General features: G+C 70.0%; 40 protein-coding genes. 12 read left to right on the forward strand and 28 right to left on the reverse strand.

The window, feature by feature from the left end; translation table 11 throughout:
- Nucleotides 1–140: 140 nt before the first annotated feature.
- Nucleotides 141–1,883, reverse strand: coding sequence for a hypothetical protein (locus AB0H52_RS24325; protein ID WP_151489710.1), 1,743 nt, complete (start codon nucleotides 1,881–1,883; stop codon nucleotides 141–143).
- Nucleotides 1,884–2,198: 315 nt separating this feature from the next.
- Between AB0H52_RS24325 and AB0H52_RS24330 the strand changes: the two genes are divergently transcribed.
- Nucleotides 2,199–2,540, forward strand: coding sequence for a metalloregulator ArsR/SmtB family transcription factor (locus AB0H52_RS24330; protein WP_151489731.1), 342 nt, complete (start codon nucleotides 2,199–2,201; stop codon nucleotides 2,538–2,540).
- Between the two features lie 264 nt (nucleotides 2,541–2,804).
- On the opposite strand, the gene AB0H52_RS24335 is transcribed toward AB0H52_RS24330, so the two are convergent.
- The 6 genes from AB0H52_RS24335 to AB0H52_RS24360 form a co-directional block, all read right to left on the reverse strand.
- Nucleotides 2,805–5,195: an RICIN domain-containing protein gene (locus tag AB0H52_RS24335; RefSeq protein WP_225854439.1), complete on the reverse strand. Its 2,391-nt coding sequence runs from the start codon at nucleotides 5,193–5,195 to the stop codon at nucleotides 2,805–2,807.
- Between the two features lie 73 nt (nucleotides 5,196–5,268).
- Complete coding sequence (locus AB0H52_RS24340; RefSeq protein WP_357950179.1) at nucleotides 5,269–6,120, reverse strand: sugar phosphate isomerase/epimerase family protein; 852 nt, start codon at nucleotides 6,118–6,120, stop codon at nucleotides 5,269–5,271.
- A 6-nt stretch (nucleotides 6,121–6,126) separates the two neighbouring features.
- A complete protein-coding gene (locus AB0H52_RS24345; protein ID WP_357950182.1) occupies nucleotides 6,127–7,308 on the reverse strand; it encodes an ABC transporter substrate-binding protein in 1,182 nt (393 codons plus the stop codon).
- An 11-nt stretch (nucleotides 7,309–7,319) separates the two neighbouring features.
- Nucleotides 7,320–8,303 (reverse strand): ABC transporter permease, encoded by a 984-nt coding sequence (locus AB0H52_RS24350; RefSeq protein ID WP_357950185.1) that lies wholly within the window; start codon nucleotides 8,301–8,303, stop codon nucleotides 7,320–7,322.
- Nucleotides 8,304–8,305: 2 nt separating this feature from the next.
- Complete coding sequence (locus AB0H52_RS24355; RefSeq protein ID WP_278122151.1) at nucleotides 8,306–9,280, reverse strand: ABC transporter permease; 975 nt, start codon at nucleotides 9,278–9,280, stop codon at nucleotides 8,306–8,308.
- A gap of 55 nt (nucleotides 9,281–9,335) precedes the next feature.
- Nucleotides 9,336–10,847, reverse strand: coding sequence for a sugar ABC transporter ATP-binding protein (locus tag AB0H52_RS24360; RefSeq protein ID WP_151489713.1), 1,512 nt, complete (start codon nucleotides 10,845–10,847; stop codon nucleotides 9,336–9,338).
- A gap of 523 nt (nucleotides 10,848–11,370) precedes the next feature.
- Between AB0H52_RS24360 and AB0H52_RS24365 the strand changes: the two genes are divergently transcribed.
- Nucleotides 11,371–14,925, forward strand: a complete 3,555-nt coding sequence (locus AB0H52_RS24365; RefSeq protein ID WP_357950188.1) for a ThuA domain-containing protein — start codon at nucleotides 11,371–11,373, stop codon at nucleotides 14,923–14,925.
- Nucleotides 14,926–15,041: 116 nt separating this feature from the next.
- Here the strand turns inward: AB0H52_RS24365 and AB0H52_RS24370 are convergent, their stop codons facing one another.
- The 7 genes from AB0H52_RS24370 to AB0H52_RS24400 all read right to left on the reverse strand — a co-directional run bounded on the left by AB0H52_RS24370 (nucleotide 15,042) and on the right by AB0H52_RS24400 (nucleotide 22,114).
- Nucleotides 15,042–15,923 carry an amidohydrolase family protein gene (locus AB0H52_RS24370; protein WP_357950191.1) on the reverse strand — a complete coding sequence of 294 codons (882 nt, stop codon included), beginning with the start codon at nucleotides 15,921–15,923 and terminating at the stop codon, nucleotides 15,042–15,044.
- Nucleotides 15,920–16,681, reverse strand: a complete 762-nt coding sequence (gene kduD / locus AB0H52_RS24375) for a 2-dehydro-3-deoxy-D-gluconate 5-dehydrogenase KduD (RefSeq protein WP_151489716.1) — start codon at nucleotides 16,679–16,681, stop codon at nucleotides 15,920–15,922. The genes AB0H52_RS24370 and kduD overlap by 4 nt, the downstream gene beginning before the upstream one ends.
- Nucleotides 16,678–17,703, reverse strand: coding sequence for an alcohol dehydrogenase catalytic domain-containing protein (locus AB0H52_RS24380; protein ID WP_151489717.1), 1,026 nt, complete (start codon nucleotides 17,701–17,703; stop codon nucleotides 16,678–16,680). The genes kduD and AB0H52_RS24380 overlap by 4 nt, the downstream gene beginning before the upstream one ends.
- 114 nt (nucleotides 17,704–17,817) lie before the next feature.
- The gene (locus AB0H52_RS24385; protein ID WP_151489718.1) at nucleotides 17,818–19,038 is read right to left on the reverse strand and encodes a mandelate racemase/muconate lactonizing enzyme family protein; all 1,221 of its coding nucleotides are present in this window, start codon (nucleotides 19,036–19,038) and stop codon (nucleotides 17,818–17,820) included.
- Nucleotide 19,039: 1 nt separating this feature from the next.
- A complete protein-coding gene (locus tag AB0H52_RS24390; protein WP_151489719.1) occupies nucleotides 19,040–19,867 on the reverse strand; it encodes a carbohydrate ABC transporter permease in 828 nt (275 codons plus the stop codon).
- Nucleotides 19,867–20,847 (reverse strand): sugar ABC transporter permease, encoded by a 981-nt coding sequence (locus tag AB0H52_RS24395; protein WP_192580253.1) that lies wholly within the window; start codon nucleotides 20,845–20,847, stop codon nucleotides 19,867–19,869. The genes AB0H52_RS24390 and AB0H52_RS24395 overlap by 1 nt, the downstream gene beginning before the upstream one ends.
- Before the next feature lie 4 nt (nucleotides 20,848–20,851).
- Nucleotides 20,852–22,114, reverse strand: a complete 1,263-nt coding sequence (locus AB0H52_RS24400) for an extracellular solute-binding protein (protein ID WP_151489720.1) — start codon at nucleotides 22,112–22,114, stop codon at nucleotides 20,852–20,854.
- Between the two features lie 146 nt (nucleotides 22,115–22,260).
- Here AB0H52_RS24400 and AB0H52_RS24405 point away from each other — a divergent pair, with 146 nt between their 5' ends.
- Entirely contained in the window at nucleotides 22,261–23,025 is a 765-nt protein-coding gene (locus tag AB0H52_RS24405; protein ID WP_151489721.1) for a FadR/GntR family transcriptional regulator, read from the forward strand.
- Between the two features lie 72 nt (nucleotides 23,026–23,097).
- Here AB0H52_RS24405 and AB0H52_RS24410 read toward each other — a convergent pair whose 3' ends face one another.
- On the reverse strand, nucleotides 23,098–24,483 hold the full coding sequence (locus AB0H52_RS24410) for an RICIN domain-containing protein (protein ID WP_151489722.1): 1,386 nt from the start codon (nucleotides 24,481–24,483) through the stop codon (nucleotides 23,098–23,100).
- Between the two features lie 342 nt (nucleotides 24,484–24,825).
- Between AB0H52_RS24410 and AB0H52_RS24415 the strand changes: the two genes are divergently transcribed.
- Nucleotides 24,826–25,152, forward strand: a complete 327-nt coding sequence (locus AB0H52_RS24415) for an L-rhamnose mutarotase (protein WP_151489723.1) — start codon at nucleotides 24,826–24,828, stop codon at nucleotides 25,150–25,152.
- A 21-nt stretch (nucleotides 25,153–25,173) separates the two neighbouring features.
- Here the strand turns inward: AB0H52_RS24415 and AB0H52_RS24420 are convergent, their stop codons facing one another.
- Both AB0H52_RS24420 and AB0H52_RS24425 read right to left on the reverse strand, forming a co-directional pair.
- A complete protein-coding gene (locus AB0H52_RS24420; RefSeq protein WP_151489724.1) occupies nucleotides 25,174–25,791 on the reverse strand; it encodes a VOC family protein in 618 nt (205 codons plus the stop codon).
- Between the two features lie 120 nt (nucleotides 25,792–25,911).
- Nucleotides 25,912–26,403 (reverse strand): MarR family winged helix-turn-helix transcriptional regulator, encoded by a 492-nt coding sequence (locus AB0H52_RS24425; RefSeq protein ID WP_151489725.1) that lies wholly within the window; start codon nucleotides 26,401–26,403, stop codon nucleotides 25,912–25,914.
- Nucleotides 26,404–26,514: 111 nt separating this feature from the next.
- On the opposite strand from AB0H52_RS24425, the gene AB0H52_RS24430 reads away from it, so the two are divergent.
- The 3 genes from AB0H52_RS24430 to AB0H52_RS24440 are packed head-to-tail and all read left to right on the forward strand — an operon-like array spanning nucleotide 26,515 to nucleotide 29,325.
- Complete coding sequence (locus AB0H52_RS24430; protein WP_151489726.1) at nucleotides 26,515–27,564, forward strand: LLM class flavin-dependent oxidoreductase; 1,050 nt, start codon at nucleotides 26,515–26,517, stop codon at nucleotides 27,562–27,564.
- The gene (locus AB0H52_RS24435; protein WP_151489727.1) at nucleotides 27,557–28,588 is read left to right on the forward strand and encodes an LLM class flavin-dependent oxidoreductase; all 1,032 of its coding nucleotides are present in this window, start codon (nucleotides 27,557–27,559) and stop codon (nucleotides 28,586–28,588) included. Before AB0H52_RS24430 ends, AB0H52_RS24435 begins: the two co-directional genes overlap by 8 nt.
- Nucleotides 28,589–28,614: 26 nt before the next feature.
- Nucleotides 28,615–29,325: an NAD(P)-binding domain-containing protein gene (locus tag AB0H52_RS24440; protein ID WP_151489728.1), complete on the forward strand. Its 711-nt coding sequence runs from the start codon at nucleotides 28,615–28,617 to the stop codon at nucleotides 29,323–29,325.
- Nucleotides 29,326–29,352: 27 nt separating this feature from the next.
- Here AB0H52_RS24440 and AB0H52_RS24445 read toward each other — a convergent pair whose 3' ends face one another.
- Both AB0H52_RS24445 and AB0H52_RS24450 read right to left on the reverse strand, forming a co-directional pair.
- Nucleotides 29,353–30,171: an SAM-dependent methyltransferase gene (locus AB0H52_RS24445; protein ID WP_151489729.1), complete on the reverse strand. Its 819-nt coding sequence runs from the start codon at nucleotides 30,169–30,171 to the stop codon at nucleotides 29,353–29,355.
- Between the two features lie 81 nt (nucleotides 30,172–30,252).
- A complete protein-coding gene (locus AB0H52_RS24450) occupies nucleotides 30,253–31,239 on the reverse strand; it encodes a PaaX family transcriptional regulator C-terminal domain-containing protein (protein ID WP_151489730.1) in 987 nt (328 codons plus the stop codon).
- A 262-nt stretch (nucleotides 31,240–31,501) separates the two neighbouring features.
- Here AB0H52_RS24450 and AB0H52_RS24455 point away from each other — a divergent pair, with 262 nt between their 5' ends.
- Entirely contained in the window at nucleotides 31,502–32,821 is a 1,320-nt protein-coding gene (locus tag AB0H52_RS24455; RefSeq protein WP_357950202.1) for a PHB depolymerase family esterase, read from the forward strand.
- Nucleotides 32,822–32,867: 46 nt separating this feature from the next.
- Here the strand turns inward: AB0H52_RS24455 and AB0H52_RS24460 are convergent, their stop codons facing one another.
- The 3 genes from AB0H52_RS24460 to AB0H52_RS24470 all read right to left on the reverse strand — a co-directional run bounded on the left by AB0H52_RS24460 (nucleotide 32,868) and on the right by AB0H52_RS24470 (nucleotide 35,488).
- On the reverse strand, nucleotides 32,868–33,161 hold the full coding sequence (locus tag AB0H52_RS24460; RefSeq protein WP_357950221.1) for a BBE domain-containing protein: 294 nt from the start codon (nucleotides 33,159–33,161) through the stop codon (nucleotides 32,868–32,870).
- 106 nt (nucleotides 33,162–33,267) lie between these two features.
- Nucleotides 33,268–33,882: a dihydrofolate reductase family protein gene (locus AB0H52_RS24465; RefSeq protein ID WP_151492308.1), complete on the reverse strand. Its 615-nt coding sequence runs from the start codon at nucleotides 33,880–33,882 to the stop codon at nucleotides 33,268–33,270.
- 931 nt (nucleotides 33,883–34,813) lie between these two features.
- Nucleotides 34,814–35,488 (reverse strand): hypothetical protein, encoded by a 675-nt coding sequence (locus tag AB0H52_RS24470; RefSeq protein ID WP_357950205.1) that lies wholly within the window; start codon nucleotides 35,486–35,488, stop codon nucleotides 34,814–34,816.
- Nucleotides 35,489–35,645: 157 nt separating this feature from the next.
- On the opposite strand from AB0H52_RS24470, the gene sodN reads away from it, so the two are divergent.
- Together sodN and AB0H52_RS24480 are read left to right on the forward strand one after the other, a co-directional pair.
- Complete coding sequence (gene sodN / locus AB0H52_RS24475; RefSeq protein WP_357950207.1) at nucleotides 35,646–36,050, forward strand: superoxide dismutase, Ni; 405 nt, start codon at nucleotides 35,646–35,648, stop codon at nucleotides 36,048–36,050.
- Nucleotides 36,051–36,110: 60 nt separating this feature from the next.
- Complete coding sequence (locus AB0H52_RS24480; RefSeq protein ID WP_151492311.1) at nucleotides 36,111–37,421, forward strand: radical SAM protein; 1,311 nt, start codon at nucleotides 36,111–36,113, stop codon at nucleotides 37,419–37,421.
- 60 nt (nucleotides 37,422–37,481) lie between these two features.
- On the opposite strand, the gene AB0H52_RS24485 is transcribed toward AB0H52_RS24480, so the two are convergent.
- The 3 genes from AB0H52_RS24485 to AB0H52_RS24495 form a co-directional block, all read right to left on the reverse strand.
- On the reverse strand, nucleotides 37,482–38,375 hold the full coding sequence (locus AB0H52_RS24485; RefSeq protein ID WP_151492312.1) for an SGNH/GDSL hydrolase family protein: 894 nt from the start codon (nucleotides 38,373–38,375) through the stop codon (nucleotides 37,482–37,484).
- Nucleotides 38,376–38,500: 125 nt separating this feature from the next.
- Nucleotides 38,501–38,962 carry a cupin domain-containing protein gene (locus AB0H52_RS24490; protein WP_151492313.1) on the reverse strand — a complete coding sequence of 154 codons (462 nt, stop codon included), beginning with the start codon at nucleotides 38,960–38,962 and terminating at the stop codon, nucleotides 38,501–38,503.
- Between the two features lie 124 nt (nucleotides 38,963–39,086).
- Entirely contained in the window at nucleotides 39,087–39,479 is a 393-nt protein-coding gene (locus tag AB0H52_RS24495; protein WP_151492314.1) for a hypothetical protein, read from the reverse strand.
- 283 nt (nucleotides 39,480–39,762) lie between these two features.
- Between AB0H52_RS24495 and AB0H52_RS24500 the strand changes: the two genes are divergently transcribed.
- Nucleotides 39,763–40,068, forward strand: coding sequence for a transcriptional regulator (locus tag AB0H52_RS24500; protein ID WP_151492315.1), 306 nt, complete (start codon nucleotides 39,763–39,765; stop codon nucleotides 40,066–40,068).
- A gap of 78 nt (nucleotides 40,069–40,146) precedes the next feature.
- On the opposite strand, the gene AB0H52_RS24505 is transcribed toward AB0H52_RS24500, so the two are convergent.
- The 3 genes from AB0H52_RS24505 to AB0H52_RS24515 all read right to left on the reverse strand — a co-directional run bounded on the left by AB0H52_RS24505 (nucleotide 40,147) and on the right by AB0H52_RS24515 (nucleotide 47,135).
- Nucleotides 40,147–41,850 (reverse strand): cellulose binding domain-containing protein, encoded by a 1,704-nt coding sequence (locus tag AB0H52_RS24505; RefSeq protein WP_357950213.1) that lies wholly within the window; start codon nucleotides 41,848–41,850, stop codon nucleotides 40,147–40,149.
- 312 nt (nucleotides 41,851–42,162) lie between these two features.
- Nucleotides 42,163–45,162 (reverse strand): glycoside hydrolase family 95 protein, encoded by a 3,000-nt coding sequence (locus AB0H52_RS24510; RefSeq protein ID WP_357950216.1) that lies wholly within the window; start codon nucleotides 45,160–45,162, stop codon nucleotides 42,163–42,165.
- Between the two features lie 371 nt (nucleotides 45,163–45,533).
- Complete coding sequence (locus AB0H52_RS24515; RefSeq protein ID WP_151492333.1) at nucleotides 45,534–47,135, reverse strand: Na+/H+ antiporter; 1,602 nt, start codon at nucleotides 47,133–47,135, stop codon at nucleotides 45,534–45,536.
- 221 nt (nucleotides 47,136–47,356) lie between these two features.
- Between AB0H52_RS24515 and AB0H52_RS24520 the strand changes: the two genes are divergently transcribed.
- A complete protein-coding gene (locus tag AB0H52_RS24520; RefSeq protein ID WP_151492334.1) occupies nucleotides 47,357–48,970 on the forward strand; it encodes a cyclic nucleotide-binding domain-containing thioredoxin-disulfide reductase in 1,614 nt (537 codons plus the stop codon).
- Nucleotides 48,971–49,103: the final 133 nt, after the last annotated feature.

A 49,103-nucleotide genomic window follows, 5' to 3' on the forward strand; every position in this document is an offset into this window, starting at 1 on the left:
CTTCGTCTACGACATCCACATCGGCACCATCACACCCGGACCCTGACCGCACCCGTCACCCATCAACCCCCGACGGACTTCCGGCTCGGACCACTAAGCACCGCGTACCCGAAGTGGGGTTGCTCGCCCCGAGCTGTCGCTCAGGGGCGCCCGACCTCAGCCGACTCGGTGTTGGAATTGGACCGACGTCGCACCGTCTCCGCCCCCGCCCCCGCTCGCGGCTCCGCGTCGTCGCGCCGGCGCTGCCGGGGTCGCGACACTGGTCGCTGCTCGGTGGCCCCTTCCCCGGCGTCGATGGCCGCACCGGGTGGCGTGACCCGGCTCGCCGCGGCGTCCACGAGATCCGGCAGGTCCCGCCCGACCACCAGGGGCAGCTCCCGGGTGTGCGCGGCGAGCGGTCCCGCCTCCCCCGCCGGGTCGGCGACCCGGGCCACCCGTGCCCGTCCGGTCGCGGTTCGCGGCGCTGCGGCGCCGCGCGTCGTCGCGGGCCGCACCGTGGCGGACGGGTCCACCAGGGCCACCGGAGCGTCCGTCGCCGACGGCGTCTCCGCTCGGGTGGCGTCGGGTCGATCCGCTGTCGTGCGCGTGGCTCTGCGCGGGGCGGCCGCCGGCAGGAGCGGGGCGAGTTCCGCGTGCAGCGCGGCCCAGTCCGAAGCGCGGGGTGGGTCGGCCTGGTCGGCGGCCGACGCGGTCCGTTCCGTGGTGTCGGCGCGTGTCGTCTGCTGAGCGCCGCGGTCCGACGTCGACCGGGACCGCCGCGCCGGCGGTCGCTCGACGCCGTCCGCCGTCGGCTCGGTGGGCTGCAGAGGCTCGACGGTGTCCGCGGGCGGCACGGCAGCGGCGCTCGCGACCGCCGTCGGGGTGGCGGGGCGAACCACCGGCGCGGAGGGCGTGCCAGGTTCGAGGGTCGTGGCCGTGGGCGGCTCGGGGGCGCGAGGAAGCAGCCGCTCCGGGGCGTCGGCGAGCAGCCGCGCCGCCGATGCCAGTGCGACCGGGTCGGGTTGCCGGGACCGGCGCCACCGCCGCCGACGGCCGTGCTTCGGCAGGTTTCCGGCCAGCACCCGCGCGGGTGCCAGATCGGCCGCGATCAGCGCGGTGAGCCCGTCGTAGTCCGCGTGCTCGGCCAGCCGCCGGGCGATCTCGTCGAGGTCGTACACCGCCACGGCGATGTCCGCGGTGGTGGCGTCCAACGCTCGGGTGATCTTGCGGTGCAGCACCTTGCTGAGCGCGGCCTGCCGCCGTTCGGCGCGGATCTGCGCGCGGGCGGCGTCGAGCGAGCCGTACAGGCCGAGGCCGTAGTCGGCCTTGGCCAGCGAGCGGGCACGACGGGTCAGCCACGGGTGGCGCAACCAGTGCCCGACCGGTTCGTACGCCGGCGTCGTGGGTGGCAACTGCCGCCGGGCGCGCAGCCGGTCCCGCCGCTGGTTCTCGGTGTTCATCAGCCACACCAGATAACCGAGCAGGGACATGCCCGCGTAGAAGCCGCCTTCGAGGTGGTTGCTGTGCGCCAGCCAGTTGAAGGCGACGGCGGCGACGGCGATGCCGGCCGACAACACACGGGACAGGATCGCCTGTTCGCCGAGCCGGCGGCGCAGGTCGGCGTTCGCCAGCACCACCACGCCACCCAGCTCGAGCGCGCCGACGGCGGGCAGGGCGACGTACCACGGCATGTCGAGTCGTTCCATCGCGCCGGACACCTGACCGCCGAGGGCGATCAACAGCACGACGACGTAGAACCCGGTACGCACGACGGCGACCCGCCGCACCGCCCTGGCCAGTTCCCCGTCCCACGCCTCCGGTGGGTCGGCGGCGGACCCGCCGCCGCGTACCCCGTTGATTGAGCTTCCGCCGGTCATCTGGCTCCGGTCCGGTTCCTGGAACACGCCGAGCAGGTTCCTCTCTCACTCCGACCACGGCCGGACCGGCGCCGCGGCCGCCCCGTCCGGCGGAGTCGCGCGGCGAGTCGTACCAGAGCCGCGCTCCGGCTGCCGCCCGTCGTCCGCCGCATGCTACAGGTTCCGGGCCACGGATCGTGACGACAAGTCCATCGGCCGTCCGTACCGGTCGGCGCCCCACGCGGGCCTCGTGGCCGACATGGACAGCGCCGAATGACGCCTTCGGGGTAGAGGTGGCGGTTCCACCGATCTATTCGTGGTGTTGGTGGGACCATGGGGGACGTGGGAGCTGCGAAAACCGATATGCCTGCTATCTCGCCGCTGGTCGGCGAGCCGATCAAGCGCGTCGACGCCGAGCGACTGGCGGGGGTGCTGAAAGCACTCGCCGACCCGGCCCGGCTGCGACTTCTGAGCCTGATCCAGTCCGCTCCGGAGGGGGAGGCGTCGGTGAGTGACCTCACCGCACCGCTCGGCCTCTCTCAGCCGACCGTGAGCCATCACCTCCGGATCCTCACCGAGGCTGGCCTGATCGAACGCGAGAAGCGCGGCGTCTGGGCGTACTACAGCCTGGTGCCGTCCGCGATCGCGGCGATCGCCGACCTGTTGACGCCGCCGCGCAAACGGGCGACGAAGCGGGCCCGTTGAGCGCCTGACGGAGGACAGCCGCACGCTCCGCGGTCCGGACCGTCCCCTGCTCCTGGTGGCGCTCGGGGCCGCCGGTGGGATCGCCGCCGCCGACCGCGTCCCCTGCTGCCGTTGGTCGATCGTCGGCGAACTGACCGACCCCATCTCGGTGCGGTATCGGGCCGACACCGGGTTGTCCGTGGCCCCCGGCTGCCGCCGGCGCGACACCGGTCGGCGGATAGGCGGGACGCCCACCCGGCGTGCGCCGGGCGGGCGTCCCCCGGCTCAGCTACGCACCTGCCACTGCTGGTTCGTTCCGCCGTTGCACGACCAGAGGATGAGCTTCGTGCCGTTCGCCGTGGCGGCACCGTTCGCGTCCAGGCACAGACCCGACTGCACACCGGTGATCGTGCCGTTGGCGTTGATGGTCCACTGCTGGTTGGCCTGGCCGTTGCAATCCCAGATCACCACCGTGGTGCCGTTGCTGGTGCCCTGGCCGGAGGCGTCCAGGCACTTGGTGCCGTAGACCATGAGCTGCCGGCTGGCGGTGGAGGTCCACCGCTGGTTGGTGGCGCCGCTGATGCAGTCCCAGAGCTGGGCCTGCGTACCGTTGGTGGTGCTGGAGCCGCCGATCTCGGCGCAGCGACCCGACTGCACGCCGACGAGCTGCACGTTCTGCGGGTTGGTGCTGCCGCCGCTCTGCACGCCGGCGGCGTTGATCACCGTCTGCGCGCCCGACGGCCAACCGCCGCTGACCGTCACGTTGCCGTTGACGACGTTGCCGCGATCACCGTTGGTCACGTTCGTGCTGCCGTTGGTCGACCAGTTGTTGGTGACGGTGAAGTTGCCCATGTTCTCGGCGTACCAGTAGTTGGCGGTGGCCCAGGTGCCGGTGGAGGAGAACACGTTGTTGCGGGCGGTGTAGTAGCGGGATCCCTCGTCGAAGTAGAGCCCGAACCAGCCGTTGGTCCGCAGGCAGTAGTTCTCGTTGATGGTCCCGCCCGGGTTCGCCGACAGCGTGTAGATGCACCCACCGTCGGTCATCTGCTGCATCACGTCGTGTACGTAGTTGCCGATGACCTGGTTGTTGGCCGCGGTGGTGGCCGTCGTGTAGCGCGGCTGGTAGTTGTACAGGCCCCGGTTCGCGTAGTGCTGGCTACCGCCGGCGTCGTTGGCGCCCCAGCCGTAGCCGACCGACAGACCGGTGTACGGCATGTTGTAGACCTCGTTGTGCGAGACCAGCGAGGTGTTCACGTAGGTGGTCAGGATCGAGACGACACCTCGGTACTCCAGGCCGAGATCGTGCACCCGGTTGTTGCTGATCGTGATGTTGCGGTTGACCATCCGCTGGTCAGCAGGGTGGTGGGCGTCGGCCCGCACGCCGCCGACCACGATGCCACCGGCGGAGTTGCGGGCGATCTCGGAGCGGGTCACGGTGATGGCGCTGGCGCCCAGGCCGACGCCGCTGGCGTGGGCGTTGGCGTCGTTGCCGATGCCGATGGCCGTCTGCCCGAGGTTGACGAACTGGGAGTCACTGAAGCTGATGGTGTTGGCCGCGGAGACCTGCACGGCGGCGGGCATCTGGTTCCAGCTCGGCCGGGTGGCCTCGAACAGCGGGCAGCCCTCCTGGCAGGAGGTCAGCGCGTCGGACGGGCGGGCCCAGGTGCCGGTGATGTGCGCGCCGGTCTGCTGGTCGGCGAAACCGTTGCTGCTGCTGGGGCCGAGCCAGCTGGTGCCGGTGAACGTGATTCCGCTGAACGAGATGTGGTGCGCGGGCGCGTCGTAGGTGCCGCCGACGTTGACCAGGGACTGCAGCTGCGGCAGCTCCACGCTGACCGAGCTCATGCTCTGCCCGGCGAGCGGGATGTAGTTGAGCTGGCCGGTGCCCGGGTTGAGATACCACTCCCCCGGCGAGTCGAGAAACTCGTACGCGTTGGCCAGGTAGAACGGACCCGCGCGGTGCGGACGGGACAGGGTGTCGAACCCGAAGGTGTTGTTGTTCCAGGCGGGCTGCTGCATCGTCAGGACGTTCCCGCTGATGCTCTGCACCGGCGAGTACCGGTCGGTGAACGAGCCGACGCTCTCCACCTCGACCCGGTTCTGGTTGCCGAGGTTGTTGAGGTAGCTGAGCGCGCTGTTGCTGAACCGCATGCCGGTCGTGGTGAAGGTGAAGTCGGCACGGTTGACGGCGGTACGCGCGCGGGTGGCGACGGCCCCGTTGACGTAGAGCTGACGGGAGTCGAGCCCGGCGGGCACGGTGGCCCGCCAGATGTTCTTCCCGGAGTCGACGAGCGTCCAGCCGGTGACGGCCCGGGCACCGGTGATCGTCGGACGGGCGCCGGCGGCGGCCCGCCAGATCACCTGGTAGCCGTTGGTGCCCGAGTCGGCCGCGGTGAACCGCATCGGCGACGAGAGCCGGTAGGCGCCGTTCGCCAACTCCACGACGATGTCGCCGGACATCGAGCTGTTGATTCCTCGCACCGCGGTCTGGGCGGCGCTCAGCGAACACGGTTGGCTGGCGGAACAGGTGGTGCCGGAGCCGGAGGGTGACGCGTAGAGGGTGGTGGTGGCCGCGAGAGCCGGGGACGCCGAGGCGGTCACCGCGACCAGGGCGGTGACCGCTGTCGCGGCGGCGCCGGCCAGCAGCCGGCGCGGCGGCGGAATGGGCGAGGACACGGGACGGTGCTCCTGACATGAGGGGGCGGTGGTGGAACGCCTCAACGAGGCGGGGTCGGCGCTCGGCGGGAGGTCAGGTGAGCACCTCCCGCAGGTAGCGCAGGCCGTCGGTGGCGAGACGGTCCTGCGAGGGGGCCAATGGCCGCCAGATCGCCGCGGCGGTCGCGATGGTCTCGTTCTCCGCCGTGAACGACTCGATGCAGACCGCACCCCGGTAGCCGGTGTCGCGCAGGACGGTGAAGAACCGGGGCCAGTCGAAGTGATCCGAACCGGGAGCACCCCGGTTGGTGCCACTGACCTGGACGTGCTTGATGTGCCCGCCGGCGACGGAGAGGGCCGCGTAGGGGTCGGCCTCCTCGATGTTCAGGTGATAGGTGTCGATCATGATGCCGACGTTGGGCGGTAGGCCGTCGATCAGCTCGACCGTCTGCTCGATCGTGTTGACGACGCTCGTCTCGTAGCGGTTCAACGCCTCGACACCGATGCTCACGCCGGACTCCCCCGCCTGCTCGGCCACCGGCGCCAGAGCCCGCCGGAACTCCGCGTAGCAGGCCGCCCGAGCCGTCGGTGACATCCGCCAGGTGCGGCCGACCGAGGCGTACACCGGTCCGCCGACGCACGGCGCGCCGACGACCGCCGCGCTCGCCACACACCCCATGAGGTACGCGACGGTCGACTCCACGACGGCCGGTGCGGCGTCCACCAGGTCACGCCCGGGCGGGGTGACCGCGCAGACGCCGGCCGCGACGAGGCCGTGCGCGGCCAGCAGATCCCGGGTACGGATCGGATCCCAGTCGCCGGGCTGCTCGATCGGCAGCTCGACCGCGTCGAAGCCGAACGAGGCGATCCGTGGGATCAGCTCGGCGAGGGCCTCGTCGTCGACCGGCGAGGCCCACACCCAGGGGTTGACGCCGATGGCGTACACCGATCCCTACTTCCAGCGCTGGGGATAACCGGGCAGGTCGGTGCAGCCGCACATCGCGTAGTGCAGCGGCGGCATGTTCGCGTCGAGGTAGCGGTCCAGGTTGTCCTGGGTGATGGTCGGCTGCGGCAGCTTCCAGGGGTTGGACACCTGCTCGCCGTCGAGGATCCGCAGCGCGGCGATGATCGGCGTACGCCACTGGTAGGTCGGGTAGGTCGGCGCGATAGCGGTGAGGTTCCTGTCCTTCCAGATCTTCAGGAAGTCGAGCTGGTCCTCGCCGTTGATCGGTGGCACGGGCTTGCCGGCGTCCTGGAACGCCTCGACCGCCGCGACGGCGACCGCTCCGGCGTCCATCCAGACGCCGTCGATGGTGCCGTACCGCTGGATGTAGTCGTCGACGATCTTCTTGGTCTTCGCCGGGTCGCCGTCGGTGAACTCGACCCCGACGACGTCCACCTTCGCCTTGTCGAACGCCACCTTCGCCGCCGACCAGCGGGTCTCCAGGACGTCGACACCGGGCAGGATCCGCAGGGCGAGGACCTTACCGCCGGGCTTCATCTTCTGGCTCACGAACTCGGCGCCGACGTGACCGAAGCCGTACCCGCCGATGGGGTTGATGAACGTCACCGGGCACTTCGTGTTGACACCACGGTCGAAGACGACGACCGGAAGCCCCGCCTGGCAGGCCGCCTCGACGGCCGGGGTGAGGGTGGCGGTGGTGTTCGGCGAGACGATGAGCGCGTCGCAGCCCTTGCCGAGCAGGTCGTTGATGTCCGCGATCTGCTTCTGGTCCTTGCCCTCGGCGTCGACATGCACGAACTCCTTGATGCGACTCTTCTGCGCCTCGACCTCGGCCTGCATGGTCTTGAACCCGACCTGTCGCCACGGGTTGTTCAGGGCCGCGTTCGAGAAGCAGATCTTGTGCGGACCGCTCTTCTTGAACGTGGCGGTGTCCACCATCGTCGGGTTGAGCACCTGCTCCCACGGCTTGTCGGCCGGGCCCGTCGGCGCCGCGTCGAGCAGCGCCAACTCGCCGTCGTAGTCGGCCTGGACGAAGAACTTCGACTGCTCACCGGTGCCCGAACCGGCGGCGGAGGCGCTGCCCGAAGGGCCCGCGGCCGGTTCGTCGGTGGCGCAGGCGGTGAGGGACAGCAGGGTGAGAGCGGCCAACGCCGCCACGGAACGTCGCACTATGGTTCCCCTTATCTGGACGAAGAACGCGTTGCCGAGACCGCCACGGCGAGCAGGATGATCGCGCCCTGGACGGTCGACCTGAGGGCGCCGGAGACGCCGTAGAAATTCATGAGGGCGAACAGCAGTTCGAGGGTCAGCGCGCCGAGCATCGCGCCGATGACCGAGCCGCGACCCCCACCCAGCGCGACACCACCGAGGACGACCGCGGTGATGGCGCCGAACTCCAGGCCCGCGCCGGCCTGGAACGACACGCCGCTGTAGCCGCCCAGGAGGATCGCCGCCACCGCCGCCGCGAGGCCGCTGAGGATGAAGGCCATCGTCCGGGTACGCCAGACGCGTACCCCGCTCAGCTCGGCGGTGCGCGGGTTGTCGCCGACCGCGAGCAGCGTCCGGCCGAAGTCCGAGCGCATCACCAGCACGGCCAGCGCCGCGAGGACCAGCAGGACCAGCAGCGCGTACGGCACCCGGCCGAGCAGCGGCACGTCCTCGACGGCCCGTCGGCCGAAGCGCCGGAACTCCTCGGAGAGGCCACCCTTCGGGGCACCGTCGGACCACAGGTACACCGCGCCGACGAGGATCAGGAACATGCCGAGGGTGGTGATGAACGACGGCACCCGCAGTCGCGTGGTGATCAGACCGTTGACCAGCCCGACCACCACGCCGAAGGCGAGCAGGAGCAGCACCACCGGCCACGTACGCGCCGGGTCGCCGTCGATCAGCCGGGCCGCCACGACCACCTGAGCGGTCACCAACGAGCCGACCGAGAGGTCGAACTCGCCCGAGACGATCACGAAGTACTGGCCGGCGGCGAGCAGGATGATCGGCGCCGAACGGCCGAGGAAGGAGATCAGCGACGGCGGGGCCAGGAAGTCGGGCTGCCGGACGCCGACGAGCACCAGCAGCACCGCGAGAATCGTGAGGATCGGCAGGACGCCACCGGGGCGCACCCGCGGGAGACGCAGCGGCAGCGTACGGCGCTGAACGCTCTGCATGACTAGGCAGCCGCCTTTCGCATGGCCCGGCGGGCGTAGACGGCGACCGCGGCGATGATGATGGCGCCCCGGATCACCTGCTTGAAGAAGGCGTCGACCTCGAGCTGGTTGAAGATGGCGTCGATGCTGGCGAGCAGCAGCACCCCGCCGACCGTGCCGACGACGCCGCCGCGCCCACCGGCGAGGGCGGTCCCCCCGATCACCACCGCGGCGATCGACTCCAGGTCGTAGAGGCCCTCGGTGCCCACCCGGGGCGCGCCCGAGCCGAGCCGACTGGCGAGGTAGATGCCCGCGAGCCCGGCGCACATCGAGCACAGCACGTGCGCGGTGACGAGGATCCGGTCGTTGCGCACGCCGGAGAGCCGGGCCACCTCCGGATCCCCGCCGACCGCGACCAGATGGTGACCGAAGCGGGTCCGCGTGAGCGCGAACCAGACCGCCGCGGTCACGACGACCAGCAGCAGGAACGAGACCGGCACCGGCCCGACGCGCTGATAGCCGAGAGACTGCACGAGCGTGGGCGACGTGGTGCCGGCCGGGCCGTCGTAGCCGTTGTCGAGGTATCCCTTGAGCAGCAGCCCGACGCCGAGGGTCGCGATGAACGCGTTGACCCGGAGCTTGGTGACGAACAGCCCGTTGAGCAGCCCGACGCCGGCGCTGACGGCCAGCGCCAGGCCCATCGCCGGCAGCACCGCGCCGTCGCTGCCGTTCATCGTCTCGGCGGCGACGAGTGTGCTGAGGCTGATCACGTACGCCACCGACAGGTCGAGCGAACCACCGAGGATGACCAGGGTCTGGCCGACGGCGACGAGCCCGAGACCGGCGGCGACGTGCAGCAGACTCACCGTCGTGGACTGGTTGAAGAGCTGACCGCCGTCGACCAGGACGACCAGCCAACCGATCGCGAGGGTGAGGGCCAAAGCCACGAACACCCCCGGTACGGGACGCCGGGCCGGCAGAAGCGACAGGGCGGTCACCGAAACATCTCCGTTCGCGACTGCGGGGCTCGCAGACCCGGCTCACTCCTCGCGCTCACGCGGCAGCCTCTCGTACGGTGCCGACCGCCAGGGCGACGACCTCCTCCTCGGTCGCGCCGGCGGGCAGCTCGCCGGCGACCCGGCCGTCGCGCATGACGACGATCCGGTCGCTCATCCCCAACAGCTCGGGCAGGTCGGACGAGATCATCAACACCGCCGCGCCGTCGCGGGCGAGGCGGCGGACGAGATCGTGGATGGCCGACTTCGCGCCGACGTCGATGCCCCGGGTCGGCTCGTCGAAGAGCAGGATCCGCGGGTTGAGCGCGAGCCAGCGAGCCAGGACGACCTTCTGCTGATTACCGCCGGAGAGGAAGCGGATCTCCTGGTCGTCGCCGGCACCCCGGATCTCCACGGCGGCGAGCAGCTCACGCGCTCGAAGCGTGCGGGCGGCGCGACCGGAGCGGGCCGCGAAGACGGCCCGGCTGGCGAGCAGCGCGTTGTCGAGCACCGACTGCCGGGGCACGATCCCCTCACCCTTGCGGTCCTCGGTGACGTAGGCGATGCCGGCCCGCATCGCGGTGCGGGGTGAGCGCAGTCGAACCGGCCGGTCGTCGAGCGTGACGTCGCCGGTCGTGAACGGCGACACTCCGAAGATCGCACGGGCCAGCGCGGACCGTCCGGAGCCCTGGAGGCCGCCGATGCCGAGCACCTCGCCGGCGCGCAACTGGAGATTGACGTCCCGCAGCTTCCGGTTGCCCACGTCGCGAAGGTTGAGCCGCACCGGCCCCCGGTCCTCGGGGGCCGCCCGGTCCGGGTAGTAGCTGGACAGCTCCCGGCCGACCATGTGCCGCACCAACTCGTCGGCGGTGGTGTCCGCGGTGTCCACCGTGGTGACCCGCCGGCCGTCCTTGAGGACGGTGATCCGGCCGGACAGGTCGAAGACCTCGGTGAGCCGGTGTGAGACGTACAGCAGGCCGATGCCCCGCTCCTGGAGCCGGCGCACCAGCCCGTAGAGCAGCTCGACCTCGTGGTCGGCCAGCGCCGCGGTCGGCTCGTCCATGATGAGCAGCCGTGCGTCCAGGGCGAGCGCCTTGGCGATCTCGACGACCTGCTGCTGCGCGACGCCGAGCCGCCCCACCCGGGCGTCGGCCGGCAGGGTGGTCTCGCCGATCGAGGCGAGCAGTCGGCTGGTGCGGTCGAGCATCGCCCGACGGTCGACCAACCCCCGGCGGACCGGCTCGTGCCCCAGGTAGACGTTCTCCGCGACGGTGCGCTCGGGCAGGAGGTTGAACTCCTGGTGGATGATGCCGACCCCGGCCCGCTGCGCGTCGCGCGGGCCACGGAACACGCGCGGCTCACCGGCGAGTTCGACGGTGCCCTCGTCCGGGACGTACCCGCCCGACACGATCTTCATGAGCGTCGACTTCCCGGCGCCGTTCTCACCGACGACGGCGTGGACCTCGCCCGGCACGACATCGAGGTCGACGCCGTCGAGAACGCGTACCCCGAGGAAGGACTTGCCGATGCCCCGCAGCGTGAGCAGCGGCGCCGGCCGTGGGTCTGACATCCAACAACCCTCACAGATAGTAGTTATCGACAGGTTCCAGCACCGCGGTCCGGCGGGTCCGAGGCATCGCACGGCGAACTTTCGTAGCCATCGACAGAGACTTATGTTCGCGCGTTGCGAACATTCCCTTGACATCGACGAAACATCACACGTATGAAGATAGATGTTTGGATGCGGGTCCGCAATCCTCGACCGGGGCTGATTGCCAGGGCCGTCACTCGATCGACAGTGGCACCGCTGCGATCGGGTCGATCGCGTGCGACGTCAACCGGGCACGACGTCGGACGTCACTCCATTCATTGACACTCATCTATTACTAGCTCATCCTGGCCTCGTGGACCACGGGACGAGAACCACAGCCGACATCACGCTGTGTGACGTCCTGCGGGTCTGACTGCCGTTTCGGCGAACGGCACGAGGACAGACCAGCGCACTCGTTCCCCGCCTGCGTACGGGCACAACCCGACGCACCCGCGGGGTCCGTGGTCGCACTCGTAGGTGCTCGCCCAATTGAGGAGACGGCATGCGTCGCAACACATTGATCATGGCAGTGATCACCGGCCTGTTACTGGCGCTCGGACTCGCCCCGCCAGCGTCGGCGGCCCCGGCCTTCCGCGCCCTGCTGTTCACCAAGACCGCCGGCTACCGGCACGACTCGATCCCCGCCGGGATCAGCATGTTCCAGCAACAGGCGGCGGCGAACAACTTCGAGTTGGTGGCGACCGAGGACGCGAGCGTCTTCACCCCGGCCAACCTCGCGACCTTCGACGTCATCATCATGTTCCAGACCTCCGGCATGGTCTGGACGTCGGCGGCCCAGCGCCAGGCCGTGGAGGGTTACCTGGCCAGCGGCAAGGGCATCGTCGGCGTGCACAACGCGACCGACATGGGCATCGAGTCCGAATATCCGTGGTGGGACCAGACCGTCAACGGCGGCGCCCACATGCCCGAGCACTCCCCCGGCGTGCTGGCCGGCACCGCCATCGTCGCCGACAAGCAGCACCCGTCGACGGCCGGCCTGCCGGACCGTTGGAGCCGCAGCGAGGAGTGGTACAACTTCGACACCAACCCGCGCGGCAACGTGCACGTGCTGGTGACCGCCGACGAGCGCACCTACAACCCCGGATCCCGGGCGATGGGCCCGGACCACCCGATCTCCTGGTGCCGCAACACCGGCGGCGGACGGGTGTGGGCCACCGCGATGGGCCACGCGATCGAGTCGTACAGCGAGACGAACTTCCGCAACCACGTCCTGGGTGGCGTCCGGTGGGCCGCCGGCAACGTCCCCGGCGACTGCGGCGGCACCGTGTGGGGCAACTTCGAGAAGCGCACCCTCGACGACAACACCGTCGACCCGATGGCACTGGCCGTGGCGCCGGACGGACGGGTCATCTACGTCCAGCGCGGCGGACAGGTGAAGATCTTCAAGCCCTCCACCAACAGCACCGTCACCGCGGCCACGCTGAGTGTCTATACCGGAGGCGAGGACGGCCTCACCGGCATGGCGCTGGATCCGAACTTCGCCAGCAACGGGTACGTGTACCTGTACCACTCGCCGGCGAGCAGTACGACCGACGTCAACCGGGTCTCCCGCTACACCCTCAGCGGCGACACGCTGAACCTGTCCAGCGGTGTGACCATCATCGACATCCCGGCGTACCGTGACCGGACCTTCCCGGAGCCCGGGCACACCGGCGGTTACATCGACTTCGGCCCGGACGGCAACCTCTACATCGGCACCGGGGACGACACGCCGCCGAACCTGGACCCCAACTGGCAGGGCTACGCACCGCTGGACTGGCGCTCCGGCAAGGCCAACCTCGACGCCGCCCGCAGCGCCGGCAACACGAACGACCTGCGCGGCAAGCTGCTGCGGATCCGTCCCTCGGCCAGTGGCGGCTACACCATCCCGACGGGCAACCTGTACCCCCAGGGCACGGCGCAGACCCGTCCGGAGGTCTACGCGATGGGCTTCCGCAACCCGTTCCGCTTCTCGATCGACCCGGCCAACGGCTGGGTCTACCTGGCCGACTACGGGCCGGACCGCAACCCGCCCACCACCAACCGGGGCCCCGAGGGCCTGGTCGAACTCAACGTGATCAAGTCAGCCGGCAACTACGGCTGGCCGTTCTGCCACGGCGACAACCAGCCCTACGCGCCGTTCAACCCGGACACCGGTGTCGTCGGCGCGAAGTTCAACTGCAACGCACCGGTCAACAACTCGCCCAACAACACCGGTCTGACCAGCCTGAAGCCGGTCGTCGCACCGAACATGTGGTACGGCTACGGCACCTCACCGACCTTCCCGGAGCTCGGCTCCGGCGGCTCCGCGCCGATGGGCGGGCCGGTCTACCGGTACGACGCGGCGAACCCGTCCGCGACGAAGTTCCCGCCCTACTACGACGGCGTGCACTTCTTCTACGAGTGGTCGCGCAGCTACATCAAGGAGGTGCACTTCGACTCGGCCACAGCGGTGACCCGGACCAACCCGTTCCTGCCGGGTGGTGGGTTCAACAAGCCGATGGACATGGAGTTCGGCAAGGACGGCTCGCTCTACCTGCTGGAGTGGGGCACCAACTTCGGCGGCGGCAACAGCGACTCCGGGCTCTACCGGATCGACTACATCCAGGGCGGCCGGTCGCCGATCGCCAAGGCCACCGGCACACCCACCAGCGGCACCGCGCCACTCACCGTCCAGTTCAGCAGCGCCGGCACGGCCGATCCGGACCCGGGCAACACCCTGAGCTACCTGTGGACGTTCGGCGACGGCACCATCTCGACGGCCGCCAACCCGTCGAAGGTGTACACCGCCAACGGCAACTACACGGCGCAGTTGAAGGTCACCGACAACACCGGTAAGACCGGCTTCGCCAACGTCCAGATCACCGTCGGCAACAGCGCGCCGGTGGTCACCATCACCACACCGGGCAACGGCGGCATGCTCACCTTCGGCGACCAGGTGTCGTACCAGATCACCGTGACCGACCCGGACGGCGGGACGGTCGACTGTTCGAAGGTGCTCCTCAACCCGGCACTGGGACACGACGACCACGCGCACGAGACCACCGAGTATCCGGGCTGCTCCGGCACCATCTCCACCGACCTGCTCGGCGGGCACCCTGACGGCGCCAACCTGTTCTACGTGTTGAACGCGCGGTACACCGACAGCGGTGGCGCGGGCGGCGCGGCCCCACTCACCGGCACCGCGCAGGCGATCCTTCAGCCCAAGCACAAGCAGTCCGAGTACTTCAGCAGCCAGTCGGGCATCCGGGTCGTCGACCAGGCAGCCGCGGAGAGCACCAAGCGCGTCGGTGACATCTCCAACAACGACTGGATCGCGTTCAGCCCGATGAACCTGTCCGGTATCTCCACGGTCAGCTACCGGCTGTCGTCGCCGTCCGGTGGCGGCTCGATCGAGCTGCGCGCCGGCTCGCCGACCGGCACGCTGCTCGCCACCACCTCGGTGCCCAGCACCGGTGGCTGGGACAACTACCAGTCCACGGCACCGGTGAGCGTCTCCGCCATCGGCGGGACGCAGACGCTCTACATGGTGTTCAAGGGCAGCGGCAGCAACTGGTTCGACCTCGACTCGCACACCTTCGCCGGCGCCGGCGTCGGCGTGCCCGGCACCGGCACCGGCACCGGTGTGGCGGGGAAGACCTGGACGCTCGCCGCGCAGCACAGTGGCAAGTTGATGGACGTCAGCGGCGTCTCCACCGCCGACGGCGCCCAGATCAACCAGTGGGCGGCCACCGGGGCCAACAACCAGAAGTGGCAGGCCGTCGACGCGGGCAGCGGCGCGGTCTACCTCAAGGCCGTGCACAGCGGAAAGTGTGTCGAGGTGATCGGCGGCTCCACCGCGGCGGGCGCCTTCCTCCAGCAGGCCACCTGCAACAACAGCAACCAGCAGAAGTTCACCGCGACGGCCACGGGAACGTCCGGGGTCTACACGGTGCGCAACGTGCAGAGCGGGCTCTGCGTGGACGTCAACGGCGCCGCCACCACCGACGGCGCGCGACTGTTGCAGTGGACCTGCCACAGTGCCACCAACCAGCAGTGGAGGTTCACCCAGGTGTGACGCGACCGCGACCAGCACGGTGACGACGCCCCGGTCGGGGCCGGTGTCCGACGATCGGAGCCGGCCCCGGCCGGGGCGTCACCGTAGCCGCAGGCGACGCGGGAGCGCTGATGTCCTCACGACGCCGTCGACCCGTAGACACGACAAGCCGTGTCGCCCCAGATCCCGGCCCGGTCACCTGCGCGGGGGCCACCACCCACCATCTCGGCCAGCGCGTCCACCCACCGCTGGTAGGAGCTGGCGAGCAGGCACACCGGCCAGTCGGAGCCGAACATCAGCCGGTCCGGTCCGAACGCGTCGAGCGCGTGGTCGACGGCCGGTCTGAGGTCGTCCGTCGTCCAGTGTGACCGCTCCACCTCGGTCACCAGGCCGGAGAGCTTCGCCGTCGTGTTGGGCGAGGCCGCAAACGCCCGCAGGTCTCCGATCCACTCCGTCATCTCCGGACGGCCCAGCGCGGGCTTGCCCAGATGGTCGAGGACGAAGCTGACCTCCGGCAGGTCGTACACCAGCCGCGTGGCCATGGGGAGCTGGTGCTGGCGGACCAGCAGATCGAAGACGAGGCCGGCGGCTCCCACCGCCGCGATCCCCCGGCGGACGTCCGGGCGGTCCAGGTACGCCGGGTCGGTCTCGCCCTGCACGAGGTGCCGGATGCCGACGAGGCGGTCGCCGCCCCGCGCGGCCCGCAGGCGCGCGATGCGCTCGGCGGTGTCGTCGGCCGTCAGGTCCACCCAGCCGACCACCCCCTGGACGAGGCTGTCGTCGGCGGCGACGCCCAGCAGGTGCACCGTCTCCGCCTGCGAGGCGATGGACTGCACGACGACGGTCGCGGTGACCCCGGCCGCCCGGGCCAGCGGCGCGAGGTCGACGGGCTCGAAGTCGGCGTCGATGGCCGCCATGGTCACGGGGTCGATCCACGGCTGCGGGTGCCGCGCCCGGACCCAGAGGTGGTGGTGCGCGTCGACGATCCCGGCCCGCCCGGGTGCCTGCCCGGCCGTCATCGGCCGAGCCAGCCGCCGTCGACGGGCAGCACGACGCCGTTGACGTAGTCCGACGCGGCCGATGCCAGGAACACGGTGGCACCGCCGAGATCGTCGGCGCGACCCCATCGGCCGGCCGGGATCCGGGCGAGGATCGCTGGTTCACGGTCGGGATCGTCGCGCAGTGCCTGGGTGTTGTCGGTGGCGATGTAGCCGGGGGCGATGGCGTTGACGTTCACGCCGTGTGCCGCCCACTCGTTCGCCAGCGCCCTGGTGAGCCCGGCAACGCCCGATTTCGAGGCGGCGTAGCCGGGGACGGTGATGCCGCCCTGGAAACTCAGCAGCGACGCGGTAAAGATGATCTTGCCGTGGCCGCGCTCGACCATCGTCCGGCCGATCTCCCGGCTCAGCACGAACTGACTGCTCAGGTTGACCTCGATGACGTGGTCCCACATCTCGTCCGGGTGCTCGACGGCCGGGGTACGGGCGATCGTGCCGCCGTTGTTCACCAGGATGTCGATGGGCCCGAGCGCGGTGAGGTCGGCGGCCAACCGGTGCACGGCCGCCCGGTCGCCCAGGTCCGCCCGCAGGGCGGTGAACCGGCGGCCGGCGGCACGCACCCGGCGTTCCACCTCACTTCCGTCCGCTTCGAGGTGCGCGGAGACGCCGACGACGTCGGCTCCGGCCCGGGCCAGCGCCTCGGCCATGGCGAGGCCGATGCCGCGCCGGGCCCCGGTCACGACGGCGGTCCGTCCGGACAGGTCGAAGAGTGTCGTCACCGGTTGTCCTCCCGCAGATCGAGCAGCACCTTCATCACGCCGCCGCCCTCCAGCGCCGTGAACGCGGCGGTGGCCGCCTCGACGGGCTCGACCCGGGAGATGAGCTCCCGCGCCGGGATGGCGCCGGAGGCGACCAACCGGATCGCCTGGACCATGTCGTCGCGCTGGTAGAGACGGGCACCGAGCAGCTCCAGTTCACGCCAGAAGAACCGGTGCAGGTTGACCTCGCGGGGCTTGGGATGGATCGCCACCATCACCAGCCGGCCCCGGGTGGTGAGGACGTCGACCGCCGTGGCGACGCCCGGGGCGGAGCCGGAGACCTCGAAGGCGACATCGGCGCCCGCCCCGTCGGTCCGGTCGTTGACCAGCGCCACGACGTCGGTCGTACCCGGATCGACGGCCTCGACCCCGATCCTGCCCGCCACCTGGCGACGGAACGGGTCCGGTTCGACGAGGAGCACGCGCGCGCCGCGGCCCTGCGCGACGGTGGCGATGAGGACCCCGACCGGTCCACCACCGACCACGACGACCTGGTCGTCGGCGGTCACGTTGCCCCGTCGGACGTCGTGCACCGCGACCGCGACCGGCTCGACGAGCGCCGCGTGGTCGAGCGGCAGGTCCGCGGGCAGCGGCAGGACCAGATCCGCCGGCACGGTCCAGGACGACTGCATCGCCCCTGGCGAGTCGATGCCGAGGAAGTTCATGTCGTGGCAGATGTGGGAGAGCCCGCGCCGGCAGGCGGCGCACCGTCCGCAGGGCCGGGTCGGCAGCACGGTCACGGCCTGGCCGACGGTCCAGCCGGTGACGTCCTCGCCGACGGCCGCGATCCGCCCGGACATCTCGTGTCCGATGATCGCGGACGCGCCGACCCGCGCGTCCATGTCCCCGTGGTAGATGTGCAGATCGGTGCCGCAGATCCCGGTGTAGGCCACCGCGATACGCACCTGGCCGCGCCCCGGTGCTTCCGGGTCACGTTCCTCGATCCCGAGGTGCCGCGCCCCCCGGTAGACGACTGCCTTCATCGATCCTCCGTCTCGGCGGTCGGTACGCCGTTCGTCCCGACCGGGCGTGGTCGTGGGTACACCGCCGTGGCGGGGCACCCACGCTCCCTGTTCTGGTGGTCAGCTCACGCCGTCTCAGCGGCGCGCGGTGGGCGACACCTCGTGGTGCGAGTTCAACGGCACCACGGGGACCTTCCGGGCGGAGATGCCGTCGACGGCGGCCAGCAGCCGCCGTCCGGCCCGCTCCGGCCGGACGTTGGGGCTCTCGGCCGTCTGCACCTGCGGGCGACGGTTGGCCGTCCGGATCCGGTCCTCGTCGACCCGCACACCCAGTCCGGGTGAGTCGCCGAGGACGAACGCGCCATCCTCGACGTGCAGGTCGATGGAGACGCCGACCGGTGGATGCAGATCCTGCAACTCGCTGGTCAGGTGGTTCGGCACCGACGTCGCGGCGTGCAGCAACCCGACCGGGCTGTTGCCGATCGGACTGACCGGCAGGTCGTAGGCGTGCGCCAGGGCGGATGTCCGCAGGAAGTGGGTGACCCCCCAGACGGCCGCCATCTGGACGATGTCGACCGCGCCGGCGGCGATCAGCGGCCGGTACTGTTCGAGCCCGGTGAGGTTCTCCCCGGTGGCGACCGACGCGCAGATCCCCCGGCCGACCGTCGCGTGCCCCTCGGCGTCCCAGCGCCGGACCGGCTCCTCGATCCAGATGAGGTCCAGGCTCCGTTCGAGTTCGCTGACGTGCCGGACGGCCTGCTTGCGGGTCCACGCCTCGTTCACGTCGAGCATCAGACCCGGCCGCAGCCCGTGCCCGGCCTCGGTCAACACGTCCCTGACCAGACCGAGGCGGTGCCGGTCACGCTCGATGTCGAGACCGCCCTTGAGCTTCGCGGCCCGCAGGCCGTGACTGGCGTAGACCTCGTACTCGGCGACGAGTTCGTCGTCGGTGAGCCCGATGTCCAGGCCGGAGGCGTAGGCCGGGACTAGCCGGTCACGTCCGCCCAGCAGCCGCCACAGTGGCTCGCCGGCGGCCTGCGCCTTGATGTCCCACAGGGCGGTGTCCAGGGCGCCGATGGTGCCGAACACCGGGCCCGCGTGACCGGCCTTGAAGGTGTGCCGCAGCATCCGGTCGTAGAGGGTCGTGACGGCGCGGGGATCTTCGCCCTCGATGGCCGCGAAGATCCGCTCGATCTCGACGTGTGGCCCGAGGCCGACCCCCGAGATGCCCTCGTCGGTCTCGACGATGACGATCGACACCGGGACCACCCCGTCGGCGAAGACGCCGTTGGCATCGCCGACTGGCCGCCCCCATTCCTGGACAGTGGCGAGTGTCCGATATCCAATGATCCGCATGTCAACCCTTCGTGGAACCGGCGGCTACACCGTCGGCGATTTGGCGCTGGAGGAACAGGTAGACCAACAGGACGGGTATCGCGGCGATCAGAACTCCCGAGGCGAAGGTCGGGATGTTGTCGGAGTACTGCCCGCGCAACGAAGTCACCCCGATCATCAGCGTCCGGTGCTCGGCCGAGGGCATCATCACCAGCGCCATGAGGACGTCGTTCCAGCAGAACAGGGCGTTGAGGATGCCCACCGACAGCAGCGCCGGAGTGCCCAGCGGCAGCATGATCCGCCGGTACACGCCGTAGACGGTGTTGCCGTCGATCCGCGCGGCGTCGACGATCTCCTTCGGGATGCCCCGGTAGTAGCTGGTCATCAGAAAGACGGTGAAGGGCAGGAACTGGGCCACGTAGACGAGCACCAGGCCGGGGTACGTGTCGATGAGCGCGGTGTCGGCCATGATCCGGGCGAGCGGCACCATGATCACCTGGAACGGGATGAAGAGTCCCGCGAGGCAGCCCAGGAACAGCGCCGACGAGCCGCGGAACCGCAGCTGGCTCAGAGCGAATCCGGCCATCGACCCGAACAGGAGCAGCAGGACCACCGACGACGTCACCACGAGCAGCGAGTTGGCGAAGTAGCGGCCCATGCCGACGCTCGTCCATGCCGTTTCGATGTTCTCCCACCGCAGGGCGTCGGTCAGGCCGAACCGGTCGAGGATGTAGTCCCGCCGGGTCTTCATCGCGACGTTGGCGGTGAACAGCAGGGGGTAGATCGTCGCCAGCGCGAGCAGCGACATCGGGATGGCGATCAGCCACCGTCCCAGGCGCAGGCCGGACATCAGTCCTCCCTCCCCGATCGTTCGAGCAGTTTGATCTGCAACAGCCCCACCACGAGCATGATCACGAAGAGGATCGTGGACGCGGCCGACGCGAGAGCCGGACGGTTCATCTGGCCCTGCTGGATCCAGATGTAGTACTCCGGCAGGTACGTCGACCCCTCCGGCCCGCCGTTGGTCATGACGAAGAGCAGGCCGAACATCGAGGTCAGCATGCCGATCATCGTGGTCACGAAGACGAACTGGATGGTGCGGGAGAGGCTCGGGACGATCACGTGCCAGATGACCTGGGGCAGCGAGGCGCCGTCCACCCGGGCGGCGTCCAGGAGCGCCGCGTCGAGAGTGGCGAAGCCGGCGAGGAACACCACCAGGGCCATGCCGAAGGTGGCCCAGATGTGCACGCCGACCACCATGAACATCGCGATGTCCGGGTCACCGAGCCAGTCCACCGGTCCGACGCCGAACGAGCCGAGGATGGCGTTGAGGGGGCCGTCGAAGGCGAGCAGCAGGTTGAAGATCGCGCCGACGATGACCGGGGACAGCACCGCGGGGAAGAAGTAGACGCTGCGGTAGAAGCGGTGACCGGGCACCCGGAGGTAGATGAACGTCGCGAGCAGTCCGGGGATCGCCACCGCCACCGGAAGCAGCACCACCAGCAGTCCGACGTTGCTCAGGGCGGTCCGGAACAGGTCGTCGCCGAACAGCTCGCGGTAGTTGCCGAATCCGACCGCCGTCCCGTTCTGCGCGCCGTCGCCGGTGAAGGAGAAGTTGACGCCGAGGATCAGCGGGTAGAGCCGCAACAGCACGATGATCAGGACGGCCGGGGCGACCAGGACGTAGGGGGCGAGGCGTTCGGCCCTCAGGTCCCCACCGGTGCGCCGGGGACGTGCGCCACCCCGATGTGCGGCGGGGGTGGCCCCCGGCCCGCCGGCCCGCCCGGCCGAAGCCGGACGGACCGACGATCGAGTGTTTCCGATCGGCACGTGCTCAGCCCGCCTGATCGGAGGCGGCCAACTGCTTCACCACCTCGTCGACGGTGATCGAACCGCTGAGCAGTTGCTGCGAGAGGCGCCCCATCAGGTCGATCGTCTTCGAGGAGAGCGCCACGTGCAGGGCGGGCTTACCGCTCTTCAACTCGCTGACGATCGTGGCAGCGGCCGGGCCGGCCTGCGACACGTCGATGGTGGTGTCGGCGACGATCGCGCCCGCGCCGGAGTAGAAGGCGTTGAGCGCCTCGGTCGACGTCAGCGAACGCACCAGGTCGGCGGCCACCTTCGGGTCCTTCGTCCACTTGGCGACCGCGTAGCCGATGCCCCCGTCGTACGGGAGGCTCGGGGTGGTGCCGGCGGTGACGATCGGGGCCTTCATGACGCCGAGCTTCTCCGGGGTCAGGAACTCGTTGAAGTCCTGCCAGTGCCCGACGTCCGACATGAGACCCATGACGTGGGCGGCCTTGCCGGACTGGAAGAACGCGAAGGAGTCGTTGAACATCGCGGTCGAGTTGGCACCGTCGCTGTTCATCTTCTTGTCCCCGGCCTCCTTCCAGAGCTGGAAGATCCGCTTGACGTTGGCCGAATTCCAGTCGCGCTTGCCGGCGATCCAGGCGTCGTACTCCTGGGCGGTGAGGGTGGTCGAGCCCAGGCTGGAGAGCCAGAACTGGATGCCGACTCCCTCCTTGTTGCCGAGGGCGAAGCACTTGGCGCCGGCCTTGGCGACGGCGGCGCAGTCGGCGACGAGCTTGTCCCACGTGGTCGCCGGGCTCGCCGGGTCGAGGCCGGCCTTCTCGTAGACCGTCTTGTTGTAGTAGATGGGGTAGCCCTGCAACGTCACCGGGCCGCCGTAGATCGTGCCGTCCTTGGTGAACGCGTCCCAGCCGGCCAGCCGCTGCTTGTCCTCGGCCACGTAGTCGGTGAGCGGCACGAGCGCGTCCACCCGGTCGCGGATCTGGCCCCCACCGTTGAACATCATCACGTCCGGGCCCTTGCCGGACTGGATCGCCGCGCCGAGCAGGGTGTAGTACTGATCGAAGGGCTGCGCGACGAATTCGACCGTGACATCGGGGTGCTTCTTCTTGAAGTCCGCCTTCGCTGTGTCCAGATAGGATTTGGCGAACGCCTCACCGGACTTGAAGTCCCATACCACCAGCTTGCCGTCAGAGCTGGTGGACTTACCCGAATCGCTGGCACTTCCACAGCCGGCCAAGGCCAGGCTCACAACGAGGACGGCCGACCATATTGCTCGCTGTCTCATCGGTTGTCACCTTTGAAAGTGGGGTGGCCGGCGGGCGTCCCGCGAGCCAATGTTGATCGGAACGTAACTCGTATGACGTGTGACGTCAATACTCGGTCGTACACTGATCCGGACGTCGTGCCACGGCGAGTCATTCGGAGGGGGACATGACGCCAGCGCAGGAGACAGCCCTGAACAACTCGGTGACCCCGGCGTGGGTGCGTCGACCGACCAACCTCGCCAGGGCGGTCACCGCCGAGCTGGTGGAGCGCATCGTCCGGGGCGTACACCCGTCTGGGACGTCCCTTCCCCCCGAGCCCGTCCTGTGCGAAACGTTCTCGGTCAGCCGGACCGTCGTCCGGGAGGCGGTGAAGATCCTTCAGGAGAAGGGTCTGGTGCAGGTCCGCCAGGGCGCCGGCACCATGGTCACCCCGGAGTCGCACTGGGACATGCTCGACGAGCTCGTCCTCGCGGCCACCATCGCCGTGGACGACAGTCTCGCCATACTCGACGACCTCGTCGTCACCCGGCGGGTGCTGGAGTCCGACATGGCGAACGTCGCCGCCCGCCTCGCCGACGCCGACACCGTCGAGCGGCTGCGCGCCCAGGTGGACCGGATGGACGAGCTCGTCGACGACCACGTGACCTACCACGAGCACGACCGCGCCTTCCACGACACGGTCATGCAGGCGTCCGGCAACCGCATCGCCCGCGGCGTCGTCCGCGCGCTGGAGAGCCAGGTCATCAACACGGCCCGCTACATGGGCCGGACCGAACGCTCCCTGTGCGTGGCGTCCAACAAGGGGCATCGGCGCATCTACGAGCGCATCGCCGCCCACGACCCGGACGGCGCCGCCGCGGCGATGTTCACCCACATCACCGAGGCGTGGCTGGTCCGGCGCAGCGGTAAGCCCGTCCGCCTGCAACGCTGACCCTCGCCGACGACGACGCGGCGCCCACCCCCGGACCCGGGAGCGGACGCCGCCATCTGACGCGAACCGCCGTCACGAGAACTGCGAGAAGAACCTCCAGATCTCACCCTTGGTCCAGGTCGTGATGCCGCTCTCGGCGTAGGTTCCGTCCACCGGCCCCGGCATGTGGCCGTTGTCGAACGCGGCCCACTGCACCGGGTACCCGGCCCGGCAGCCGGAGTAGGTGGTCGTGATGTGCGCCCGGCTGCCCGCCGCCGGCTCGGGCGGGTTCTGGGTGGTGCAACCGTTGTTCCGGACGAACGTGTCGCGCAACGCCCTCCCCTGGGAGATGTTCAGGACGTTGTCCGAGATGCCGTGCAGCCCGAAGTACGCGATGGGCTGCGTGCCGCCGCTGCACCCGCTGATCTGCGCGCCGGAGATGACCGCGACGGCCCGGAAGACGGTGGGCCGCGCGCAGGCGACCGCGTAGCTCATGCCGCCACCCCAACTGAACCCGAGGGCGAAGCGCTGCCTGGGGTTGACGCAGAGGGTGCTCTCGATTCGGCTGATCATGTCGTCGACGAAGGTGATGTCCTCGCCGCCGGAGTTGCCCCAGCCGTTGCCGAATCCTTGGGGGGCGACCAGGATCGCGCTGTTGTTCGACTGCTCCTGCTGCCCGTAGTAGGACCACGCGGTTCCGCTGGTGCCGCCGGAGGAGATCTCCTGCATGGTGCCGCCCCGCCAGTGGAACGCGAAGATCAGCCGGTAGGGGTTGCTGTTGTTGTAGTTGGTGGGCACCCGCAGGATGAAGGTCCGGCTCTTGCCGTTGCTCTGGATCGTGTGCGTGCCGCTGGACAGCGTCGGCGCCTTGCCGCACCCACTACCGCCCGACGGTGGCGGGTTCCCGCCGTCGGTGGGGACGAGCTGCCACTGCTGGTTCGTCCCGTTCCAGTCGGAGTACTGCACGATGTTTCCGCCGTCGGCGGTGGAGGCGCCCTGCACCTCCACGGCCTTGCCGCTGTGCCGGCTGATGAGCCGGACGTACCCGCCGTCCGAGTCGGCCAGCCGGAACTGCTGGTTCGTGCCGTTGAGGTCGGCCCACTGCACGATCGCCCCGCCGTCGGCGGTCGAGAAGTTGCTGACGTCGAGGACCTTGCCCGAATGCCGGGACTTCAACCGGTAGTAGCCGCCGCCCGAGTCCACGAACTGCCACTGCTGGTTCGCGCCGTTGTTGCGCGTCCACTGGCTGATCCGCGCACCGTCGTTGGTGGCCGATCCGTACAGGTCCAGCACCTTGCCACTGTTGCGGTTCACCAGCACGTACCAGGCGTTGGTGTCCACGGTGGCCGCCGCCGCGGGCGCCGTGTCGACCGCGACGAGCATGCCGGCGGTCATGACCGCGGCCGCCGCCGCGGCCAGTGCCGACCGCCAGCGGTGTCTCGGTGCGGAGGCGGGACGAGCCTCAGCGATGGACTTCATGGTCCACTCCTTCGATCGGGGTCACCCACGGGCGCAACGCTCGCGCGTGCCCTGGTGTGTGTGCCGGCGTCCGGTGGTGGCGTCAGCACATGGGGGTGTGGTGCGGGCGGGATGCGGCCGGGCCCGTTCGGAGCGCGGCGGCGCATCCGGGCTCCCGGCGGCCCGCGCGACCCGCGAGTCAGAAGTTAGCGTTCACAACGTCATACGTCAAACGATTCGCATCGATATACTTCACCCGATTCAGCGGTCCCAGGGGCGGGTGGGTATGGTCGCGGCGGCCGGACGGGACGAGCGTGGTCGCGGCTCCACGCGACACCGGTGCGACTATCGCGGAGGCGTGAGATGCGGCGACACGGAATGGTCATCCGGCTCCGACCGGAGCACCGGGAAACCTACCTACGGCTGCACGCCGCGGTCTGGCCCGCCGTCGAGGAGACACTGCGGCAGGCGAACATGCGCAACTTCACGATCTTTCTCCACGACGACCTGCTGTTCGGCTACTACGAGTACGTGGGCGACGACCACGAGGCCGACCAGGCACGCATCGCCGCCGACCCGCAGACGCAGGAATGGTGGACGTTGACCGAGCCGTGCCAGGAGTCGCTGAGCCCGGACGGCGGGTGGACTCCGGTGCCGGAGATCTGGCACCTCGCCGACAAGGACGCCTGACCGCCGCCGCGTCGGCACGGGTCACTCGGGCAGCTTCGCCCCCGACTGCTCGCTCACCATGTACGTCGCGTACCAGTCGGGCCAGTTGTCGTCCCTCGTACCGGTGCGCTTCTCGTGCTCGCCGTGGGCCTCGGCCGCGCGTCGCAGCGCGCTCGCCAGGTCGCTGTCGGAGGTGTACGACGTCCGGCCTCCCTCGACGCGGCCGGGGAGCCTGCTCGTGATCTCCTGCACGAGCCAGGTGTTGCCGTCCGGGTCGTGGAACGTGGCGCGCGAGAAGTAGCTGCGGCGCTCGGGATCCGGCCCGTCGACCGGCCCGTCCGGGCTGACGTGGAAGACGCCGCTCACCTCGACGCCGGCGGAGACCAGGGCGTCGCGCGCCGCCTCGATGTCGGACACCACCAGGTACGTCGTGGCCGAGCCGGGTGTCGCCGACGTGAGCTGGGCGCCGAACTGCACCGAGCAGGCGGAGCCGTGCGGGGTGAACTGGACGATGCCGGGCGGAGTCTGGTCGAGTCGCCACCCGATGCTCTCGTAGAACCCCTTCGCCCGGTCGACGTCCGCCACCGGGATGACGACAACCTCGACCTTTCCGTCGAGGCTCCGCACACTCGCGTCGCCCCGTGTGGCCTTCGGACTCATCGCGGCCTCCTGAACTGGGTGCGGGCGCCGTCGTCGGCGATCACCGGCTGCGCTCGAGCGTCGGCGGTAGGGCCGCAGCGGCGTACCCGGTGTGGCTCGTCCCATGCGGGCCCGGGCTGCTCACTCCTCGCGCGGCGTCCCGAGATGCTCACGCAGCGCCGCCGCGATCTCGCCGGCCGCGCCGAGCTGCTCCGGTGTGAGAGCGTCGACGAACAGCTCCCGGATGGCGCGCAGGTGCGGGAAGGTGGACTGCCGGAACGCCTCGACTCCGGTCGGGGTGAGCAGCACCTCCGCTCCGCGGGGAACGGTCGCGCACTCCTGGCGACGGATGAGCCCACGCCGTTCCATCCGCCCGAGGTGGTGGGAGAGCCGGCTGCGCTCCCACCCGATGTGCGCGGCGAGCGCGGAGGAGCGCATCCGCTGCTCCTGCGCCTCGCTGAGGGCGAGCAGGACGGCGTAGTCCCCCGGCGAGAGCGACGAGTCGGCCTGTAGGCGGGACGCCACCTGGGAGTTGAGGGCTTCCACCGTCTCGACGAAGGAGCGCCAGATCCGCAGCTCGTCCGCGGTCGGCAGCTGACGCCCCCTCCGCCGCTCGGGTGTGGCGCTGGTCATCTCAGCCTCCTGGGGAATTGACGCGTCAATCGGCAGGTTAGCATCATTGACACGTCAACAAGGAAGATCACTTCCCACGCGTCACGATCGGCAACCGCTGAGGAGGGGACGATGACGGCTGAAGGCTTTGAACTGGGGCTCAACTCGTTCGGCGAGGTCGCCAGCGACGGCGACCGGATCCTGAGTGACGCCGAGACGGTACGACTGCTCGTCGAGGAGGCCCGGCTCGCGGAGTCGGTCGGCCTCGACGTGTTCAGCCTGGGCGAGCACTACCGGGAGGGCCACAACGACTCGGCCACCCCGGTGCTGCTCGCGGCGATGGCGACGGCAACCGAGCGGATCCGCCTCGGCACCTCGGTCACCGTGCTCAGCACCAACGATCCGGTGCGGCTCTACCACGAGTTCGCCACCCTCGACGCGGTGTCCAACGGCCGGGCTCAACTGGTTCTCGGGCGGGCGTCGGCGACCGAGTCGTTCCCGCTGTTCGGGTACGACCTGGCGGACTACGAGCGGTTGTTCGAGGAGAAGCTCGACCTCTTCGTCCGCCTCCAACGGGACGAAACGGTCACCTGGTCCGGCACCGTACGGAGCCCCCTGGTCGAGCAGCGACTGCACCCGCGAATGCGACCGGGCGGCATCCCGACCTGGATCGGCGTCGGCGGGAGCCCGAACTCGGTGGTCCGCGCCGCCCGCTACGGGCTTCCGCTCATGCTCGCGATCATCGGCGGGCGTCCGCAGCGGTTCGCCGGCCACGTCGACCTCTACCACCAGGCGCTCGAGCAGTTCGGGAAGCCCGTGCAGCCGATCGCGCAGCACTCGCTCGGCCTTGTCGCGGACAGCGACGAGGAGGCGGTGGAAACATGGTGGCGGTACTGGCAGCCGACCGTGGCGCGGCTCGCCGAGGAGCGCGGCTTCTACAAGCCCGACCGTGCACGCTACGAGGCCGAGATCGACCACGGAGCGCTGTTCGTCGGGTCACCGGAAACGGTCGCCCGCAAGATCGCCGCCGTGGCCCGCGATCTGCGGCTGAGTCGATTCGATCTCAAGTACGACATCATGCACCTGCCTCGCGAGGCACGCGCGCGAACCATCGAGCTGCTGGGCAGCGAGGTCGCGCCGCGGGTCCGGGAGCTGTTGGCGAATAAGCCCACCAATGTCTGACCTCGTGTTCGGCCTCGACACCTTCGGCGACGTGCCGGAGGACGATTCCGGTAAGCCCGTCTCCCACGCCGCGGCGATCCGTCAGGTCGTCGACGAGGCGGTACTGGCCGACGAACTCGGCGTCGACGTCATCGCACTCGGTGAGCACCACCGGCCGGAGTACTCGGTGTCGACGCCGGAGACCGTGCTGGCGGGGATCGCCACCCGCACCTCCCGGATCCGCCTCTCCTCCGGCGTGACGGTGCTGAGCTCCGACGACCCGGTCCGGGTGTTCCAACGCTTCGCCACCGTCGACGCGCTGTCGCAGGGCCGGGCCGAGGTAATCCTCGGTCGCGGCTCGTTCACCGAGTCGTTCCCCCTGTTCGGCTACGACCTGGCGGACTACGACGTGCTGTTCGAGGAGCGGATCGAGCTGTTCGCGAAGCTGCTCGACGAGAAGCCGGTCACCTGGAGCGGCACCACACGTGCCCCACTCACGGACGCCGACGTCTTCCCGAAGACGGAATCGGGACACCTCACCACCTGGGTGGGCGTCGGCGGCTCGCCGCAGTCGGTCGTCCGCACCGCCCGGTACGGCCTTCCGCTCATGCTCGCCATCATCGGCGGCGCTCCGGAGCGTTTCGCACCCTACATCGACCTCTATCGCCGGGCGGCCGACCAGCTCGGCACCACCGCGCACCCGGTCGGGATGCACTCGCCCGGCTTCATCGCCGACACCGACGAGGAGGCGAAGGAGGTGTTCTGGCCGCACTACCGGGTCATGCGGAACCGGATCGGCGCGCTGCGCGGCTGGCCACCGATCCGTCGTGAGGAGTTCGACTCCGAGGTGGAACACGGCTCGCTCTACATCGGCTCCCCGGAGACGGTGGCACGCCGGATGGCCCGTGCCATCCGCAGCGTCGGCGTCGGCCGGTTCGACCTCATCTACACGGCGGGAGCCCAGCCGGTGAGCGCCCGGATGCGCGCCGTCGAGCTCTACGGATCCAGGGTGATCCCGATGGTCCGCGACATCCTCGCCAGCTGATCCATCCGAGGGACGGGAGCAGGGACATGAACGACAACGGCCGCGACAGAGCACAGACCCTCGCCGTCCTCGGGGCCGGCAAGGTGGGCACCGTCCTCGCCCGGCTCGCACTCGCCGCCGGCTACCGGGTGCTCGTCGCCGGCTCCGGCGACCCGGCGAAGATCGCGCTCACCATCGAGGTGCTCACGCCGGGGGCGAGCGCGACCACCGCGGCCGACGCCGTGGCCGGCGCCGACATCGTCATCCTCGCCCTGCCGCTGGGCAAGTACCGTGCGGTCCCCGCCGAGGCCCTGCGCGGCAAGCTCGTCGTCGACGCGATGAACTACTGGTGGGAGGTCGACGGCATCCGCGACGACCTGACCGACCCGCGTACCTCGTCGAGCGAGATCGTCCAGGCGTTCCTGTCCGGCGCACGGGTCGTCAAGGCGTTCAACCACATGGGGTACCACGATCTGGAGGACGAGGCGCGACCGGCGGGCGCCGCCGGTCGCAAGGCCATCGCGATCGCCGGCGACGACGCCGCCGATCTCGCCGCGGTGGCCGCCCTCGTCGACGCGCTCGGCTTCGACCCGGTCGTCGCCGGGGCGCTCGCCGAGGGTGTACGACTCGAGCCGGGCAGCGAGCTGTTCGGCTCCAACGTGAGTGCCGCCGAGGTGCGTGGCATGCTCGACCGGTTTCCCGAATCGGAGCGTGGGCGGATCATTGCCGCCGCGCGAGGCTCCGGACCGCTCGCATGACGCCCCGAGGGGCGAGGCCCGCCTCCGTCAGACCACCCGGGCGACGGCACCGTTGAACGACACGTCCTGCACGGACGGCCGCGGCTGCGGCGCGTCGTCGGCCCGCCACCGCGCCACCGACACGATGCCGGGTTCGACGAGGTCCAACCCTTCGAGCAGGTCGGCGAACTGGTCGGTGCTGCGGGCCTGGAACCGGCCGTCGCGGTTGTTCGCCTCCAGCTTCGCGGTCACCTCGGGCGGCAGGTACTCCCAGGTCACGTGCGAGGCGACGACGTAGCTGCCGGACGGGAGCGCGGCGACGAGGCGGTCGAGGATGGTCTTCGGGGCCTCGTCGTCGCGGATGAAGTGCAGGATGGCCACCAGCATCAACGCGACCGGCTCGTCGAGGTCGATCGTCGTGCGCAGGTCCGGATGGGCGAGGATCCGCTCCGGGTCCCGCAGGTCGGCGTCGAGGTAGGCGGTGCGGCCCTCGGGCGTGCTGTTCAGCAGTGCACGCGCGTGGGCGAGGACGATCGGGTCGTTGTCGACGTACACGACCCGCGCCGACGGGTCGATCGCCTGGGCGACCTCGTGGGTGTTGTCGGCGGTCGGGATGCCCGTACCGATGTCGAGGAACTGGCGGACACCCTGCTGCGCCAGGAAACGCACCGCTCGCTGCAGGAACATCCGGTTTTCGACGGCGGCGAGCCGGATGGTGGGCATCGCGGCCGCGAGCGCGTCGCCGGACTGCCGGTCTGCGGCGAAGTTGTCCTTGCCGCCCAGCAGGTAGTTGTACCTGCGGGCGGGATGCGCGACGGTGGTGTCGATCCGGTCGGCCGCCGAAGGCTCCCCGCTGCGCACCGTCACCCGGGCCTCCCATCGCCGCGTTCTCTCCACAAGGTACACATGTCCGCGCCGCGGTGATGCCCCCTGGCGGGCCGGTGGTCGTCAGCGGACGGGTCCGCCTCGGCAGGGCTCGTCACCGCGTACCCCGGCGACGAGGTCGGCGGTGGTGTGGGCCTGGATGCCGGGCTCACCGCTGTCGGTGTGTCGCGCGACGACCGCGCGGACATGCTGCTCGGCGGGGTCGGCGAGGTCGTCGTAGACGGCCGTGAACAGCTGCCGGGCCGGCTGCCGGAGCCATCCCGCCGGAAGGAGCTCCAGGGGCAGTTGCGGATCGAGGGTGGGAAAGCGCCGGAAGGTGTCCATGACCTCGGTACGTGCCCGCACCGCCTCCGCGCCGTCGACCTGCCCCGCTCGCACCCGGGGCAGCAGGGGCGTCCACCGCCGCAGAAACGCCTCGTAGTGCCGCTCTATCGCGTCGACGTCCCAGGCTTCGATGGGAGCACGTCGGCTGGTCGCGTCGAGTGCGACGTGGCGCCCACGGAACACCGTGGCGCGGCCGGCCGACAGCTGGGCGAGCAGTGCCCGGGCGGGCGGGGTCAGCTCGTACGGCGAGATCCACAGTCCGTCGTACAGCGGCGCGTATCCGAGCCAGCGGAGCTGGCCGCGAAGGGCGCGCCGCTGTGAGCCGCGGTCCTGCGGCAGCGAGAAGGCGATGGTCGTCCAGTGTCCGTCCCACGGCGTCGTCGCGGCGGTGGAGGTCAGGATCCACTGTGCGCCGGCGGAGAGATCGGCGGCGGCGGCCCGACTGAGCCGGTAGGAGCTGCGCCGTCCCTGCCGGCTGCCCTCCAGCACACCTCGACGGGCCAGCCGGCTGATCGCGGCCCGGGCGCCGGCCGTGGTCACCCCCGACTCGGCGAGCAACGCGACGATGGCGGCGGACGGGAGCGCGGCACGGGTCCGCACGGTGTAATCCGCCAGCAGGGTCACCGCGACGCCCTGCGGTGAGGTGCCGGCCTGTCGCCGGGGCAGCCGAAGCGAGTGCTCCCCGTCGTCCGGATAGATCTCCTCGATGTCGAACGGGCTCGCCACAGGCCCTCCGGGCTCGGCTCGGGGACGTTGCCCCGACTGTAGACGGATCGCCGTGGGACACCCGACCCTATCGATCGAGCTACGTCGATTGACACTTATCGGTCCGAGGAGAACACTAACTGCCACGCGACCCACACGGAGCCGGGCAGGGCATGCACACGTCATGGGCGATGCGCGATCACCGCGGGCAGCCGGGAGCGCCCGCGAACGGAACGCGCGCAGCCAGCCACAGCCTGCACAGGTGATCGAAGGAGTCGTCCCCGTGAAGATCAGAAGGAAACTGTTGCTCGGCGCCGCCGTGGCGCTGGTGGCGGCCGGCCTGGTGGTTCCCACCTTCCGGCCCGCGTACGCCGCGTCGCTGGCCGAGGTCACCAGCTTCGGCGACAACCCGGGCCGGATGCGCATGCACGTCTACGTGCCGGACGTCCGCCCGACCAGGCCCGCGGTCGTGGTGGCCATGCACGGCTGCGGCGGGTCAGGCCCCGGCTTCTACTCCGGCAGCGAGTTCGCCGCCCAGGCCGACCGGTACGGATTCATCGTGATCTACCCGACCGCGACCCAGCAGGCCGGGTTCGGCAACTGCTTCGACGTCTGGTCGGACGCCGCCAAGCGCCGCGGCGGTGGCAGCGACCCGGTCTCGATCATGTCGATGATCCGGTACGCGCAGCAGCAGTACGGCGCCGACCCCGACCGGGTCTACGCCACCGGCAGCTCGTCCGGCGGCATGATGACCAACCACATGCTGGCCCTGTATCCCGACGTGTTCAAGGCCGGCGCCGCGTTCATGGGGGTCCCCTACAACTGCTTCGCCAACGCGGCCGACTACCCACCCACGAACAGCCAGTGCACCGGCGGCGCCATGAACCGCACCCCCCAGCAGTGGGGCGACGCGGTCCGCCAGGCGTACCCCGGCTACTCCGGCCCCCGCCCACGGGTGCAGTTGTGGCACGGCACCAACGACACGCTCGTGCCGTACTCGCTGTTGCAGGAGGCGATCGAGCAGTGGACCAACGTGTTCGGGCTCAGCCAGACACCCACCTCCACCGACACGCCGCAGGCCAACTGGAACCGGCGCAGGTACGCCGACACGAGCGGCACCGTCCAGGTTGAGGCGTACAGCATCCAGGGTGCCGGGCACAGCCTGCCGTCCGGCGGCATGGCCGCGTCCGCCATCCAGTTCTTCGGACTGACCAACCCCACCACACCGCCGCCCACCACACCGCCGCCCACCACGCCGCCGCCGACCACCCCACCGCCGGCTCCCGGGGCCTGCCGGGTGACCGTCGACCTCAACGCCTGGAACACCGGGCTGACCGAGAACATCACCGTCACGAACAGCGGCACCGGTGCCGTCAACGGCTGGTCCCTGGTCTTCACCCTGCCGGCCGGGCAGACCATCACCTCGGGCTGGAGCGCCACCTACTCCCCCACCTCCGGGCAGGTGACGGCCAGGAACGTCGGCTACAACGCCGCCATCGCGCCGAACGGGTCGGTGAGCGTCGGCTTCCAGGCCACGCACACCGGCAACACCGCGCGACCGGCTTCGTTCACCCTCAACGGCGCGGCCTGCACGATCGCCTGACAACGACCGGTCCGGGCCCGCCGTGCGGCGGGGCCGGACCGGGTCGTCAGTCCCGACCAGCCGGCGGGATGGGGAAGTTGCGGTTGAAGACGTTGTCCGGGTCGTACGTGGCCTTCACGGCGCGCAGCCGGCTGAGCGTGGGCTCGGGCCAGGCATCCAGCAGCCGATCCGGGTCCGTGTCGGACTCGAAGCTGAGGTACCGGCCGTCGAGGTGCGCGTACAGCGTAGACGAGGGTGACCTGGGCCGTCGGCGGATTGCCGCGGCGTGCGGGAAAGAGGGAGAGAAACTCGTCAGGCGACGATGTGGTCGATGGTCAGGCCGTGCCTGCGTGCCAGGTATCGAGGAACCCGGCGTTGTAGGGGTCCCACCCGTCGGTCGGGCAGCTTGGGTAGGGCGGTCGGTCGACCAACACCCCGCGGTACGAGGCGTCGGTCGCCCCGAACCGCTAGCTACCTGCCGGTACCTGGTCCTTGACCTCGTCGTACCCGACCGCGCCGGGCGCCTCGGTCGGCGCGTAGATCACGCGGAGCACGCCCGTCGGGAACACCTCCGTCGCCGTCACCTTCAGGTGGTACGGCGTCTCGCCCTCGTCGAACAGCCGGCGGCCCTTGCGCGCCGCCACCGGGTGCACCAGCAGGCGCAGCTCGTCGACCAGCCCCGCGGCGAGGAGCTGCTGCACCACCGAGATCGACCCGGGGATCAGGACGCCCTTGCTGCCGGCGTCGGCCCTGAGTTCGGCGACGGCATCGAGGAGATCACCGGAGAGCAGTTCCGAGTTGCGCCAGGAGAACGTCAGCGGCTGGCGCGAGACGACGATCTTGCGTACGTCCCCGAGTTGCTTGGCGAACGACGCGTCGTCCCCGCCGGCGGCCTCTCGCTCGGGCCAGGCTCCGGCGAAGCTGTCGTAGGTCTCGCGACCGATGAGCAGGACGTCGGCGGTGTCGTAGTCCTCACCGACGGCCCGTCCCATGTTGTCGTCGAAGTACGGGAAGTGCCATCCGGGATCGATCTCGGCCACGCCGTCGGCCGAGATGAACAGCGTGGAGATGACCTTTGCCATCGTGGTGCCCCTTCGAAGCAGGTGATGTCGTCACGTGAACCGCCACAGCATCGCAAAACCGTCGGACAGTTACCGACGCCTCGCCGCGTGACCCTGCATCGCCGACACCTCCACGACGTCTACCGGGAACGTGGCGCTCCGCGTCACGCCGGCCACCGTGTAGGAGACCGCGACGGTCTGCCGCCCCGGCCTGCCCGGGTCGTACCCGGCCAGCGAGTACCCGCCGTGGTAGTAGGCCTCGCCGCGTACGTCAACCGGGGTTGGCCTTCACCACCATCGGCGCCTCGGCGTGACGGCGTCGAGCGTCCCGTGACCGGGCCGGTTGCTCATCACCTGCGGTGGCGTGAACGTGACGAAGTCGCGGGTGGTGGCGTAGAGGGTCTGGTTCCTGGTGCGCGGTAGCGGCCGTTCGGGTCGGTGCGGTCGGGCGTGTAGTAGCTACCGGTCGGATACATCGACGACGTCCAGTAGACGACGTACGCCCCGATCGCGGGATCCCAGATGGCCTCCGGCGCGAAGGTCATACCCGCCTCTGGCGGAGCCACGAGGATGTGTCGCTGCTCCGACCAGGTGCGCAGGTCGGTGGACTCCCAGACCTCGATGTAGCGGCTCGCGCCGCTCTGGGCCCAGTCCCAGCCCTGCCATCCGTACGCCCGGCCACGGCTCCCGGCGCCAGTGGCACCGACGTCGGCAGCGTCAGGTTTCCCCGGACGTCGTCGGCGTTGACGATGCTCATCTGCGCCAGCGCCTCCGCTGCCGGCCCGTTCGTTCTGGCGTGCGCCACTTGGCCTCCTTACGCCACGACCAGCGACACGGCCACGACAGCGGCCGCCGCCACGATCAGTGCGCGCATGAGATGAAACGTGGGTCAAGGCTCACGGCACGGCACCCGGACGGTCGGCTCATCCGGTAGCGGCACACGGCGGGGTTGTCAGACCAACGGCGCGTACCACTGAGCGCCGGTGACCCGGATGCGCCGGGACTGCTTGCGATTCCACTCGACCCGCATGCCGTGCCGACGAAGCACCGGAAAGGCGATCTCATCCAACACCTGTTCCAGGTCGGCCTGGTAACGGGCCTGCTGTTCGGCCTCGGACAGAGCGTTGTAGGCGGACTCGTCGAAGTCCGCCGGCGGGTAGACGCCGTAGCCGAGGTGGACCTCGCCGTCCTCGCTCGCGAGCAGCGACTCGGTGTCCTGCTGGTGATACCACACATAGCCGAGCCAGTGTCGGGAGTCGTCGCGCTCGTCGTGGATCTCGGCCGCCGCGCAGGTGCCGCAACAGCTGAAGTTCTCCCTGGCCAACACGCCGACCTCAGTCAGCTCGGCGAAGGCGCGGGTGAGGTTGCTCCGCACCGCTCCCCACTCCCGCTGCTGCTCCCGCCGGGCGGCCAAGGCCCGTTCGTACGCCGAACCGAGCTCCTCGTCGGTGGCGCCGTGACGCTCCTCGTCAACGTCGAAGACGTCGACGAACTCGTCGGCGTCGGCCTCGCCGCGCACGACCCAGTCCCAGACCTCGCCCTCGATCTGCGTGCGCCCCGGCTCCGCGATGCGGTCGGTGAGGAACCGGACGCCCTCCGGGCGATCGTTGTAGATCCATCCACTCACGGCGACGATCCTCACACGTACCTCCGACAGCCCAGGCCGGACCACGAGCCGTGCGACCGCCGGGGGTTGACATGAAGTGTGATTGAGGTTTTAACCTCCACTGCGGATCACCGTGCTCGAGAGGTCCAAGAGGTTGTCTGCCGTCGGAAGGAATCTGATGCACCTGCCACGCCTTTTCCGCCCCCGCACCGTCGTGAGCGCCCACTGCGACCTCCCCTGCGGCGTCTACGACCCGGCGCAGGCCCGGATCGAGGCCGAGTCGATCAAAGCGATCTCCGAGAAGTACCAGGCCAATGACGACCCGGAGTTCCGGAGCCGCGCGCTGATCATCAAGGAGCAGCGCGCCGAGCTGGTCAAGCACCACCTCTGGGTCCTGTGGACCGACTACTTCAAGGCGCCGCACTTCGAGAGGTATCCGCAGCTGCACGGCCTCTTCAACGAGGCCACCAAGCTGGCCGGCGCCGGGGGCGCGAAGGGGGCCGCCGACCCGGCCGTCGCGGAGCAGCTGCTCGCGAAGATCGAGGAGATCTCGAAGATCTTCTGGGAAACCAAGCAGAGCTGAGCTGTCGACACCGGGTGGCGGACCGCCACCCGGTTCAGCCCATCCGTACGGGAGGACCGCATGACGTCGCGCACCGAGCTGGTCGAAGACCTGCTGAGTCGATTCCCGCAGGTGCCGCGCGAGGCGGTCATCAAGGAGGACCTGCTGCGCGGCGGGCTCGCCTTCGACGACACGGCGTTGACCGACAACGAGCACGGCGACGTCAAGCCGAAGTCCTACTTCATCTTCTCCTTCGATCACCGGACGCTCCCGGAGCTGGGGACGGCCGCGCTGCGCCGGCCGCCGGAGGAGATCGTGCTCACCGGAGGCCCGTACGAGCTGCGCCGAACCGTCGTCTCCGTCCGCACCAACCCCGGCTCGCCGTACCGTGTGCGGTCCGACAGCGACGGGCGGCTGCGCCTGTTCCTGGACGAACGGCCGATCGCCGATGTCGGGCTACCCCCGATGCCGGCGTACTACCGGCACACGCTGGCCAACGGGAAGTCGGTGATGGAGGTCGCGCCGACCATCCAGTGGGGCTACCTCATCTACCTGACCGCGTTCCGGGTCTGCCAGTACTTCGGCGCGAAGGAGGAGTGCCAGTACTGCGACATCAACCACAACTGGCGGCAGCACAAGCAGGCCGGGCGCCCCTACACCGGGGTCAAGCCGGTCGACGAGGTGCTGGAAGCTCTGGAGATCATCGACCGGTACGACACCGACCGGGCCTCGCAGGCGTACACCCTCACCGGTGGCAGCATCACCTCGCACGTCGGCGGGCTGGCCGAGGCGGACTTCTACGGCCAGTACGCTCAGGCGATCGAGGAGCGGTTCCCGGGGCGGTGGATCGGCAAGGTCGTCGCCCAGGCACTCCCCCGAGCCGACGTCCAACGGTTCCACGACTACGGGATCCGGATCTATCACCCCAACTACGAGGTGTGGGACAAGCGGCTGTTCGAGGTGTACTGCCCGGGCAAGGAGCGCTACGTCGGCCGGGAGGAGTGGCACCGCCGCATCCTCGACTCCGCCGAGGTGTTCGGCCCACGCAACGTGATCCCGAACTTCGTGGCCGGCGTCGAGATGGCCGCCCCGCACGGCTTCACGAGCGTGGACGAGGCGATCGACTCCACCGCCGAAGGGCTCGACTACTTCATGTCACGCGGCATCACCCCGCGGTTCACCACGTGGTGCCCGGAGCCCACCACGCCGCTCGGCCGGGCCAACCCCGAGGGCGCGCCGCTCGAGTACCACGTCCGACTGCTGGAGGTCTACCGGGCGACCATGGACGCCCACGGGCTGTCCAGCCCGCCCGGATACGGCCCGGCCGGGCCGGGTCGTGCCGTCTTCTCGGTCAGCTCCTTCATGGACACGCTGCCGTCCACGCCGTCCTGAGCGAGGCCGAACCGGCCCGCACCCCTGCGGATGCGGGCCGGTGCCGCCACTGCGGTCCGGTCAGCTGTTGAGCCGGGCGAGCAGGGCGGTGGCCATGCCCTGCTCACCGCGGGCGTTGGGGTGGAACGGGGCGGCCGAGTTCTGCGGCACCAGTCCCTCGACCCACCGGGTGCCGCTGCTCTTGCACGCGTCGCGGCCGATCGACGGGGTGTAGACGTCGGCGTAGGTGGCGCCGTTCGCTACCGCGGTGCTGGCCAGCATCGCGTTGAGCGACTTCGCGACACCCCGCAGGTACGGCACGTCCTGGTAGGCGATCGGGACGACGGGCCAGCAGCCGTAGCCGGTGTCCGGCACGATCGCCGGGTACCCGAGCACCACGACCCGCGCGCCCGGCGCGGCTTGGCGGACCGACTGCAGCACGGTGGTCACCTTCGGCACGGTGGCGGCGATCCGGGCCTGCAACTGGTCGACACCTCCGGCGGTGTACCGGTCCTTGCACGGCGACCCGAGCGGGCTGCTGAGGCTGGCCTGGGCGCAGTCGCTGATGATGCTGGAGAAGCCGATGTCGTTGCCACCGATCTGCACCGTCACCAGCGCGGTGGTCGACGTGACCGCGTTGAGCTGCGGCGGCACCGTGATGCCCAACTGGCCGCTGCCGCCGTAGAGAATGTCGTCCGTGGTGGCCCCGGAGCAGCTGACGTCGGCGAACGACGACGAGCCGGCGGACGCGGCCACCACGGACGGGTAGTTGCGGTTGGACCGTAGGCAGTTCAGGTCGACCTGCGTGGGAATCAGCGGACCTGCGGTGTACGAGTCACCCAGGGCGACGTAGCGGCCGGTGGGCACCGCGGCGCTGGCGGGTGTGGCGACGGTGAGCAGCACGCCGACGGTGGCCATGGCGAGTGCGGCCAATCGGGTTGCTGCCCGCAGGAGCGGCAGGCGGGGACGGGTCATGACGCCTCCCAGACGGGATCACGGTGGTGGTGGTGCCGAGATCCTGTCGCCGCCGAGGGCGGACGTCAATATCGATGAGCCTCACTAAATGCTGATCCGGAGTGTGGGATGCGGAGATGCCGCCGCTACTGCCCACCGTCGCGCAGCTGACGCCAGGGGCCACCCTCGTCACCCGGGAGCCTCGTCGTACCGAAGCGCTTGTCGACCTCGGCGAGCGCTTCCTGCGTGGGGTTCGGGCCGAGGCTGCCCAACTCCTCGAAGAGCTGCTCGTTGCCGGCCGGCGCGCTGACGAACAGCAGCCGGCCACCGGTCGGGGTGACGAACGTGTGGTACGAACCACGGGGTACGACGACGATGGTCCCCGGGCCGCCGGAGAACTCGGCGTCGCCCACGCGGAAGTCGTACCGCCCCTCCAGGACATAGGCGATCTTCATGAAGTCGTGGTGCGCGTGCGGAGGGTTCTCGACGATGACGTCGTGATGGAACACGAAGGCGCCGAGCGCGCCGCCCACCTCGCCACCGTGGACGAGAATCTCCGGCCGATGCGGGCCGCCGAGCTCGATCAGCTCGCCCGCACCGGGCTGCACGGCCCACCCGTCCCGACCCCAGTCCGCATGGCCTGCATGATCTGCCCCCGCTCGATTGGTTGACGAACGGGGCAATCCAACGCCGCGCCACACGATTTCCAATGACCGTGAAGTTGCTGGCGCCTTACCGGCTGGACCACCACCACGACATACCGAGCGCCCAGGGCAGAAGCGTGACGGCCAGCGCCGCCACCCACCCGGCGACCGCGGGAACCCCGCCGGGCCTGAGCCGACCGAGCGCGTGATTACCGCCCAGGAACGCGCCGCCGAGCAGGAGGGCGACGAACATCAGGAAGATCGCCACGAGGCCGGCCTCGTCGGTATCGAGCTGCAGCGGCGCGGGGCGACCGAAGACCGTCGCGTACGTGTGGTTGGTGGTCGGCCCGTACGGCCCGCTGGCCGCGTAGGCGAGCAGGGACACGAGCAGCACCAGCGGGATCATGGCCAGCATGCCCACGAGGAGGTTGAGCGCCACCAGCGCCGCGGCGAAGGCGGGCAGCCTCTGGGTTGACCGCATCCACGACCTCTCTGCTCACCGTCGGGGAAGCGCCCCCTCCACGTACCACGCAGTCTGATCTCCCCGACGTGACCGCCAGTGGATTACCAGTTGACCAGGAGGCGCGTTTGACGCACCTGGAAGTACTTGCTCCCACGGAAAGCAGCATGCTAGCTTCTCGTACCAGCGAGCGCTTCCCCACCCCACGGAGGTGTGCGATGACCACCACGCCCACACCCGAAGGGGTACGACCGGACCGGCAGGCCGTCGACCGGTGCCGGATGCTCACCGGCGAGGCCCCACGGTGATCGACCCGAAGCTTGATCCGGCCCTGCTCGATCCCACCCGCCTGGCCATCGTGGCGTTGCTGGCGGGAACGGAATGGGCCGAGTTCGCCTTCGTCCGTGATGCCGTGGAACTCAGCGACTCGGCCCTGTCCAAGCGGATCTCGGCGCTGGGCGACGGCGGCTACGTGGAGGTCCGCAAGGGCTACGTGGGCAAGCGCCCACGGACCTGGATCAACCTCTCCGCCGCCGGGCGGGCCGCTCTGAGCGCCCACATCGCGGCCCTGCAGGACATCGCCAACCGCGCGGCGGCCCCGCCCGACTGAGCCGGGCGGGCGGGCGGGTGTCGACGATCGATCACACCCACACGCCCGACCGGGATGACACGAGCCCAGCGAGACTCCTCAGAGAGTGAACACGAGCGTGGAGATGCTGCGTGCGCCGACGTTGATGGTGGCCTGCCCCCCGTTCACGCTGGTCGGCTGGCTGGCCGCGTTGGCGTTCTGCGAGGTGAGGTAGTACTCCGCCCGGCTGACGTTCTGCGGTGCCTGGATCACGGCGTTGTTGACCGCGCTGGTCGACCGGTTGAGGATCACCAGGGTGATCTTCCCGTCGCCCTGGTAGGCGGTCACCGCCAGCGGCGACGCCTTGGAACTCTTCGTCAGGGCGATCCGCTGGTAGCCGGGGCGGACGTACTTGGCGTACTGCGAGAAGGCGTACCCGCGCTTGAGTGGAGCGCCCGCGGTGGTGCCGTACGCCGCCTCACCGTCACCGATGAAGGAGTAGTAGCGCTTGCCGTACCACCAGATGTAGGCGGTCCAGTTCGACTCCATCGACCTGTGCACCGTACGCATGATGTCGTCGAGCGTCTCGTTCCAGACCGCCGCGTTGGCGGGGTTGCCCCATATGTTCGAGCCTCCACCGTCGGCGGCGTGCAGGTTCCACTCGGTCATCCACACCGGCTTGTTGTACTGATCGGCCAGGGGGTACGACTTCAGCCGGCCCGCCGCCTCCGTGCCGTACAGGTGCCCACCGATGTAGCCGATGTTGTTGCGGGCGGTCGCGTCGTTCAGGGTCGGGTCGGTGAAGGTGTAGTTCAGGTTCACCGCCTCGGCGACCATCAGCTTGGTGTTCTGCACCCTCGCGCCCTGGTCGCGGACGAAGGTGCGCAGCTCGGTGCCGCTCCAGTCCATCGAGTCGTAGTCCGGGTGCCAGTCCGGCTCGTTCTGCACGGAGGTGACGTCGATGGTCACACCCTGACCGCGCATGAACTGCACGTAGCTGTTCAGATGGTTCGCATAGTCGTCGTAGTAGTCGGTCTTCAGCTTCCCGCCGTTGACCCGGCTGTTGTTCGTCTTCCACGCCGCCGGCGCGGTCCACGGCGAGGCGAGGATCTTCACATTCGACCCGTACGACTTCGCCGTCTGCAACGAGTTCACATGCGTCGCCCACTCGCTGGACACCGGCGACAGACCGGTCCGCACGATCGACAGCCCCAACTGGTTGGCACCCATACCGACCAGTGTCTGCGTGTCCGACGTCGACCACGCCGAACCCCAGATCGACTGCGCGGCTCCGAACCCATCGACCGTCTGGTACCTGGTCGCGCTGTTCACCGTGATGTCCGCCGGCCCGTTCGGGGGCGGGGTGGTCGGCGGTGGGGTGGTCGGGGGCGGCGTGGTGGGTGCCGTGCCGCCGGTGCAGGTCACGCCGTTGAGCGCGAAGCTGGTCGGCGCGGGGTTGCTGCCGGTCCACGAGCCGTTGAAGCCGAACGAGGCCGTGCCGTTGGTCGTGATGGCCCCGTTGTAACCGACGTTCCTGGCCGTGACCGCGGCACCGCTCTGGGTCACCGTCGCGTTCCACGCCTGCGTGACGGCCTGTCCGGCGTCATAGGACCAGGTCAGCGCCCAACTGCTGACCGGCTCGCCGAGATTGGTGACGGTGACGTTGGCGCCGAAGCCACCCTGCCACTGCGACGACACGCCGTAGTCCACCGAACAGCCGGCGGCCGCGGCACCTGCCGGCACCGCAGCCGCGACCGCGGTGGAGGCCAGCAGGACGGCGCCGGCCGACACCATCGCGGCCTTGGCCACTCTGGGTTTCTTCATGGGAGCACTCTCCTGGGTTCGGGGTGACGCGAACCGGCGTACGCCCGAAACCGCGCGGGAGGACGTGACCGACCCGCTGCCGAGCGACGCCGCTGTTAGCGCTAACAGGCATGGCCCTGGCACACCTGTAGCGGTATTCCGAGTTGCCCGAGCGGCACACCGGGCTCCCACGGTGCGCCAACCTCTGCATCATAGACTCTTGTGGATGGGTACGCCGCTCGTCAAGACGTGGCGTCGCTGTTTCGAGAGCGTCGCCGCAGGCTCTCGGCGTTCACGCCGAGAGCCTGCGGGCGGCGATCGCGATCACCGCTGTCAGGCGCCGATCGCGATCGCGAAGATGTGCATGGTCGGCACGCCGGACGCCGGCCGTGCGCTGATGTTCGGCAGCTCGACCCGGACCACCGCCTTGTTCTGCAACGTCACCCCGACGTAGTAGATGCAGGCGGCGGTGGCCTGACGCTGGTTGCCCGGCCGGTTCTGGTAGGCGGTCACGATGGCCGCGGTGCCGCCGGCGTGTGGTCCCCCGTACCAGTCGGGCGTGCTCAGCGTGAAGGTCTGGCGGGTGCCGTCGGCGTACACCACCGTCGCGGTTCCCGACACGGCGCCGTAGGTGCCGGTCGCGAGGATGCCGAGCGTCCGTCCCGTCCCGGTCACGCCGATGGACTGCCCCGAGGCGATGGCGTTGTCGGCGACGCCGGGGCTGACGTTGGGCCAGCGGAAGGTGACCCCGTTGCGGCTCACCGTGCTGCCCGGGGTGACCCCGGCCTGCGCCAGGGCCTGCACGGAGAGACTGGCCCCGTTGCCGTCGAAGTTCCCGACGCCGGTGTTGGTGTCGTTGGAGATGCCCGCGTTGGTGAAGCTCTGCTCCAGCGTCGGTGTGGTGGTGCCCGAACTGGTGGCCCGATAGGTACGCCCGGCCAGCACGGTCACCTCGACGAGGTCGCTCTCGATGCGGGTGGTCCGGGCCGACGTGCCGTCCGCGGTGTCGACGACGGTGTAGGCGCCGGTGAAGAGCCGACCCCGCAGGCGGACGGTGCCGGCGCGGTCCGGGCGGAGGAGCACCTCGGTGGCCTGCCCACTGCTCCAGGTGACGCTGACCGTGTGCCCACCCCGGCCGCGCAGTCCGGTCACCCGCCCACTCGGCCAGGCCGTCGGCAGTGCGGGCAGGATGTGCAGTTCACCGGCGTGGCTCTGCAGCAGCATCTCCGCGACGCCGGCGGTGGCGCCGAAGTTGCCGTCGATCTGGAACGGCGGGTGCAGGTCGAACATGTTGGGCGCGAGCCGCGCGGGTGTGGCGAGGTAGCGAATCAGGTCGTGGGCCCGGTTGCCCTCCTCCATCCGCGCCCAGAAGTTGATTTTCCAGGCCAGCGACCAGCCCGTACCGTCGTCACCCCGCAGCTGCAGCGTCCGGCGCGCGGCCTCGAACAGCTGCGGGGTGCCGCGCTTGGTGATCTGGTTGCTGGGGGCGAGCCCGTACAAATGCGAGATGTGCCGGTGGTACTGCTCGGTCTCCACCCAGTCGTAGAGCCACTCCTGGATGTTGCCGCGCGAGCCGATCTTCATCGGCGGGAGCCGGTCCCGGGTGGCCCGCACCTGAGCACGGAAGGTGGCGTCCACGTCGAGGATCTCACTCGCCCGCGCACACCCGTCGAACAGGTCCCGCAGGATCTGGTTGTCCATGGTGGGGCCGGCGCACACGCTGGCGTTCGCGTGGTGACCGAGCTCCGGCGAGTTCGACGGGTTGGTCACCAGGTAGCCGAGGGTCGGCTCGGTCACCAGCGTGTTGAGGAAGAACTGCGCCGCACCCTTCATCGCCGGGTAGTTGGCCCGCAGGAACTCGATGTCGCCGGTGAACAGGTAGTGGTCCCAGATCAGGGTGCTCAGCCAGGCGCCGCCGGTCTGCCACATGCCCCAGAACGCGCCGTCCACCACGGAGGTGGCCCGCCACGCGTCGGTGTTGTGGTGGGTGACCCAGCCACCCGCCGCGCCGTACTGCACCTGGGCGGTGCGGACGCCGCTGACCGCTAGGTCCCTGACCATGTCGAAGACCGGGGCGTGACACTCCGACAGGTTCGTCGTGTTGGCCAGCCAGTAGTTCATCGGCAGGTTGGCGTTGATCGTGTACTTCGAGTCCCACGACGGGGTCAACGAGTCGTTCCAGATGCCCTGGAGGTTGGCCGGCTGGGTGCCGGGCCGTGACGACGAGATCAGCAGGTACCGGCCGAACTGGAACAGCAGCGCCGAGAACTGTGGGTCGTTGACGCTGTTGTGCTGGGCGATCCGGACGTCGGTCGGCTGGTCGGCGGCGGAGGTGCGACCCAGATCGAGGCTGACCCGACCGAACAGCGCCTGGTAGTCGGTCACGTGTCGGCTGCGCAGCTGGTCGTAGCTGCTGGCCCGGGCGGCCGTGAGGCGCTGTCGCGCGATGCCCTGGTAGTCGCCGCCGACGGTGCGGTAGTTGACGTAGCTGGAGCCGATGGAGATCAGCAGGGTCACGCTGGTGGCGTTGGTGACCCGCAGGGTGCCGCCGGAGCTGGACACGGTGCCGCCGCTGATGGTGGCGTTGGCCAACGCGAGGAAGCGGACCGAACCGTTGACACCCTCCTGGTTGCCGGAGACACCGTCCAGCGAGATCGTGCTCCCGTCCGGACTCGCGACCGATGTCCGCTGCGGGCTGTCGAAGGTGGCGGTGAACGTGATCGAGCCCGTCCGGTCGGCGGTCAGCCGCATCGCGATGACCTGATCCGGCGCGCTCGCGAACACCTCGCGCTGGTATCGGACACCATTCATCACGTACGTCACCGAGGTGGTCGCGGTGGTCAGGTCCAGCTGCCGGCTGTACTGCGAGGCGGCACCCGACGTGGGGAAGGTCAACCGGAGGTTGCCGACGGTCTGGTAGGCCAGCTGCCCCACCGGGTTGCCGAGCATGGTCTGGTTGATGAGGTCCTGAGCCTGGGTCCACTGGTTCGCGAAGACCAACCGCCGGATTTCCGCCAGGGCGCCCGCACCTCTGGTGTTGCTCGGCTCGTGCGGCCCGCCGGCCCAGACGGTGTCCTCATTGAGCTGTAGTCGCTCCGTGTCGACGTTGCCGAACACCATGGCCCCGAGCCGGCCGTTGCCGATCGGTAGCGCGCGGAGCCAGTCGGTGCCGGCCGACTCGTCGTACCAGAGCGCCAGGTCGCCGGCGGCCAACACCTGCGGAGGTGCCGTCGAGTCACCTCGGGCCACCGCGCTCCACGGCAGCGGCAGCAGGGCGCCGCCCGCGCCGGCCGCGCCCATCTTCAGAGCCTGCCGTCGGGTCAGGTCGGACATCGATCCTCCAAACGGTGGCCGATCCGACCACCCCGAAGCGCGACACGTGTGCGGGCCTGCCAACCACGACGTCCCCCGGTAGCCATGAGCGACCATCAGGCAGTCAGACGTCTGATGTGTTTCGGGAAGGTTACATCGACGCCGCTGGATAGGCAATGGCCGATTTACCGAGACCTGCGCCGCCGCCGGAGGCCCTGACCAGGAGATCCAGGTCGCGGCGCGCAGCCCGCCGGGCGGTTCGGCAAGGATCGCGCCAGAGTGGACCTCAATCAGAGCCGCAGCCACCTGCGCATACATCGGATGTCGCCGCCGAAGGGCGCGGTGAGCCGGTCACATCCGCGGGCTGCGGTGACCACACCCGGGTCGACGGCCTAGCTCGCGCGGGTGTCGTTGTCGCGTCGCTGGATCATGTGGACCTGCTCGAGGTCGAGGCCGTCCTGGACGCGCCGGAGCACCTCGTCGTCGATCTCACCCTGGTCACGCATCCGGACGACAGTGTCGTGGCGGTGGTCGATGACCGCCAGGTGAAGGTTGGCGTACTGCTGCTCGTAGTCGGCCGCGGCCTCGTCGGGACCGGAGTCGGCGTCGCCGTCGCGCAGCACGCGCAGGCGGCGGTCGTACTCCGTCCGCAACTGCTTCTTCACATCGTCGCTCGTGCCCAGGCCCGCGGCCATCTCCGGCAGGGACTTGAGCGCGTGGTCCATCGAGGTGATCTCGGCCCGCCGGCGTTCCTGCTCCGCCTCGCCGTCGGCGCCCAGCCCGGCCCACCGCGTCACCCGAGGCATGAGCGGCGCCTGGAGCAACAGGGTCGCCGCGATCACGACGGCCGTGACGAAGACGATCAGGTCCCGGTCCGGGAACTCCGCCCCGGACGGCAGAGCATGGGGTACGGCCAGCGCCGCCGCCATCGACACCGCACCGCGGAACCCGGCCGCCGACATGAGCGCCCGTGGGCGGCCGCTCAGCCGTCGTTCACGCTGCTGTGGGCGGCGGTCGATCGCCCGGATCAGGTACGGACTGGTGAACAGCCAGCCGAACCGCACCGCCACGATGACCGCGCAGACCACGACCGCGACCAGCATCCCGTGGGCCAGCTCGGTGTTGTCCAACCCACGTACGGCCGACTGGGCTTCCAGCCCCACCAGCACGAACAGCGCCGTGTTGGCCAGCGTGGTCACGAAGCCCATCACGGTCTGGACGTACCGGCGGGCGTTGCCGGGGAACAGGCGCGGCGAGACCCGGCCCACCCAGAGTCCGCTGACCACGGCCGCGAGGACGCCGGACACCTCGGCTGCCTCGGCGATCAGGTAGGCGGTCAGCGGCGTCATCAACGCGAGGAGGTTGTGCTGGAACGGATCGGTCAGCCGGCGGCGGATCTGCAGGACGAGGAACGTGACCGCCAGACCGGCCGCGACGCCGCCCAGGTACGACAGCGCGAACAGCCCGGCGACCCGACCCGCGCTCAGATGTTCCTCGCCGAGCGTGATCCCGACCGCGAGCGTGTAGATCACCAGCGCCGTACCGTCGTTGACCAGGCTCTCCGCCCGCAACATGGTCGCGATACGACGGGGCAGCATCCGGCCCAGGACCCCGACCGCCGTGGCATCGGTCGGAGCCACCGCGGCGCCCAGCACCCACGCCGGCCCCCAGTCGAGCCCCAGTGCGTGCGCCGCCGCCGCCACGCCGGCGGCGGTCGCGACCACGAGGAAGGTGCTCAGCAGCACGATGACCCGGAGATTTCTCCGGATCTCCCGCAACGACGAGGTGAACGCCTCCCAGTAGAGCAACACCGGGAGGAACACCAGGAGGACCGCCTCGGGTGGCAGGTGCACCCCGCGCAGCGCGGGCGCGAACCCGAGCAGGACACCGGCGAGCAGGAGCAGCACCGGTGGGGCGATCCGGAGACGACGGGCCGCGCCCGTCCCCACCAGGATGGCGACACCCACCGCGACAACCAAGGCGATACTGGACACCGGATTCCTCTGTCCCTCGAAGCGGGCAGAAAGGTTACACCGCACGGCAGTGCCCGTCGCACCGAGCGTGGCCTCTCCGGCTCGACAACGATGGCGAGGCTCACTGGACAGCCACATGGCGATCTCTGTACTCGCTGCTCGGCGAGGTGAGCCCGCACTCCGGCGCGACGTCGCCCACGCGAATCCACTGGTGGTCAAGTGAGTGGCCCTACCGTTCGCGCATGAGCACCGGAGACGTCGACGGCCCCGCCCTCGACGAGGAGCAGTTCGACCGCCTCGCGGGCTACGGCACCGAGGAGGACGTCCATCAGGGGCAGGACCTGTACGCGGCGGGCGACAGCTCCTACGACTTCTTCCTGCTCCGTACCGCGACCGCGGAGGTCGTCCGCGAGGCGACGGCGCTCGACCCCGAGCGCCTGATCTACCGGCGGGTACCGGGTGAGTTCCTCGGCGAACTGAGCCTCCTCACCGGGCAGCAGGTCTTCCTCACGGCCCGCGTCGTCGAGGCCGGCACGGTCGTCCGGATCACCGCCCCGGTGCTGCGCCGCGTGCTCGCCGAGCAGGTCGACATCGCCGATGTCCTGATTGAGACGTTCCGAGCCCGACGCGAACTCATGCGCGGGGCGGCCGGCAACGCCCTGGAGATCGTCGGCCGGCCGGACGCCGCGGATTCGCTGAGGCTGCGAACGTACGCGACCCAGATGCTCCTGCCGCACGCCTGGCTCGACGCGGCCTCGCTGTCCGGCCGGGCCCTCATGCGGGCGGTCGGGGTCGACGCGGACGACCTGCCCGTCGCGGTCACCGACGGCCGGGTGCTGCGCCGTGCCACCCCCGGAACGGTCGCGGAGGCGCTCGGCCTGACCTTTGTCGCCTCGGCCGACAACCCAGACCTGGTCGTGGTCGGCGCCGGACCGGCCGGCCTCGCCGCGGCGGTCTACGGCGCCTCCGAGGGGCTCGTCACCGTGCTGCTGGACGGCACCGGCCTCGGCGGCCAGGCGGCCAAGAGCGCGCGGATCGAGAACTACCTCGGGTTCCCCCAGGGGATCAGCGGCGAGCAGCTGGCCCGGCTGGCGATGATCCAGGCGCTGAAGTTCGGCGTCCAGATCTACGCGCCCTGCGCGGTGGTCGGCCTCGACGTGTCCGACGACGAACGGCCCGTCGTGGAGCTGGAGGACGGCACCCGGATCGAGGCGTCCGCGGTCATCGCCGCCACCGGCGCGCGTTACCGGCGGCTCGACATCGCGCGCTGGGCGGAGTTCGAGCAGAGCGGCTGCATCCGGTACGCCGCGACCGAACTGGACCTGCGTGGGTACGAGTCACAGCCGGTGGCGGTCGTGGGCGGCGCCAACTCGGCGGGGCAGGCGGCGCTCTCCCTGGCCGCACGCGGCTGCACGGTGCATCTGGTGGTGCGCTCCGGCGACCTCGGGGCGAAGATGTCGGCGTACCTGACCGACCGGATCCAGGCCCACCCGCGGATCCAGGTCCACACCCGCAGCACATTGCGTGAGCTGCACGGGGACGACACCCTCGCGGCGATCGTCGTCGACGACGAGGGCACGTCGACGAAACTGGACTGCCGGGGGCTGTTCTGCTTCATCGGCGCGGACCCGGAGTCCGGCTGGTTGACGGGCATCGCCCTGGACGAGAACGGTTTCGTCCTCACCGACAGCCGGCTGCCGCCCGGTACGCGCGAGGCGCCACTGCCGTTCCAGACCAGCGCTCCCCGCGTCTTCGCGGTCGGCGACATCCGCGCGGGCTCCACCAAGCGCGTCGCCACCGCGGTCGGTGAGGGCGCGGGTGCGGTCTCCGCGGTCCACACCGCCCGGGCCAGCTGAGCTCGGTACCGGTGGTGCGGTGACCCGTCGGGGGGGGGGGGGGGGGGGCCCCCCCCCCCCCCGGGGGCGGGGGGGCAGGCGAGGAGAAGCACCGCAGAGACAAAACAAGCAAGAACACTAAAAAGGGAGGAAG

The organism is Micromonospora sp. NPDC050695 (genome assembly GCF_040654415.1).
Classification (GTDB): Bacteria; Actinomycetota; Actinomycetes; order Mycobacteriales; family Micromonosporaceae; genus Micromonospora.

What these genes read in the sequence shown, in the direction of transcription:
- AB0H52_RS24420 (WP_151489724.1), bottom strand. Translation starts at nt 25,791, where the DNA reads ATGAGTCCGAAGGCCACACGGGGCGACGCGAGTGTGCGGAGCCTCGAC.
- AB0H52_RS24360 (WP_151489713.1), bottom strand. Translation starts at nt 10,847, where the DNA reads ATGTCAGACCCACGGCCGGCGCCGCTGCTCACGCTGCGGGGCATCGGC.
- AB0H52_RS24385 (WP_151489718.1), bottom strand. Translation starts at nt 19,038, where the DNA reads ATGCGGATCATTGGATATCGGACACTCGCCACTGTCCAGGAATGGGGG.
- AB0H52_RS24520 (WP_151492334.1), top strand. Translation starts at nt 47,357, where the DNA reads ATGAGCACCGGAGACGTCGACGGCCCCGCCCTCGACGAGGAGCAGTTC.
- AB0H52_RS24390 (WP_151489719.1), bottom strand. Translation starts at nt 19,867, where the DNA reads ATGTCCGGCCTGCGCCTGGGACGGTGGCTGATCGCCATCCCGATGTCG.
- AB0H52_RS24380 (WP_151489717.1), bottom strand. Translation starts at nt 17,703, where the DNA reads ATGAAGGCAGTCGTCTACCGGGGGGCGCGGCACCTCGGGATCGAGGAA.
- AB0H52_RS24350 (WP_357950185.1), bottom strand. Translation starts at nt 8,303, where the DNA reads ATGCAGAGCGTTCAGCGCCGTACGCTGCCGCTGCGTCTCCCGCGGGTG.
- AB0H52_RS24365 (WP_357950188.1), top strand. Translation starts at nt 11,371, where the DNA reads ATGCGTCGCAACACATTGATCATGGCAGTGATCACCGGCCTGTTACTG.
- AB0H52_RS24480 (WP_151492311.1), top strand. Translation starts at nt 36,111, where the DNA reads ATGACGTCGCGCACCGAGCTGGTCGAAGACCTGCTGAGTCGATTCCCG.
- sodN (WP_357950207.1), top strand. Translation starts at nt 35,646, where the DNA reads ATGCACCTGCCACGCCTTTTCCGCCCCCGCACCGTCGTGAGCGCCCAC.
- AB0H52_RS24510 (WP_357950216.1), bottom strand. Translation starts at nt 45,162, where the DNA reads ATGTCCGACCTGACCCGACGGCAGGCTCTGAAGATGGGCGCGGCCGGC.
- AB0H52_RS24495 (WP_151492314.1), bottom strand. Translation starts at nt 39,479, where the DNA reads ATGCGGTCAACCCAGAGGCTGCCCGCCTTCGCCGCGGCGCTGGTGGCG.
- AB0H52_RS24415 (WP_151489723.1), top strand. Translation starts at nt 24,826, where the DNA reads ATGCGGCGACACGGAATGGTCATCCGGCTCCGACCGGAGCACCGGGAA.
- AB0H52_RS24505 (WP_357950213.1), bottom strand. Translation starts at nt 41,850, where the DNA reads ATGAAGAAACCCAGAGTGGCCAAGGCCGCGATGGTGTCGGCCGGCGCC.
- AB0H52_RS24435 (WP_151489727.1), top strand. Translation starts at nt 27,557, where the DNA reads ATGTCTGACCTCGTGTTCGGCCTCGACACCTTCGGCGACGTGCCGGAG.
- AB0H52_RS24330 (WP_151489731.1), top strand. Translation starts at nt 2,199, where the DNA reads ATGCCTGCTATCTCGCCGCTGGTCGGCGAGCCGATCAAGCGCGTCGAC.
- AB0H52_RS24465 (WP_151492308.1), bottom strand. Translation starts at nt 33,882, where the DNA reads ATGGCAAAGGTCATCTCCACGCTGTTCATCTCGGCCGACGGCGTGGCC.
- AB0H52_RS24440 (WP_151489728.1), top strand. Translation starts at nt 28,615, where the DNA reads ATGAACGACAACGGCCGCGACAGAGCACAGACCCTCGCCGTCCTCGGG.
- AB0H52_RS24370 (WP_357950191.1), bottom strand. Translation starts at nt 15,923, where the DNA reads ATGACGGCCGGGCAGGCACCCGGGCGGGCCGGGATCGTCGACGCGCAC.
- AB0H52_RS24410 (WP_151489722.1), bottom strand. Translation starts at nt 24,483, where the DNA reads ATGAAGTCCATCGCTGAGGCTCGTCCCGCCTCCGCACCGAGACACCGC.
- AB0H52_RS24430 (WP_151489726.1), top strand. Translation starts at nt 26,515, where the DNA reads ATGACGGCTGAAGGCTTTGAACTGGGGCTCAACTCGTTCGGCGAGGTC.
- AB0H52_RS24405 (WP_151489721.1), top strand. Translation starts at nt 22,261, where the DNA reads ATGACGCCAGCGCAGGAGACAGCCCTGAACAACTCGGTGACCCCGGCG.
- AB0H52_RS24400 (WP_151489720.1), bottom strand. Translation starts at nt 22,114, where the DNA reads ATGAGACAGCGAGCAATATGGTCGGCCGTCCTCGTTGTGAGCCTGGCC.
- AB0H52_RS24485 (WP_151492312.1), bottom strand. Translation starts at nt 38,375, where the DNA reads ATGACCCGTCCCCGCCTGCCGCTCCTGCGGGCAGCAACCCGATTGGCC.
- AB0H52_RS24425 (WP_151489725.1), bottom strand. Translation starts at nt 26,403, where the DNA reads ATGACCAGCGCCACACCCGAGCGGCGGAGGGGGCGTCAGCTGCCGACC.